A 57,671-nucleotide genomic window follows, 5' to 3' on the forward strand; every position below is an offset into this window, starting at 1 on the left:
GCGGGGCCCGCGCCGGGGTCCTCGCGGAGCTCCTTCACCAGGGCCCAGCAGAGCAGCAGCATGACGATCACGAAGGGCAGCGCGACCAGGATGGTGGCGGTCTGCAGGGATTTGAGGCCGCCCGCGACCAGGAGTACGGCCGCAACCGCCGCCATCAGCACGCCCCAGGTGACGACGAGCCAGGTGGGCGGGTTCAGCGAGCCGCGGCTGGTGAGCGAACCCATCACCAGGGAGGCCGAGTCGGCGCTGGTGACGAAGTACGTCATGACCAGGGCCATGGCCACGTACGAGGTGACCGTGCCCAGCGGGAGCGCGTCCAGCATGGCGAACAGCGAGGCCTCCGCCCCGTCCTTGACCTTGGCCGCGAGGTCGGCGGCGCCGGTGGAGTCGAGGCGGATCGCGGTGCCGCCCATCACGCAGAACCAGACGACGGTAGCGCCGCTGGGGACGAGCAGGACGCCGATCAGGAACTCGCGGATGGTGCGGCCGTGCGAGATGCGGGCGATGAAGGTGCCGACGAACGGCGCCCAGGACAGCCACCACGCCCAGTAGAAGATCGTCCACGCGCCGAGCCAGGTGCTGTCGGTGAAGGCGCCGGTACGGGTGGCCATGGGCAGCAGTTCGTGCAGGTAACTGCCCACGCTGGCGGGGATCACGTCGAGGATGTAGACGGTCGGGCCGAGGAGGAAGACGAAGGTCATCAGGGCGGCGGCGAGCACGATGTTGATCGTGCTCAGCCATTTCACGCCCTTGTGCAGGCCGGAGAACGCGGAGACCACGAAGGCCGCGGAGAGCGAGGCGATGATGATCAGCTCGACGGAGGTGGAGTCCTCGATCCCGGCCGTGATCTGGAGCCCTTCGGCGACCTGGAGCGCCCCGAGGCCGAGGCTGGTCGCCGTCCCGAAGACGGTCGCGAAAACGGCGAGCAGGTCGATGGCCTTGCCGGGCCGGCCGTTGGCGCGCTCCTCCCCCATCAGCGGGACGAAGGCGGCACTGAGGCGGTTGCCGCGGCGCTTGCGGAAGGTGGCGAGGGCGAGGCCGGCGATGCCGTAGATCGCCCAGGGGGTGAGCGTCCAGTGGAAGAAGGAGTAGTCCAGGGCCGCCCGGGCGGCGTCGCCGCTGCCGGGGGCCGCCCCGGAGGCGGGCGGCGGGTGCAGGTAGTGGGTGAGCGGTTCGCCCACCCCGTAGAACATCAGGCCGATGCCCATGCCGGCGCTGAACATCATCGCGATCCACGCGAGGTTCGTGAACTCGGGTTCCGAGTCGTCGGCGCCGAGCCGGATCCGGCCGAACCGGCTGATCGCGAGGACGACGCACATGACGAGGAAGACGTCGGCGGCGATCACGAACAGCCAGGCGAAATTGGCCAGCACCCAGGCCAGCGCGGTGCTCGACGCGGTGTCGAAGGAGTCCTTGCCCAGCGCCGCCCAGGCGACGACGGCCAGCACGGCGATCACCCCGATGGTGACGACGGCACGGTCCGGTTCGGGGTCCGAACCCGCCGGACGTGCGCCTTCCGGCGATTCCGCGCTCATGCCGCCACACTATGCAGACGTATATCCGTATTTAGGGGCATGGCACGCCGGACGTGACCCAGGCCACCCATGGGCATAGGAGGATCCTCCGGATAGGCTCATGGGGGCGCGACTGCACTGTTCGATAGCAAGGGATTAGCAAGGTGACGGACGGAGCAGTAACTGAGACCGCGCGCGTGCTCATCGCCGCGGACAAATTCAAGGGCTCGCTCACGGCCGTTCAGGTCGCGGAGCGGGTGACGGCGGGCCTCCGCAAGGCCGTACCGGGCGTGGAGATCGAGACCCTTCCCGTCGCGGACGGCGGCGACGGCACGGTCGCGGCCGCCGTGGCGGCCGGGTTCGAACGCCGGGAGGTACGGGTCACCGGACCGCTCGGTGAGCAGGTCACGGCCGCTTTCGCGCTGCGCGACGGCACCGCCGTGGTCGAGATGGCGGAGGCCTCCGGGCTCCAGCTGCTGCCGGCGGGTGTGTTCGCCCCGCTGACGGCGACCACGTACGGCTCGGGCGAGCTGCTCAAGGCCGCGCTGGACGCGGGGGCGCGCTCGATCGTGTTCGGTGTGGGCGGCAGTGCCACCACCGACGGCGGTGCGGGGATGCTGGCCGCGCTGGGTGCGGTGTTCCTGGACGCGAACGGTGAACCGGTCGGTCCGGGCGGCGGCGCGCTCGCGGAGCTGGCGTCCGCCGACCTGTCCGGGATCGACCCGCGCTTCTCGGAGGTCGACCTCGTCCTGGCGAGCGACGTGGACAACCCGCTGACGGGCCCGAAGGGCGCGCCTGCGGTCTACGGCCCGCAGAAGGGGGCGTCGCCCGAGGACGTGGCGACGCTGGACGCAGCGCTGGCGCATTTCGCGGTGGTGCTGGAGAAGTCGATCGGCGAGAAGGCCGGCCGGCTGGCCGCCGCCCCGGGTGCGGGCGGCGCGGGCGGCATCGGGTACGGGGCGCTGTTGCTCGGCGCGTCGTTCCGGCCCGGCATCGAGCTGATGCTGGAGGTGCTGGGGTTCGCTCCGGCGCTGGAGCGGGCGACGCTGGTGATCACCGGTGAGGGCTCGCTGGACGAGCAGACCCTGCACGGCAAGGCCCCGGCCGGTGTCGCGGCGGCCGCGCGCGCGGCGGGCAAGCCGGTCGTGGCGGTGTGCGGGCGGCTGCTGCTGGGCCAGGAGGCCCTGGAGGCGGCCGGCATCCGCAAGGCGTACCCGCTGACGGACCTGGAGCCCGACCCGGCCAAGTCCATCCCGAACGCGGGTCCCCTGCTGGAGAGGGTTGCGGCCGCCATCGCCGCCGACGTTCTCTGACCTCCGGCCGGCCATGCGAGGCCCGGTACCCCCGAGCGGGGTGCCGGGCCTCGGCGTTTGCGGCCGGTGCCGGGTGCCGGTGCCGGGTGCCGGTGCCGGGTGCCGGTGCCGTGCCGGTGCCGGGTGCCGCGTGCCGTGCCGGGGCAGGGTGCCGCGTGCCGTGCCGGTGCCGGGGCAGGGTGCCGGGCCTCGGCGTTTGCGGCCGGCGCCGGTGCCGGGTGCCGGTGCCGCGTGCCGTGCCGGTGCCGCGTGCCGCGTGCCGGGGCAGGGTGCCGGGCCTCGGCGTTTGCGGCCGGCGCCCTGCGCCGGGTGCAGGGCGCAGGGCGCAGGGCGCAGGGTGCCGGGTGCCGGGTGCAGGGTGCAGGGTGCAGGGCGCAGGGCGCCGGGTGCCGGGTGCCGGGTGCAGGGGCAGGGTGCCGGGGCAGGGTGACGGGGCAGGGTGACGGGGCGGTGCCGCTGGCGGGCAGGCGCACCGGACCCCGTGCTTCACACGCCGGCGGGGCCGGATTCGCCCCCGGCCGGGGGTGGGGGTGTCGCGCCGCTGCGTTCTTCCTGCCTGCCCCGACCCAGCAGGGGTGCTGGACGTGCTCGCCGCCGACGCCCCGGAGCGCGCCCGCACGCAGCCGGTCCGCCTGCGCGACCACGGCGTGTGAGCGGAAAAAGCCGGTGCGGGGCGGCGGGTCCGGCTGGTATCCGTGGAGGCATGGACCGGCTGCCGACCGAGCGACTCGTACTCGTACCGCTGGATCCGGCGCGGGCGCGGGGGCTTCTCGCCGGAGTGCCGGGGACGGGGTGCCGGTGGGGGCCCGGGTATCCGGACGACGGGGACCGGGCCGGGGCCCGGCGGTACCTGCGGGTGCTGGCCGAGACCGGGGATCCCGCGCCGTTCGGCGCGTACGAGATCCGCCGGCGGGGCGACGGGCTGACGATCGGCGGCGCGGGCTTCCACGGTCCGGCCGACGCGGCCGGGGTGGTGACGGTCGGCTACGGGCTGATCCCGGCCGCCCGCGGCCGCGGCTACGCCGCCGAGGCCCTGCGGGCCCTGCTCGGCCATGCCCGCGCCCACGGGGCGAGCGGGGCGGCGGGTGATGCCGACCGGGAGAACACGGCCTCGCACCGGGTCATGGCCGCGGCCGGGATGCGGCTCGTCGGGGAGGACGGGCGACTGCGGTACTACGCGGTGAGCTGGGCCGGCGCCCCGGATGCGGCGAGCAGCTGAGCCGTGGTCACCACGCGGGCGAAGCCGCCGCCCTGGAGGTTGACAGCGGTGGCGGCGGTCAGCTGGTCGGCCGTCAGCCGGAGCCCGTCCGGGCCCTCGAGGTCGAAGGTGTGGGTGGCGTCGAGCGGGACGAGCACGTCGTAGCCCAGGTTCCCGGCCATCCGTGCGGTGGTCTCGACGCACATGTTGGTCTGGATCCCGGAGACCACGAGCTGGCCGATGCCCTGGGCGGTGAGCCAGGCCGCCAGGTCCGGGGTGCCGTAGAAGGAGGAGTTCACGGTCTTGGTGACCAGCAGCGACTCCTGCCCCGCCCGGTCGGCCACGAAGTCCTTGAACGCGTGTCCGGGGTGGTCGGCCGCCAGGACCGAGCCGGCCCGCGAGGCGTGCTGCACGAGCACCACGGGGCGGCCGGACTCCTGCCAGGCGTCCATCAGGGCGGCGATGTTGGCCTCGGCGGCGGGGTTGTTGCGGGGGCCCCAGTAGGAGGCGTCGTCGAAACCCTTCTGTACGTCGATGACCAGCAGGGCGGCGTTCGGGGCGAGGGCGGTCTCGTTCTTCGTCATGGCTTCATGGTCTTCCGCCGGACGGTGCGCCGACAGCGGCAACCGGGACCCAAATCGATGGGATCCTGCCAGGATGGCAGCATGCATCGTGTCGCCGTCGTCGTCCAGCCCGGCATCCGCAGCTTCGACCTCGCCGTCATCACCGAGGTCTGGGGCCCCGACCGCAGCCACCTCGGCGTCCCCCGCTTCGAGCTGCGCCGGTGCGCCGTGGACACCGGGCCGATCGCGCTGCCCGGCGGGCTCACCCTGGCCCCCGACCGGCGGCTCGACTGGCTCGCCGGTGCCGATCTCGTCGTCGTGCCGGCGCTGGCCGAACCCGCCGCCCCGACGCCCGAGCCGGTCCTCGCCGCCCTGCGGGACGCGCACGCCCGGGGCGTGCCGGTCGCCGCACTGTGCGCCGGGGCGTTCATCCTCGCGGAGGCGGGCCTGCTGGCGGGCCGCCGGGCCGTGACCCACTGGTGGCTGGCTCCGCAGCTCGCCGAACGCCATCCCGCCGTGCTGGTCGAGGACGCCCCGCTGTACGTGGAGGACGGCGGGCTGTGGACCTCCGCGGGGGTGGCCTCCGGGATCGACCTCTGCCTGCACCTCGTACGGGAGGCCCACGGCGCGGAGGCCGCCGCCGCCATCGCCCGGTCCATGGTGACGGGCCCGTTCCGCACCGGCGGTCACGCCCAGTACCTGGACCGGCCCACCCCGGCGGCGGACCGGACCGCCGAGGCCCTGGCGGCCGTACGGGAGCGGGCCCTGCGCCATCTGCACGAGCCGCTGTCCGTGGCCACTCTGGCCCGCTGGGCCGGGATGTCGCCGCGCTCCTTCGCCCGCCATTTCGTCGCCGCCACCGGCACCACCCCGCACCGCTGGCTCCTCGGCCACCGCCTGGACGAGGCCCGCAAACTCCTGGAGCGCACGGACCATCCGGTTCCGGAAGTGGCCCGGCGCGCGGGCTTCGCCAGCGAGGTCACGTTCCGCCAGCACTTCACCTCGTACGTGGGCCTCAGCCCCCGTGCGTACCGCAGTGCGGCGATCGCCACATCGGCAGCCCCGCCCAAATCCCGGTGACAGTGTTAGAAATGGCTCATGACCGGACGTTTGGGTCGACCCAGGGGATCCCCGCCCCGGCAGCCGACCGGGCGGGACCCGGGCCTGCCGGCGCGCCTCTCCCTGGGCACCCGCAGTGTCGCCGGTCAGGTCTTCGCGCTCCAGGCGGTCATCGTGGTGCTGCTGATCGCCGCCGCGTCGCTGGCCCTCGTGTTCCAGGAGCGGTACGACACCGAGCGCGATGCGCGCCACCGCTCCCTCGCGGCCGCGGAGGCGTTCGCGCACGCCCCCGGCCTCCCCGAGGCCCTGAAGACGCCGGACCCGACGGGCGAGCTGCAACCCTTGGCCGAGGCCGCCCGGCGGGCCTCGGGCGTCGACTTCATCGCCGTGATGACGCCCGACGGGGTCCGCTACACCGACCCCCGGCCGGAGCTGATCGGCAAACGGGCCACCGGCGACCTCTCGCGGGCCGTCGGCGGGCAGTCCTTCACCGAGGTGTTCAGGGGGTCGCCGAGCGATGCGGTCCGCGCCGTGGTCCCGGTACGGGACGCGAGCGGGGCGATCGTCGGCCTGGTCGGCACCGGCATCGAGGTCACCAAGGTCTCCGACGTGGTCGAGGGCCAGCTGCCGCTGCTGCTCGGCGCCGCGGCGGGCGCGCTGCTGCTCGGCACGGGCGGCGCCGCCCTGGTCAGCCGGCGCCTGCGGCGCCAGACCCGGGGCCTGGGCGAGATCGAGATGGCCCGGATGAACGAGCACCACGAGGCGGTGCTGCACGCGGTGCGCGAGGGCGTCCTGATCATCGGCGCCGACCAGCGGCTGCTGCTCGCCAACGACGAGGCCCGGCGGCTGCTGAACCTGCCGCCGGACGCCGAGCAGCGCCATGTGGGCGAGCTGGGCCTCGACCCGCGCACCACCTCGCTGCTGGTGTCCGGGCGGGTCGCGACGGACGAGGTGCACCTGGCGGGCGACCGGCTCCTCGCCGTCAACGTCCGTCCGACCAAGCCGTACGGAGGACACCCGTCCGGCAGCGTCATGACCCTGCGCGACACCACGGAGCTGGCCGCGCTCTCCGGCCGTGCCGAGGTGGCCCGGGAGCGGCTCCAGATGCTGTACGACGCGGGGGTGCGGATCGGGACCACGCTGGACGTGGTGCGGACCGCCGAGGAGCTGTCGGAGGTGGCCGTGCCCCGGTTCGCCGACTTCGTCACGGTGGAGCTGCTGGAGCCGGTGCTGAAGGGCGAGGAGCCCTCGCCGGCCACCGGCATGTACTCGCAGATGCGCAGGGCGGCGATGAGCGGTGTGCGCACCGACCACCCCCTGCAGCACGTCGGCGACATCATCCGCTTCGAGGTGCCCACCGCTCCGATGGCGGCGGCCCTGGACGCCGGGCACGCGGTGCTCGCGGCCGATCTGAACGCGGCGATGGGCTGGCGGGCCCAGGACGAGACGGGCACCCGCGAGGCGCTGGGGTACGGGCTGCACTCGCTGATCTCGGTGCCGCTCCAGGCCCGTGGCGTGGTCCTCGGCATGGCCAACTTCTGGCGGGCGGCCGACACCCCGGAGGCCTTCGACGAGGAGGACCTGTCGTTCGCGGAGGAGCTGGGGGCGCGGGCGGCCGTCTCCATCGACAACGCCCGCCGCTTCACCCGGGAGCACGCGACGGCCGTGGCCCTCCAGCGGAGCCTGCTGCCCCGGGTGCTGCCGGACCAGAGTGCGGTGGACGTGGCCTTCCGGTACCTGCCCGCGAAGGCGGGGGTGGGCGGGGACTGGTTCGACGTGATCCCGCTCGCCGGCGCCCGTGTGGCGCTGATCGTCGGCGACGTCGTCGGGCACGGGGTGCACGCGGCGGCCACGATGGGCCGGCTGCGGACCGCCGTGCACAACTTCTCCACCCTGGACATGCCGCCCGACGAGCTGCTGGGCCACTTGGACGAGCTGATCCACCGGATCGACCAGAACGAGTCCGGGGACGCCGAGGGCGCCGGGGACGGCGCGGGCGAGTCGGCCGGTGTCACGGGCGCCACCTGCCTGTACGCGGTCTACGACCCGGTCGCCGGGGTCTGCACGATGGCGAGTGCCGGGCACCCCGGACCGGCCCTGGTCCGCCCGGACGGGGGCGTGGAGTTCCCGGAGCTGCCCGCCGGGCTGCCGCTGGGTGTGGGCGGCATGCCCTTCGAGGCCACCGAGCTGCTGCTGCCGGAGTCGACCCGGCTCGTGCTGTTCACGGACGGCCTGCTGGAGGACCGCGACCGGGATTTCGACACCGGCCTGAACCTGCTGGCCGAGGCGCTCTCCCAGTCCGGCCGCAGCCCCGAGCAGGCCTGTGCGGACGTGCTGGCCGCGCTGCTGTTCCCGTCCCCGAGCGACGACATCGCCCTGCTCATCGCCGACACGCGCCGGCTGGAGGCGGACCGGATCGCGGAGTGGGAGGTGCCGGCCGAACCGGCCGCGGTCTCCCGGGTGCGCAACGCGGGCTCGGCGCAGCTCGCCGCCTGGGGGCTGGGGGACATCGCGTTCACGGCCGAGCTGATCCTCAGCGAGCTGATCACCAACGCGATCCGGTACGGGACCGCGCCCATCCGGGTGCGGCTGCTGCGCGACCGGAACCTCATCTGCGAGGTCTCCGACGGCAGCAGCACGTCGCCGCACCTGCGGTACGCGGCCACCACCGACGAGGGCGGCCGCGGCCTGTTCCTGGTCGCGCAGTACGCCGAGCGCTGGGGCACCCGGTACACCGAGCGCGGCAAGGTCATCTGGGCCGAGCTGCCGCTGACCGGTGGTCCGGAGCCGGTGCTGCCGGTGATGGACCTGGAGTCGCTGGAGGACCTGGCCTGGTGACGGCCCGGGGCGCCGTCGTCGTGCGCCCGGGTCATCCGGCCGGTCAGCGGGGCCGGGAGGCCACCGTACGGGCGAGCAGGACCGCCACGTCGTCCTGCGGGGCTCCGGGCAGCAGGCGCGCCAGGATCTCGTCGCACAGCCGGTCCAGCGGCTGCCCGGCGTCGCGCAGCGCCCACCCCAGCTGGGCCATGCCCTGGTCGAGGTCCCGGTCGCGGGCCTCGATGAGGCCGTCGGTGTAGAGGACGAGCAGGCTCCCGGGTGGCAGGGCGACCTCCTCGGTGCGGAATTCCCGCCCGCCCGTGCCCAGCGGGGTGCCGGGCGGGCCGTCGAGGAAGGTGACCTCCCCGCCCGCGGTGGCCACGGCGGGCGGCGGATGGCCGGCGCGGGCGATGGTGCAGCCGCCCGCCGCCGGGTCGTAGACGGCGTAGACGCAGGTCGCCATCTCGTCCTCGCCCAGGTCGGCGACCGCGGCGTCGAGCGAGCGGAGCATCTGGGGCGGGGAGACGTCATGGCGGGCGAGGGTGCGGACGGCCGTGCGCAGCTGTCCCATGACGGCGGCGGCGTGGATCCCGTGACCCATGACGTCCCCGATGACCAGGCCGGTGCGGCCGCCGGGCAGCTGGATGGCGTCGTACCAGTCTCCGCCGACGTCGTGGTCGCTGGCGGGCAGGTAGCGGCCGGTCAGCTCGAGTCCGGTGACCTCCGGCAGGGCGCTGTTGCTGAGGCTGCGCTGGAGGGTCAGGGCGGCCCGGCGCTGGTTGGTGTACATGCGGGCGTTGTCGATGTTGAGCGCCCCGCGGGCGACCACCTCGTCGAGGAGTACGCAGTCCTGCTCGTCGAACGGCTCGCGGCCGCGCACCCGTGTCACGGTGACCGCGCCGAGCACGGTGCCGCGGGCGACGAGCGGGATGAGCCGGGCGGAGCCGAGCGTGGCGAGGTAGTCGCGCAGTTCCGTGGCGCGCGGGTCGGGGAGCAGCGCGTGCACGTCGGAGACGTACAGGTTCATGGGCCGCCCCTCGGCGATGACCTGCTCGTAGACCGACTCCGCCGGGATCTGGAAGGTCTGGCCGGGTGCCAGCCGGGCGGTGGGGGCGTCCGGGTCGGGGAACTCGACCGCGATGCGGCGCAGCATGCCGTGGTGGGTGACCGCGGCGTCGTCGGGCGCGAGGACGGCCTCCAGCAGCTGTACGTCGGCCGAGTCGGCCAGCTGGGGTACGAGGAGCTGCACGATCTCCCGGGCGGTCTGGTCCAGGTCGAGCGTGGTGCCGATGCGGGTGCCGGCCTCGGCGAGGACGGCGAAGCGGCGGCGGGCCCGCTCGGCCTCGACCTGGGCCTGCTGGCTGTCGGTGATGTCGATGAGGGAGGCGATCACGCCGAGCGGGCGGCCGGAGCCGTCGAGCAGCGGGGCGTACGAGCAGGACCAGGTGTGGTCGTGCTCGGGGTCGGCCGGGGTGCGGCCGGTGCGGCGGACGTCGACGACGGCGGTGCCCCGGTCCATGACCTGCTGCATCGTCGCCTCGAGGGCGACGGCGTTGACGCCGGGCACGACCTCGGTGAGCCGTCTGCCGAGGTGATCGGCGGCCGAGACGCCGTTCATCCGGGCCAGTGCGTCGTTGACGCGCAGGAAGCGCAGGTCGGGACCGAGGGTGGCGAGGCCGATGGGCGACTGGGTGAAGAGGCTCTGGAGGGCGGCGAGCGAGTCCCGCATGCGCAGGACCTCGGAGGTCTCCGCGGCGATCAGCATGGCCCCCGTACGGCCCTGCGGGTCGATGGCGGGGACGATCCACATCTCCATGGTGACGCGGTGCCCGTCGCGGTGGCGTACGGGGAGGGTGCCGACCACGGTCTCACCCGCCTGGACGCGCCGGGTCAGGTCGTCGGCGAGCTCGTGGTTGGTGTCGGGGACGAGCACGGAGGTGCCGGGGAGGCCGAGGATGTCCTCGGGGCGGTGGCCCAGCAGGTCCTGGGCGGCGAGCGACCATTCGACGATGAGTCCGTCGGCGTCCTCCCGCCACAGGGCGATCGGCAGCAGTTCGCGGAGCACACCGGCGTACCCGACAGCCGCGGCCGGCTGATCCGGGACCTCGCTCGTCGACTGGTATGTGTCCACCGCACCGACCTCACCCCGGGGGGTCTGATTCCTACCGATTCACCCTATCCGAGCGATCGTCGCGGGGCGCTGCGTCGGTCGGTGTGGTCAGCGGCCCCGGATACGGGCGGGCGCGGCCTCGGGTACAGCCAGGGAAGGACGAAGGTGACCCAGAAGAGGACGGCGTAGAGGATGAGGGCGGCCCACCAGCCGCCGAGCCCGGGGCGGCCGGACTGGACGAGCCCGGCGATCGCTCCCGCGACCGCGGCGGCCCCCGGCAGCAGCGCCCACCGGTCCGTGCCGACGTACAGCACGGCCGCGGCGGCGAGGGCGAACGCGGCTCCGACGATCACTGTGCGGGCGCCGTCGCCGACGTCCGGAGTGTGCAGGCCGCGCAGCTGCCACAGGGCGACGGGCGGGCCGGCCGCCGCGATCAGGAGGGCGGGGACGCGCAGCCGGGCGGGCCGGACCCGCTGCCGGACGAGTGCCGCCAGGGCGACCATGGCGTACAGGCAGACCAGGACGTGGCCGGGGAGCGAGGACCAGTCGCCGGTGCAGAAGGCGATGCCCGTCCACATCAGCACGGCCGCGCACAGGGCCGGTACGGGTGCCACCGCTCCGGCCAGCACCGGGAGGCAGACCAGCGGCTTCAGCACGCCGAGGATGCCCTGTACGAGGCGGGCCCCGGCTCTGCCCGTGGGCTGGAGCGCCGGCCAGGCGAGGAGCCCGGTCCGCAGGGCCGCCCGGCGCGGATCCCGCGCCCGGAGCAGCCGGCCGGCCTCCTCGGCGCCGACCTCGCGGAAGGACTCCAGGGCCGCGTCGAACGCGGCCCGCGTGGGCAGGCCCGGCGGGTTCGGCGGGGAGTCCGGGGGCCGGTTGCCGCCCCGGAAGCCCCTGCGGTGCAGCTCGGCGAGGAGCGGCAGTTCCTCCTGGAGGATCTCGTGCTGGCGGACCGCGGTGAGCACGTCCCGTACCCGGTCCCAGGGCGCCACGTCCGGCCGGGTGGTGACGTCCTGCGCCCAGAGCTCCGTGAACGGCGGGCCGAGCGCCATCTCCCCGGCGATCTCCTCGCCGAGCGCCGTCAGGTCCGCGGGGTCCCCGAACGCGTCGTGCAGGCGCCCGTCGGTGGCGACGACCGACACGAGGGCGGCGGCCCCGTCGAGCCGGCCCCAGGTCCAGTCGCTCATCCGCCAGCGGGCGCTGAGGAAGGCGGCGAAGTTGTTCAGCTGGTTGCCGCTGAGCTTGGCCCTGACCATGTCCTCCGGGGAATCCGGGGCCACCTGCGGCAGCACCGTACGCGTGGCCCAGCTGGTGTCGGCCGCCGAAACGGTGTGGAAGTCGATGTCGGTGGCCTCGGCCAGCGGGTCGGGGCGCAGCGGGCCGAGCAGCACCTCGGCGTACGCCAGCGCTTCGGCCATCGGCGGGCCGGCGCCGCGGGCTGCCGCATGGAGGGCCTCGTAGCCGTCGACGTCGGGGCTCAGGTCCAGGCCGATCTCCTGGCCCAGGTCCGCCAGCCGCTCCCACAGGTGCGCGAAGCCCTCCGGGACCGCCGCCGGGCCGGTCGCGGGGACCTCCGGCAGGGAGCCGGCGCAGACCGCCGTCGCGAGGTTCGCCGCCCAGGTCTCCCAGTGCGCGGGCGCGGCCTCGGGCGGGGGTACGGGCGGCATGAGGGCGCCCAGCAGGCGCGTCGCCTCGGCGTACGGGGCGGTGGCATCGGTGGGCATCAGCCCGAGGGACAGGGCGGCCCGGTAGCGGCCGAGCAGCAGCCGGTCCCTGGCGGCGTTCAGGGTGGCGACGGCGGAGCGGCACGCGAACAGCCGTGTCCGGTACGCCGCCACCAGCTCCGCCTCCACCGGCCCGGGACCGGACTCGTACGCCCTCAGCCAGTCCATGAGCAGCCGTACGGTACGCGCGAGGGCCAGGGGCGAGTACCCCGGCCCGGGCAGCGTGCCGGGCCCCACCGCCAGGCCGTCCACCGCCCGGCGCAGCCGGGCGAAGAGGGCCGCCGAGCCCTCTGCGGCGCTCTCGTCCAGCGCCTCCAGCGGCCCCGGGCCCGCGGGCAGCGGCAGCGCGTCCGGGCCGGTCACCTCCGCCGGGTCCGCCAGCAGCCGGATCAGCCGCTGCGCCTCCGCCCGGCCGGCCGTGCGGGCGTACGGGTCCAGCCGGGCCATCGCCGCGTCGTACAGCTCGGTGAGGGTCAGGGGCAGCACCCCGAGGACGGCCCGCTGCTGCTCGGCCGCGGCTTCGGCGGCGCGCAGTTCGAGGGCGTCGTCGCGCAGGGACTCCGAGCCGGTCTTCACGGCCAGGGACTTCGCGGCCATCCGTACCAGCCGGGTGACGCGCCGGCTGCCGCCCGGCTCGGGAGGCGGCGGCAGCGGGGGCACCGGCTGGAGGAACAGCAGCCGGCGGTCGGCCTTGCGGGCCACCGGGGCCCCGGCGACCGCCCGTACGGCCCAGGCGACGGGGATGTTGTCCAGCAGCCCGCCGTCCATGAGTTCGGCGCAGCCGTTCAGGTCATCGTCGGGGTGACCGCTCTCGCTGCTGACACCGCGCATGTCCACCCGGGGCGGGTCCTCGACGGGCTGCGCGCCGTTGCCGACGTACACCCGGCCCGGTTCGAAGGCTCCCGGGAACGAGGAGGAGGTCCGCGCCGCGTACGCCAGCCGGTCCAGCGCCGTCTCCCGGGCCGCGCCCGTGACGTCGTCGGGGAAGTCCGTCAGGGCGCCGCGGTGCCGGAAGCGGAAGTGGGCCTGGGAGCGCCCGACCGGAAGCGGCCGTCCGAGGGTGGGCCGGACCAGGTCCCGGCGGGGCCGCAGCCGGGTGGCCGTCAGGATCAGCCGCAGCGAGGCGGGCGGCCGCCGGTCCGGCGGGGCCTCGTCGACGAGCCGGCCCAGCGCACCGCGCAGCTCCTTGTAGAAGACCTCGTCGCCGCGCATCAGCGAGGCCGGCACGTGGAAGGGCGTGGAGCGGCGCAGCAGCCCTTCGAGGTCGCCCAGGCGCAGCCACAGGTCCCGCACGCCCCGGCCGAAGGGCATCCCGTACACGAGGTGGCAGGCCAGCAGGACGCCGTTGATCCCCCCTGCACTGGTTCCGACGAGGACGTCGATGTCGACGTCCTCGTATCCGCACGTGTCCAGCAGCCCTGCGTAGACGCCCGATTCCGGGGCGGGCCGGCGCCCGGCCGCCGCCCGGAGCGCCGCCGTCTCGCAACAGGCCCCGCCCATCCATACGGCGAGACTGACCCCGCCGCGCATCGCGAGGGCCAGCCGCAGTTCCGTACTGCGCCGGCCCGGCCGGTCGTCGCTCATGCCTCCAGCTTGGCCCTGGATCAGGCGTGGCGCACCCGGGCGGCCACCACCTCGTGGGTGCGGGTGGCGGAGCGGCAGAAGTTGCGTATCAGGCCGGAGAGTTCGCACCCCGGCTCCACTCCGAGTTCGCGGGTGACGAGGTCGCGGTACGTGTCGTAGGCGCGCATCGCCTCGATCAGGTTGCCCTCCGCCAAGTGGGCCTCGATCAGGGCCCGCTGGGCGCTCTCACGCAGTGGTTCGGCGCTCACCGCGACCAGCGCGGACTCCACCGCCTCGGCGTGCCGGCCGACGCGGGCCAGCTCGCGGCTCAGCGCCTCCAGTGCGTGCAGCAGCCGCTGGCGGACCCGTTCGCGTTCCAGCAGCACCCAGTCGTCGTACCAGCCGGGCAGCAGATCGAGCGCGTCGGTGCGCCATTTCAGCACCGAGAGGTCCTGGCTGGTGGCGGTGCCGCCGATGAGCCGCCCGGCCCAGCCGTACAGGACGTACAGGTCGACCACCGTGTGCTCGCGCACGGCGAGTGAGCACTTGTCGGAGTCGAGCAGGTCGATGCCGGCGGCCTTGAGCCGCCACAGCGCGGACCGCAGGTTCCCCGCAGCCCTCAGGTCGTCGCCGGACGGCCACAGCGTGCCCGCGGCGTGCCGGCGCTCGACCCGGCCGCCGTGGAGCGCGACGAAGGCGAGCAGTCGCTTGCCCCCTTCCGGCACGTCCAGCCATCTCCCCTGATGGACGACGCGCGGGCCGCCGAGGAGGTGGAGGGCCGGCGCCTCCCCCTGCCCGGGAACACGGACCGGTGACTCGAGGAACTGCTGGTTCATAGGCGGTCCTCCTGCATAGAAGTCCGACCGCATATGCTATGCGCGCACCGTCACCGATCAGTCACCGAGTGCTATTTTTCATCCGTCTCCTCGCTCTCCGTGCTCTCTCCTCCCACCTCGTTCCTCCGGTCGCCGCCGTCCCCGGGGTCGTAGCAGTGGCGCTGCTCCCTCCTGACGAACGCGACCCAGTTGCCGACCGGCGTGTCCCGGTCGTCGACGGGCAGCAGGATGTCCACGCCGACGGGCTCGGCCAGCCGGATGCGGTCCCGGTGCTGCGCCTCCTCCACGGCCCGGGCGACGTCGGCGAGCGCGCACGAGCAGTACCTCAGGTCCACCTGCTGGCCCAGGAGTGCCCGGATCCCGCCGAGGGCGGCGCGCTGCTCCGGCTCGGGCGTGAACGGCAGGTACCCGGCGGGCGGCAGCTCCGCGATGCCCAGCTGCTCCAGGGTGTACGGGCCGGCGCCCGCGGCCGCCGGCCTGATCAGGGCGCCCTCGCCGATGCCGGTGATGAGCCGTGCGACCTCCCGGCCGAGCTGGTCCTTGGTGTGGCTCTTGAGGAACTGCTGTTCCCCGATGAGGGCCAACTGCTCCAGCAGCGGCCCCAGATCGGCCGCGGGCACCTCAGCGGCGTCGAGCACCTGCGCCAACTGGTCCTGGAACTGGAGGATCTGGGCCGTGTACGCGTCCCAGGGCCGCATGCCGAGCCGTGACTGCCAGTACCGGTAGGGCGGGGCCGCGGCCCGGTCGCGGCGGGCGGCCCAGATGTCGGCCTCCCACCCGTCGGGCCTGCCGGGATCGCGCAGGAGCACCGCGAGCCGGACGGTCCTGGGCAGTCCGGGGCTCGCTGACGGCGGGGTCCAGGAGGGCGGCAGGTGTGCGCTGCCGGTCCCGTACGGCCACGGGGAGTGTTCCGTGCGTTCGGCTGCGAAGATCCTCGAGGCGAGGAAGTTGCGCCGGGAGGCGGGCAGCTGGTTGTCGAGACCCCGCTCGGTGCCCTCCGTCAGCCGGATCCGCACCCCTTCCGAGATGTACGGGCGCCGGGTGGTGCCGGTACCCGCGCACGGGTCGTCGCAGTAGCTGCCCTGCACCGGGGCGTCGCCGTAGGGGCGGGAGTCGGGCGCCACTTCGACCCACCAGAAGCCGTCGGGCCCGGGTTTCAGGCCGGTGAGCGGGAGCGTGACGAGGCGTTCCGAGCGCAGCGGGCGCCCCTCCGGGGAGACGGCGAGGCCGCCGCCGACGCGGAGGGTGCCGTCCTGCACGCTGACCTCGTAGCCCTCGACCACGCCGGGGCCGGCCGCCGCGCCGACGGCCAGGGCGAGTTCGCGGGCGTAGTCCTGGATGCGGTTGAGGTGTTCGGCGCGCAGGAACAGCCCGTCGAAGGCGTTGAGCCGGTCGATCCCGCCGTCGGCGGTCGCGGACGGGGTGGCGGGCGGTCCTGTCGGTGGGCCGGCGGGCGGGGCGGCCTCGGTGGTGCCTTCGCTGATCGTCATTCCTCGGTCCTCCCGGGGGCCGCCTGGCGCGGCAGATGGACGGTGACGACGGCGTCGTTCCCCTCGTCGGCGGTGCCCGGCGGGCCGCCTTCCAGGCCCGCGAAGGGCGCGCGCGGGTGCTCGCCGTACAGCGGCTTGGGCCCGGTGCCGCGGACGCGGATGCGGACCGTCTCGTACGCGGGCCGCTGGTCGAGGTCCACCTTGACCCGGCGGCCGTCGCCCGACACCCGGATCCCGGCGACCTCGTCGGTCGCCCAGCCCCGGCCGGTGTCGGAGAGCGAGGTGATCTCGATGCCCTCCGGTTCGGCGGAGCCCGGCGCGAGCGGGGAGGTGACCTCGAAGCTCAGCACGGTGTGCTCGCGGCTCCAGGCGAGGGACCCGCGGATCAGGCGCGGGCCTCCGGCGTCCGCCTCGGCGGCGGCGCCGATGATCCCGGGCGCCAGGCCGCACACCAGCTCCTGGACGGTGGTGGCGGGCAGGACCGCGGTGCGGACGGACGGGTCGGCCCGCACCTCCTCGATCCGTACGCAGCCGTCGTACTCGGTGAGTTCGACGGTGAGGCGGGCGAGGACGACGGGGGCGTGGTCCTCCGTCACCGGCGCCCACGGCGGGCACATGTCGCCCTCCTCCCGCTCCGGCGCCAGTGCGGTGGCGTCCGCGGCGGCCAGCCGGCGGAACGCGGCGAGCAGCGCCGGCGCCCGCAGGTGCGCCGGGACCCGGGCCACCTCGGCGGCCTCCCGCAGCGCCTCCTGGCCGGCGGTGTCCCCCGGGGCGGCCTCGTCGAGGCCGAGGAGGACCCGTACTCGGTGGTACGGGCGCCAGGGCGCGGGGGCGGTGGAGCGGATCGTGATCCGGGCGGTCTCCACGATCCGGGAGAAGTCGTCGTGCCGGCGCGTGACGTCGCACGGGTCGGCCAGGGCGGGCACCGGCCGGTCCGGGCACGACCCGAACTCCGCGAGGATCCAGGCCTCGACGGTGCGCCGCGCGGGAGGACCGGGCTCGGAGTCCCCGGCTGCGGGCGAGGCGGTGGTCTGCGGCCCCTCCTGCGGCGGGTGCGCGTCGCTCCAGTCCCGCGCCCATGCGGTCAGGGACACGCACCAGGCCGCTTCCAGGGTGAGCTCGCGGCCGAGCCCGTCGACGGCCAGCCCGGGGAGCACCCGGAGCTCGTCGCCGTCGCGGGCGACCCCGAGCCCCCAGACGACGCCGGGGCCGTGCAGCCAGGCGTTGTGCAGCATCAGCTTGCCGCGCGGATTGCCCATCAGGACGCGGAAGTCGTCCTCGCCGAGCAGCATCCCGAAGGCCACGCGCAGCGCGAGGAACGGGTTGACGGGCAGCTCGTCCCCGCCGCAGGGGCCGGGATCGCACGGCCCGCCTCCGTGCGCGGGGCCGGTGGGCAGGTCCGGGGCGGACCCGCCGCCGCAGCCGCACGGTGTGCTGCCGGAGCCGAGCGCCGTCATGAGCTCTCCTTCTGGGTACGCCTGTCGGTCACCAAGGGGGCGGAGGGGGACGGGGGGCCGGCGGCCGGGTCGAGGGCACGCGCGGCCCGCCGGTCCGCGCCCGCGCCGCCCGGCCGGGCCGGTTCCCCGGGGAAGGGGCGGCCCGCCTTGCCGTATTCGCGCCGCATCGCGTCGACGAGGTGGCCCTGGCGGACCGCTCCCCCGTCGTCCGCCGCCCGGAAGGCCGCGCCGATCGCGGCGTTGCGGATCCAGCCGCCGGGCACCGGGTAGTACTGCGCGAGCCCCGCCAGGTCCACGTCGGCGTGCAGCAGGGCGCGGGGCAGGTGCAGCTCCCACATGCGGTACCGGCCCGCCTCGTCGGGGAGCGGGAACTCCACGACGAAGTCCATCCGGCGGATGAAAGCGGCGTCGATGTTCTGCCGCAGGTTGGTCGTCAGCACGGCCAGCCCGTCGAACCGGTCGAGCCGCTGGAGCAGGTAGGCCGTCTCCATGTTCGCGAACCGGTCGTTGGCCTCGGAGACCTCCGTACGGGTGGCGAACAGGGCGTCGGCCTCGTCGAGGAGGAACACCGCCTGCGTGCGCTCGGCCACTTCGAAGCAGGCGGCGAGGTTCTTCTCCGTCTCACCGATGTACTTCGAGACCAGCTCGGAGCCGTCGACCACCAGCAGGTCCCGGCCCGCCTCGGTCGCCAGCACCTCGGCGGCCAGCGATTTGCCGGTCCCGGGCGGCCCGGTGAGCAGCAGCCGTACGCCGCGGGCGGCCCGGGCGGCCTCCCGCAGCCGCCAGTCGTCCAGCACGAGCGCCTGGTGGCGCAGCCGCGCCACCGCGTCCCGCAGCTGGCCGTCGGCCTCCCCGCCGAGGACGAGCCGCGGCCAGCGGGCGTCCGGGCTGACCAGGTCGACGCCCGAGGGCAGCAGCGCCCCGGCGCGGGCCCGGATGGCGCCTGAGACGTCCGGGCTGCCCCCGTCCTCCTCCGCGTCGGGGGCCAGCCCGGTGCGGCTGTGCACGTCGAGGGCGACCTGGGCGGTGAGCGCCGGGTCGAGCGGGTGGCGCGCCGCCAGTTCCGGGGCGTGCTCCGGTGCCCCGGGCAGCGCCGCCCGCCAGGCGGTGCGCCGGTCCGCCGTGCCGATCGGCCCGACCGGCACGGTGAGTACGGGCCGCTGCGGCCCGGGGCGTACGGTGCCCGGCGGGGCGCAGACGAGCAGCGGGCCGGGGATCCGGCCGACGGCGGGGGTGACCGGGCCCGCCCCGCCCTCCGGGGCGGGCACCACCAGGAGTGGCACGGCGTCCCGTAGGGCGGCGTGCAGGCCCAGCAGCCCCATGGCCCCGGGGTCTTCGGGGCGGGTCCGGGCGGCGAGCAGGCCGCGTCCGGCGGCGCGGGCGAGGGCCGCGCACCGGCTGAGGGCGACGGTCTCGTCCCGCGCGCCGACCAGCAGGATGCGGGGCTCGTGCGAGCGCAGGGCGGCGACGGCCCGGACGCTTTCGGGGAGTTCGAGCCAGCCGTCGAGTCCGGCGACCGGCGGGCCGGGGTCGGCCTCCTCCAGCGCGGCGGGCCAGGCCGGGTAGCCGTGGAGGGCCTCCCAGAGCCCTTCGGCGAGGGTCAGGGAGCGTTCGTGGAAGGGGCCGTCGCCGGTGAGGGCGAGCACGCCCGCCCGTACGGCCGGTCCTTCGTGGAGCAGCCGGCGCAGGGCGACCCGGTCCGGCGCGTGCCCTGGTACGCCGCCTTCGGCTCCGGTACGGGCCGCGCAGTCGATCAGCAGGCCCGCGAGGCCCACGCTGGGGTGCGGGGCGCCGCCCGGGTTCATGGTGCGGAACGTCCGTGCCAGGCCCTCGTGTTCCTCGGGGAGTCCGGCGAACAGGACGAGCTCGGTCTCCAGGGAGCCGAGCCCGAACCGGTGCACGAGCCGGTCGAGCGGGGTGAAGGCCGGGGGGCGCGGGCCGGAGGCGGCGGCGCGGTGCGTGGCGCTCGCGGCCCAGTCGCGCAGGAACGCGGCGGATCCGCCGCCCGCGTCCTCGCTGCACAGGGTCTCGAGCAGCTCGGCCACCCGGACGGCGACGGCGGCGGCGCGGCGGGAGAGGTCGCGGCTGATGCGCTCAGACATAGCGGTACCTCACCACCGCGCCGAGCCAGCCCACCCAGCCCGGATCGAGGTCCAGCCCGGCGCGGCGGACCGCCGGGTCGGTGTCGGCAACGGCGAGGTGCACCTCGATCCAGCCGGTCTCGGCGGTGATCCGGCCGGGGCGGCGGGCGACGGCGACGACGGCGCCGAACGGGTCGTCCGCGTACCGCTCGTCGCCGAGGCGGGCGGCGGTGGCCCGCGCCCAGTCGGCGGCGAGCGCGCTCACGGCGGCCTGCTCGGGCGGGGTCGCCGCGGCGGCGCGCAGGAGCCCGGCGGCCCGGTCGGGGCCGAGCCCGGCGAGGGCGAGGGCGGCCGGGTCCCCGGGCGCGAGGGCGGGTACGAGGGCGCGGGCGGCGGCGTGCAGCACCCAGGGCAACGGCCGTGCGGTGAGGGCCTGTTCGTCGAGGGTGCGGTCCGGGAGTCCGGCCTCGGCGGCGGTGGCGAGCAGGAACGGCAGCCCGGCCCAGCCGGTGGCCGCGCCGCCCGCGGGATCGGCGGCCGGCTCCCCGGCCGGCGGACCGTCCTGCCGGGGTCCCCGTACGGGACCCTGCGCATCGGGTTCGCCGGCCGCGGGGGCGCCCCTGGCCGGGCCGGGTCCGGCCGCACCGGCGCGGGGCGGGATGGCGCCGGGGGGCTCCTGCGGCGGCGCGTCCCGGCCGGGCGTGCCCTTGGGACGGTCGGCGGGCGGCGCCGGGGCCTGCACACCGGACCCGGCGGGCTCGGCAGCCCTGGCGTCCGGCAACTCCCCTAGCTGCGAGGCCTGTTCGGGATCGGGCAGCGCCGGGGGGCCGCCGAGGGTCCGCAGGCCGTCCGCCAGCAGCCCGCGCAGCCCGGGGCGGGCGGAGGGCCGGCTCAGCGATGCCGGGTCGGTTTCGGCGAGGACGAGTACGGCCCATGCGGCCGGGGTCGGTCCGGCGGGGCGCAGCCGGCTCTCGCGGACCAGCGCGGCCAGCCGCGATCCGGCGAGGAGGTCCCGGGCGAGCGCACGGGTACCGGGGTCGGGGGCCGGTCCGGCGGCCTCCGGCGCAGGGTCCCGGCCGGCGACGAGGGCGGCCAGGCGGTGCCAGCCGTCGCACCCCCAGGCCCGGTCCAGTGCGGCGAGCCCGCAGTCCTCGGCGGCGCGGAGCACGGCGGCCGCGGCGTACTGCGGGTGGCGTTCCAGGGCGGCCAGCAGCGCCGGGCCGGGTGCCGCGTCCGGGGCGGGGTCGCCGGGGCGGAGGATGCCGGTCTGCCGCCAGGCCCACAGCCGTTCGCGGCGCCCGGCGGCGAGGCCGGCGACCGCGTCGGCGAGCAGTTCCACGTCGTGCCGGTAGTGCACGACGGCGCCCGGCACGGCCGCGCGGCCCTCGCGTACGGTCCGTTCGATCGCGGCGGCGACCGCCTCCGACCAGTCGCGCGCGAGCGCCGGGTCGGGGCGGGCCAGGTCGAGGCCCAGGGTCAGGTCGAGCCGGGCCAGGCACCAGCGCCCGGGCGGCAGGACCAGGCCGCGCAGGGCCGTCTCCAGTGCGCCGCCGACCGCGTGCCGCAGCGGTCCGCGCAGCCGGTCCGCGGCGGGCGGCGCCTCGGCGGGGTCGTGGCGCAGGGTCGCCGACAGCCGGTCGATGACCACGGTGGGGCCGCTCATCCGACGCGCACCGCCCCGGCGATGGTGCTCTCGCCGACGCGGGAGCCTGCGGCGGGCACGCCCACGATGCCGTCCTCGCCGACGCCGACCCGGCCGACGACCGCGGGCCCCCAGGCCGCGCCCGGGCCGACGACGGAGGTGAGCCCGAGGTGCAGGGTGCGGCCGATCCGCATGCCCGCGCCGAGCGGGCAGATGTCGACGAGGGTGTGGGCCGGTTTGTGGGCCTCCACGATGGCGCGGACCACGTCGAGTTGCCCGGCGCTCGGATCGGCGGGGATGAGCACGCTGAACCGGTGTGCGGTGGCGGTGTATCCGTCCTCTCCGGGCCGGGTGCCGCCGACGGTGAACCGGCCCAGCGCCCCGGCGGTGCCTGCCGCGCCGCCGACGGCCGGTGCGGGGGCCCCGCCGGGTCCGGCGCCGAGCACCGCTCCGCCGAGTCCGCGCAGCCGCCAGTGCTCCACCACGCTGATGGGCAGCGGAAGGTAGAGCCGCAGGATGCGTTCGAGGCAGGCCACGGTCCCGCGGATGCGGAACAGGTCGTACGCCTGGGCGATCAGCTCGCGCCGGGCGGCCGGCGGCCAGCGCCGGTCCAGGGCCAGGCCGAGCAGCCCGGCCAGCCAGCCGAGGGCCTCCTGCGGGGTGGCCCGGGGGTCGAGGAGGAGGGTGCGCAGGGCGGCACGGGAGTCCAGTTCGTGCAGCAGTCCTTCGGCGGGGGCGAGGAAGCGCTGCAGGAACGCGGCGTCGGCCTCGTCCCGGCTCCAGGCCCTGGGGAGCGCGGCGGGCAGCCGGTGTCCGGGCCGCTCCACGCGCAGGCCCCGGATGCGGGGGCTCAGGCGCAGGGTGCCGGCGAGCCGGAGCACGATCCACAGGTAGCGGCCGGGCGGGGCCTGCACGGGGGCCTCGTACGTCTCGAACCCGTCGTCGGGGTCGATCTGGGCCCAGGGCAGTTCGCGGCCGGTCGGGCGCCGGAACAGGGGCGCGGGGGGCGGCAGCCGTTCGGTGTAGAGGGCGCGGGATGGCAGCGGCGGGGTGCGGTCGGCATGGCGCACGGAGCGCGGTCCGCGGACGGGCGGGGACCAGGGCAGCGGGTCGGGGACGGTGTCCTCGTCCGTGGTCAGGAAGCTCACGCGGACCTCGGTGCCGGGCGGGATGCACGCGTCGAGGAACAGCCGGCCCCAGCGGGTGCGGTACTCGCCCGCGTCGAGGCGGTAGCCGATGACGCTCCCGGCGGGCGTGTACCGGGCGGCGGGCCCGGCGGTACGGGCGAGGCCGTCGGCGGTGGTGAACGCGACGCGGCCGTCGGGGTCGACGGTCGCGGCGCCGCCGTCGTAGCCGGGGGCCCGCAGGGGTTCGATCTCGGCCCAGCCCGCGGCCCCGGCCGCCGCGGCGTAGCGGAACCGGCGGAACGGCTGCCCGGGGGCCCGGGCCACCACCAGTGCCCCGTCGGCCGTCAGATCGAGGTCGGTGGCGTCGTCCACGACGAGCGGCCTGGTGCCGTCGGCGCGGGCGACGACGGCGCGCCCGCCGGCCGCGCCGGTCCACAGCACGTGGAGGTGCCCGGCGTGGTCGGCGATCCGGGTGGGGCGCAGGCCGTCGCTGCCGGGCGGGCGGCGCAGTACGGGTCCCCGCAGCGGGCCGCGGCGGCCCTGGAGCAGCACGACCCCGGCGGGCCGGGTGACGAGCACGGCCACCGCCCCGCAGTGGGCGGTGACGTCGAGGGGCCGGCGGTACGGCCGGTCCGCGCTGCGGACGGGGACCCGGCGCAGCAGCCGCTCGCCCCACAGGTCGACGACGTGGACGGCGCCGGCTCCGGATTCGGCGATGTGGAGCCGCTGGGCGGCGTCCACGGCGAGGCCGCGGGGGACGCAGAGGGTGCCGGGCCGGTGCGGGGCGCCGTCGCCGGGGGCGCCGGGCGGGATGACCTCCACGCGGCCGGCGCGCGGGTACGAGCGGTAGGCGCGGCCCCAGCGGTCGAAGGCGAGCCCGGCGGGTCCGTGCCCGGCCGTACCGGGGTCCGGCCCCGCCTCCGGCTCGGGTTCCCAGGCGAGACAGACCCCGCCCTCGTCGAGGAGGGCGGTGGACTCGTGGCGGCAGCGCAGCCACTGGTCCGGGTCTGCCATGACGCCGATCGCGCGGTCGCCGTACATCAGCACACCTCCGGGGGCAGCGGTGCGACGACGGGGTCGCCGGGGGGCGGTGGCGGGGAGCCGTAGCCGGCGCCGACGGGCAGCGGGCTGCCGGTGACGACGGTGATAGCGGCGACCCGGGGCACCTCCCACGGGTTCAGCGGGACGAGGGGCAGCGGGGTCCATCCCGTACCGGCGCGCCGGGCCAGCAGCAGTTCGTCCTCGAGGTACTCCAGGCCCTCCACCTGGACGGCGACGGCCTCGAGTTCGGCGCGCCGCACGGCCCGGCCCAGTGGCCAGCCCGCGCCCTCGGGTCCGTACGGCGGCAGCGGGGCGAGGTACTGGCGCAGGATCAGCTCGACCCAGCGGCGCACCGCGTCGGGCTGGTAGCCGTCCCGGGTCCGGATGCCCACGGACACGGCGATGTCCACGTAGGTGGGCGGGATGACGTACAGCTCGGTGGTGACCAGCCGCCTGGGGGCGAGGTACGCGGCCACTTGGCGCAGCAGGGCGAGGTCGGGCAGCGGGGCGCCGGGGTCGCGCAGGTCCTCGGTGGGGAAGACGAGCACGCTGACGACGCCCGCGGCGGGCTGGGTGGGCGTGTCGGGGTGCAGCAGGGGCAGGGTCTCGGCGCGCCGCACGCCGGGGACTTCGAGGGCGAGGGAGCGGAAGTCCTCGGAGGTGACGGCCCGGTCGCGGCGGTGCACCTCGGCGGGCAGGGCGTCGAGGGCGTCGGCGAGGGAGGCCGCGTCGGCGCCGCCGTACGCCGGGAGCGGGTTGGTGACCTTGACCCCGGAGACGCCGGTGAGCGCGCCGATCGCGCCCGCCGGGACGTTCCCGGCGGAGCCGCCGCCGTACCGGTACGCGAGGACGCGGATGCGTTCGCCGATCTGGGGCAGCCGGCAGCGGGTGCCGAAGCGGACGAGCCCGGCGTCGGCGTCGAGGGTGTAGTGCCGGTCGAAGGGGCCGCTGGCGGCGAAGTCCTCGACCTCGGTCCAGGGCCGCCAGCCGTCGGCCTCCTCGACCTCCAGCCGGACGCTGCCCGCGAGGACGGGGTGCCGGGTGAGGCGCAGGACCTGGCCGGCGTCGGCGGTGCCGGTGCCGAGGAGTTCGGGTGCGGCGGTGCGGGCCTGGACGGCGCCGACGGCGTTGGCGCCGGCCCAGCGGATGCGGTGGATGGCGTCGTTCTCGTCCGCGGGCCGGCGTACGCGCAGCCAGCCCAGGACCCGGGCGGCGGTCTTCTCGTCGTCGAGCGGCGGCGGGCTGTGCAGGCCGCCGCTGCCGGTGCGGCCCCGGGGGTGGGTGGGGAAGGCGGCGGGCAGTGCGACGGAGACCACGCCGGTGGTGGTGAGCCCGCGGCTGGTGTCGCCGAGCACGGCGAGGGGAGTGAAGGCGGTGGGGGCTCCGGGGCCGTTCCACAGTTCCCAGAGGAAGCCGGGCGGGGCGCTGACGAGGTCGCCCGCCCGCAGCCGGGTGGGGTCGTGGGTGTCGCGGGCGCGCAGGTCGTAGGGGCGCGGGAGTTGCTCGTCGGGGACGACGCCGACGAACAGGGTCCGGCCGGCGAGCAGGCGGGGGTCGGTGGTGTTCTTGGCGAGCAGGGCGATCCACAGGGACCGGTCGAGGGTGGTGCTGACGTCGAGGGGCTGCTGGTCGGGGTCGAGCGGGTCGGCGGGGACTGCGGTGGTGACGTAGAAGGAGACGGGAGCCCCGGAGGCCACCCGCTTGCGCTCGTCCTTCGGCAGGGCCTCGACCGCGTTCTGCCGGCGCCGGCTCTCGGCCGGGCCGGGGGCCTCGGGGGCGGGCGTCTTGCCGACGGCGAGGGTCTCCAGGGGCCAGGCGACGACCTCGTTGTCGGTCTCGAAGGCGACTGCGCCGGCCCGGGCCTCGGCGCCGCGCAGCACCTGCACGCCCTCGGGGCGTTCGGTCTCCAGAACGAGGAGGGTGCGGGCGGTGAGCGCGGGGCGCGGCCGGACACCGAGCAGCCGCAGGAAGGCGACCTTCGTGGCGTCGGGGATCTGGTTGAAGCGGAAGAGCAGTGACTCGCCGAGGTGCGCGAAGAGTTCGAGCAGGGCGATGCCGGGATCGCCCGCGTTGTGGTCGGTCCACTCGGGCGCGTAGACCGGGATCCGCTTGACCAGCTCGTCCCGGAGCTGTTCGAAGGTGCGGTCGTCGAGGATGGGGCCGATCAGCGGCATACCGTCGTCACCCGGCCTCTACCGCAGGTAGAAGGGGTAGACGAGGTTGCCCGGGCGCAGGTCGAGCAGGTGTACGTAGGCGATGTCGATCCACACGAGGGTCGGCTCCTCCCCCGGGGTCACGGCGACCTCGGTGACCCGGATCCGGGGCTCCCAGGCGGTGAGCGCCTCGGCGATCTCGGCGGCGATCGCGGTGCGGGTGGCGGGGGTGTTGGGGGCCATGAGGTGGCGTCGCAGTCCGCAGCCGAAGGTGGGGCGCATGATGCGTTCCCCGGGCTCGGTGTCGAGGATCGTCTCGACGGACTGCCGGACCGCGGCGGCCCCCGCGACCCACCCGAGCCCGCCTCCGCCTCCGCTTCCGGGCCGGAACGGGAACCGCACCCCGGTCCCGAGCCGGGCCTCGCCGGCGGACAGGGCTCCCGGGCCGCGGCCGCCGGGAGCGGATGTCAGGGCGTCAGATGCTGCCATGGCGTCCATGGTCCGCAGGGACCGTCACCGGGGCGTCTCCCCTGCGGGGCCGAGGTCACTTCCACCAGCCTTCCTCGCGGAGCTCCGGCTTCAGCTGGTTGATCGCCTTTCCGTACTTCTTGCCGAACTTCGACTCGATGTCGTCGATGTCCTTCTCCACGGCGGCCTTGAACTCCTTGCGCTTCATCAGGCGCAGCTGGTCGGCCCGGTGCTCCTTGGATTCGTCCCAGGACCCCGTACTCAGGACGCGGGGGTGGATCCACTTGCCCCAGCGGTCCTTGAGCCCTCGATGGTCCATCTTGTCCATCTGGATCGCCGGACCGCGGGCAAAGGACAGATCGCTGATCTTCGAGAAAACGCCGTACGGCGGGATGTGGTTGATCTCCGTACCGGCGAAGTTGTTCCCGGTCTTCGGGTTCTTCAGGCCCCCGTGCCGGCCTCCCTCGAACTCGGCCAGGTACTCGTCCTTGTACTTGCCTCGCGTCTTGACGCTCCGCACGCGGCGGTCGACGCCTTCCTTCCCGGGTTCGTCCGCCGGGTCCTTCGGAGCGGCATCGATCTTCGGACCCTTCACCTTGGGGCTCATCCCGGCCGTGATCTGCCACTTGTCCGCCTCCAACGCGGCGTCGAGGACGGTGAAGCCGTGCTTCGTCCTGATCCCGGCCAGCGCGTCCCGCAGCTCGGTCTCGTCGTACGGGTCCTTGTGCGAGCGCTCGGCGAGCTGACCCAGCGCCTGCAGGCCCGCCAGCCAGCGGTCCTTCTTGTCCGGTGGCGGAACCTCATGGCCGTCCTTGGCCGGCTTGCCCTTGGCCGGGGCGGGGGCCGCCGGGGCGGGGGCCTTCGCAGGGGCCTTGGCAACGGCCTTGGCAGGGGCCTTGGCCGGAGCCTTGGCCGGAGCCTTGGCCGGGGTCGTCGGGGTGCCGGGGTCCTTCCAAGCGCCCTTCTTCTGCTCGTCCTTGGCCGACTTGGCCGGGACGTGGTCGCCCACCAGGTCCGTCAGGAACTTCTCCGCGTTGAAGTCCACCTCGCCGAAGGTGATCTCGGGAACCTTGCCCGAGCCCAGGACGTGCTCGACGTCAGCGCCGATGCCGAACTCCCCCGGCAGCGGGTACTCCAGCTGGGCCAGCGGCCAGTTCCAGCGCTTGTCCGGTGCCGGGGACCACCACGGGCTGTCCAGTTCGACGAAGAGTTCGCCGCCGAGCCCCAGGAAGGGCTGGGCCGCGATCTCCATGTGCCCGGCCAGGAAGAACTCCCCGTGCTTGCCCGCCTTCGGGTCGGCGACCTCCCGGTAGCCGATCACCGGCGTGGCCTCGACGTAGCCGCGGACCCCGGCGAGCGCGATCAGCGCGATGCCCGCCTTGATGTCGTGGCCCACGAGCTGGACGCCCGCGCCGCCCTCGGCCTTGAGCCGCAGGCCCGCGTAAGCGGAGATGTTGAGGGTACCGGTGAGGCCGAAGCTCTTGAGCACCTCCGGTTTGGTCGACCAGGTGCCGGTCAGCTCCATCCGGTCGAGCGTCGCGGGGCCGACCCTCGCCTCCGCTTCGAGGCCGATGTTGGCGAACAGGAAGACGTTGCCGACGAGCGGGACTCCGTAGAGGGCGCGGACCTCGAACTTCGCGAGCTGCTTGAGGTATTTCTTCTGCTCGAAGAGCGGCTTGTCCATCTTCGGCAGGATCTTGCCGACCACCGTCACATCGCCGTGGTGGTCGACGACCACCAGCGCCTCACCTCGCAGCCAGTCCGCCAGCTGCACGCTGACCGTGCCCCAGCCGGCCACCACCCGGGGGCCGGGCCGCGGACCCGTGGGCTGTGCCGGGGCCGCCGCCGGATCCGGGGCCGCCGCCTCCCCCGTCACCGCCTTCGCGGACTTGACCTGCTCGGGGAGTTGGCTCTGCGTCAGCTCCTTCGCCGTCCCGGCGTCGGTGGCGAGCAGCGTCACCTCGCCGTCGAACTTGTCGTTGGCGTACCGGACGGTTCCCCGTACGTCGACGAGCCCCGCGGCGAAGGCGGCCGTCACCTGCCCGGTGAACCCGCGCAGCGCCAGGTCCACGACCGCCTTCCCCGACAGCGCCCCGTCCGGCCCCCGGAGCACCGGCACCTCCACCGAGCCGAGCCCGGCCACCGTGCCCTTCGCGACGGCGTCGAAGGTGACCAGCTCGTTGGCGAGGCCGAGGCTCCCGGAAGCGCTGAGGAAGCCGCCCAGCGTGAAGGACATCCCGCCGGCCTTCACCACCAGCGTCGGACCCCGCAGTTCGTTCTCCACGCCCGCCAGGCGCAGACCGCCCACGCCGTGCCAGCCCAGCGCCTCGGCGGAGCCCTGGAGCGTGTCGAACAGGCCCCGGGCGCCATCGAGCAGTACGCCCTTCACCATCGCCGAGGCGTGCCCCTCCGGTACGCCGTCGCGCACGCGCAGGGCGAGCACCGGCTCGATGCCCCGGGTGCGCAGCGGCAGCAGCAGCGGGTGCAGCAGCGGGACCGGCTGGAGGCCGCTCCCGGGTCCGGTGACGATCCCCCGGTCGGTCTTGCAGAGGTGGAGGGTTCCGGCCGCGACCTGGCCGAGGCGGACCCGTACGGGCCCGCCCGCGGCCCCCTTGCGGTCCAGGTACTCCTCGACCGGTGCGGGCACGGCGAGCGCCGCCCCGCCCTGCAGGGCCAGTTCCTCCTTGGGGACGTCGGGCGCGACGACCACGCGGGACAGCTCGTCCGCGAGCTTCCCGGGGGCGGCGGCGGGCGCGGGGCCCGCGGGTGCCGGTGCGGGGGCAGCCGGAACGGGGGCGCGGGCCGGTTCCCGGGCCGCGGGGGCCGGAGCTGCCATCTCATCCCCCCTCGCACAGCGGGTCGTCGACCGGCGGCTCCGGCCGGGGCGCCGCCGGGACCGGGGCGGTGGCCGGCGGAGTGACCAGGTCCACCAGGTCGTCGAGGTCGTCCTGGGCGAAGGCGTCGCTCGCGTCCCTGAGCCGGGCGCCCGCGCCCTTGGCACCGAGGAGTTCGTCGAAGGCGTCCGTCTCCGCCTGTCCCATGTCGGCCAGGGTCCTGGTGCCGTCGAAGAAGGCCTTCAGCGCGGCGGCCGCCTCCAGCGAGGGCGGCAGGCAGAAGCGCAGGGCGAGCAGCCACCACAGCTGGAAGAGGAACACCACGATCGGCAGGAACATGCTGAACAGGAAGAACGCCACGATCATGAAGATCTCGAGGGCGAACGTGCAGGTCCGCGGGAAGGTGCCGGCCACCGAGCCGCCGCTCGGGGTGCCGCCGCCCGGATCGAAGGACATCTGTGAACCGGGCGGGCTGGTGATCGCGACCCCGCCGGGGCCGGGCGGCGCGGCGGCCCGGGCGGCCACCGCCCGCAAGTCGGGCATGGTGATGGAGATCTTCCGGTTCTTGGTGCCCTCCGGGTCGAAGAAGGGGGCGAGCCGGAAGGGCTCGGTGGGCTTGCTCCAGGAGATCTGCGGCGGGCATTGCTCATGGCCCGGCCGCGGGGTGCGCCGTACGAAGCAGCGCAGTTCGTAGACGGAGCGGTCGTCGAGCTTGGGGCCGCCCCGGTCGTCGTGGTCGGCGGAGGCGGTCGGCACCACCCCGAACCACAGCGACCGCTGGGGCGGCGGCGCTCCCTGCCTGCAGTCGCCCGAGCGGGCGGGCAGCCGCCACATCGGCAGCTCCTGCTCCCGGTCCTCGGGCCGGCCCGCCGGCGGCGGCTCGCCGAGCCTGCGCCACTGCCCTCCCGCGGCTCCGGCCATCCACGCCTGGGTCTCCTTCTTCAGGTCGACCCGGCCCAGGAGTTCGCGGTTCTCCTCCTCGAAGGCCGTACGGTGCGCCAGGTCGGCCCACAGCACGTCCTGGGCCTCCGAGAGGTACGGGCCCGTGTCCGGGGCCGCCCGGTTCCCGGCCGCGAGCAGCTCGGACGTCAGCCTGCGGGAGAGCGTGCGCAGCACCTTGGGCGGCGCGCTCATCTCCACGTGGCGCCGGCGCATCACGAACCCCACCTCGAGGCCCTCCGCGGACTGCGGGCGCGGCAGCCCGGGCCGGTCGCAGAAGAGCTCCACGACGACCGCGTAGAACCGTTCGTGGCTGGGCTGGTAGAGCTTGCGCAGCCGGGTGCGGACCAGCTGGTGGGTGGCGAACCGGGCTCGTCCCGGGCCGCGGTCGGCGAGGTCGACGGGCACCGGGAACGACCAGACGTCCTCGTCGGGGTCGAACTGCAGCGAGTCGCGCGGATCCGCCACCAGCGCCCGGACGAACTCGGCTGAGGCGTACTTCTGCAGCGCCGGGGGGTGCGCCGAGGGGTCGAAGCGGTCGAAGTGCCCGCGCTCGCAGGCGTACCAGGGGGCGAGCACCTTGAAGCCGTGCCCTTCGGCGGCTGCGGCTGCGGCGGTCACCAGATGTTCCCGGCGCCGGGGGTGTAGGCCGGGGAGATCACCACTTGCTCGGTGACCAGCGTTCCGCATTTCACCAGGCCGCTGAAGGTGGACAGCGGGGCGTTGACCGCGACCACGGGCGCCTTGACGTCGACGGACACGTTCGCCTGGACCTCCACGGCGGTCGGCGTCAGGCGCACCACGCAGCCGCCGCTGTGCCGGATCGTCACCTGCTGGGTGGCGTCGTCGAGGGTCACCTCGTGGCCGGACGCCATGGTGATCCGCACCTTGGCCGCGCCCCGGGTGTCGTCGAACTCCAGCCTGCTGTCGGCCCTCGACCGCAGGGCGCGCAGGTTGTTGGCGTCCTGCGGCTCGTGCGGCAGGGCGGTGCGCCCGTTCCAGGCCGCGCCGAGCACGTACGGGCGGCGCGGGTTGCCCGCCTCGAAGGCGACGACGACCTGGCTGCCCACCTCGGGCAGCACCAGCAGGCCCTGCTCGTCGTCGGCGTACGGGGAGCAGAGCGTGGCCCAGGCGCGTACGTCGCGGTCCCCGTCCCTGCCGAGCCAGGGGAAGCGCACCTCGACCCGGCCGAGCCGCTTCTCGTCCACGATGTCGGTGACGAACGCCGGGTAGACGCCGAAGTATCCGGGGGCGGAGCCGTCCGCGGGGGCGGGCAGGGACATCACACCACCTCGTTCAGGCTGGAGCGTTCGGCGTCGAAGCGGGTGCGGAAGCCGTGGTCCGCGTCGAAGGTGTGCCGGATCCTGGTGACGTAGTACCCCTCCCCCTCGAACGGCGCGCCGACCGAGCGCAGGGTGAGCCTGCCGCCGACGACGAGATCGGGGCTGCCGTTGGTGGTGCCCGCGACGGTCACGAACCGGCGTCCGCGGCGCAGCATTTCGGCGCGCGCCCAGGTCCCGGCCTCTTCGGCGCTCAGGGCGGCCTCCCGGACCCGCAGGCTGGTGCCGGGCCCCAGTGCCCGGGCCAGGAGCCCGGCCCCGGTGCGGCCGCCGGCCGTCTCCGCCTCGACGACCTCGGGGCCGGCGCGCTCGTCGACGACCTCGCGCCGGTCGGCGTCGTAGCCGGTGACGACGACCTCGCTGCGCTGGTGGGCCAGGTCGGCGGCGAGCCGGACCGACATCAGCTCGCTGCCGTAGACGAGGGTCTGCGGGGGCGTGCCGCGGCTGCCGCGGGGGCGGAAGTGCAGGGTGCGGCCGGTGGCCCACAGCTCGGCCTGGACGAGCCGGGCCCGTTCCCGCAGGAAGGCCAGATCGCTCTGGTTGAGCTGCTGCACGACGTCGTAGCGGGGCCCGGGGACGTCCGCGTCGGCGCCGAGCCCGTGCTCGCGGGCCACCTCCTCGGCGACTCCCGCGTCGGTGGTGTCGTGGTAGGTGCGCATCCGGCGGGTCATCCGCAGCCGCATCAGCGCGTCCTCGGCGTGGACGAGGACGAGCGGCGGTTCGCCGTCGCCGAGGACGAGTTCCAGGCCGGAGACGACGCCCTCGAAGACGTAGCGCTGGCGGGAAGGCGGGCCGAGGGCGACCTTGAGGGCGCTGCCGAGGCCGACCGTGGACCCGTCGAGGTGCCGCAGCCGGTCCTGGGGGCCCTTGGCCCCGGCGCCGACGGCGAGGAAGTGCGCGCGCAGGGTGCGCAGTCCCTCGACGCCTTCGGCGACCTCCAGGCGTACGCAGTCCCGCGCGAGGTCCCTGACCAGGGCGCCGCCCACCTCGAAGACGGGTGAGACGACCGCGATCGCCGGCTCAGTCATCGAAGCCCTCTGCCGCGACGCGGGCGGCGAGCCAGGCGGCCCGTTCGCAGGCCTCGCGGTGGTGCTCGGCGGCCGCCCACTTCCCGCCGGCCCGGTCCGTACCGGTGGCCGGCGGTGCGGCGCCGCCCGTGGGCACGACGTCGGTGTGCAGCTCTCCGATGTACACGCTCATGGCGGGCCTCCTCGCGGTGTCCACCTCAGGGTGGTCGGGCCCGCGTCACGGGCGCGTTGCTCGCAGTCGGCGGCGGCCCGGCCGGGTGCGGCGGGCGGCAGTCGCTCCCACGGGGCGGCTGCGGGGTCGGGCGGCGGGATCTCCTCGCGCCGGGCCCGGTCGGCGAGGCTGCGGCCGCCGCCGGCCCGGACCTCGGCGAGGGTCGCGGGATCGGCGCGGGCCCGCAGCGGTATGCCCTGGCCGTAGCCGAGGGAGCGCCGGTCGGGGACCTGCGGCGGGGCGTACCCGGCCGGTCCGGGCCGGGCCGGTCCGCGTACGGGCGGGCCGGCCGGGGCCGCGCCGCCCGGCGGGCCCGGTGCCGCGGCGGCCGGCACCTCGAAGCTCTGCCGGGCCCGCGCGGTGGCGGAGTCCGCTGCGGCGCCCGCCACGATGTCCGCCGACGCGGCGATCCCGCCCCCGGCGCTGAGGACGAAGCCGGCGAGCGCCGGATCCGCCCCGGGCCCGCCGGCCGTGCCCAGCGCCGCGGCCAGCCCCCCGACGGAGGTCGGCGCGGCGTCCCCGGCGAAGCCCGCCGAGAGGCTGATCCCGGCCGCGGCCGCGAACCCTGCCGAGACCTCCGCGCCCAGCTGGACGGAGGCCCCCGCGGCCAGGGTCAGCGGGCTGTCGAGCCCGCTCATCGCGCCGCGCCAGGCCGCCGGGTCGAGCCCGAGCCGGGACAGCAGCTGCTGCGCGGACTCCCCGTCCTGGGCCTGGACGACCTGCCGGGGCCGGTTCGTGCCGGACGTACCGGGCGCGGCTCCGGTCCGCTGGTCGCCGGCCTCGGTGGCGGTCCGGGCGTCGCGGGTGGCGGGGCCCTCGGCGTGCGCCTGGTACGCGAAGTTCTGCTCGACGATGGTCACCCCGACCTTGGCCCGCAGCGGGGTCCCGTCGGGCGCGAAGTGGTCGAGCTCCTCGTTGACCTGCGTGACGATGCCGTTGTAGCGGAGGGTGCCCCAGACGAAGCGGACGGCGGGCGGCGGGTCGGAGGGCTTCGCCGGGGGTTCGACGAACTGCCGTACCAGGGCCGTCCAGCGGCGTACGTCGACGTACTGTCCGCCGCCGCGCTGTTCGGCGGTGTCGAATTCGAGGTCGAAGGTGAGGGTCGAGCCCTCCTGGGCGGGGTGCTGGACCTTCTGGTTCTTCGTGGTCGCCCCGCCCCGGTCGACGTTGTTGTTGCGGCTGATCCGCAGGGTGGCCGGGTTGAACTGCACTTCGAGGGGCCGGCTGTCCTCGGCCTCCTTGACCAGCGGCGGCTGGTCCTTCCCCGGCTGGGCGGTCACCGTGAGCCGCTGCAGGGTGGCGTGGACCAGGGCCGTCACGGGGTCCGCTCCAGGCGCAGGCCCTCGTGGGCGATGTGCAGTTCCTCCACGGCGATCTCCCCCGTACGGGCGTTGAGCGTCGGTCCGGTGATCTTCAGCGGCAGTCCCCGGACGAACGTCCAGTGCGCGACCACCCGTCGGCCGGCGGGGTCGAGCACCTCGACGTCGCCGTCGTACCGGGGAACGGGGGCGCCGCCGGCGACCATGCCGTGCAGCCAGTCCCACAGGCTCGTGTCGGCGCTCCCTCCGTCGGCGGCGACGAGCATGCCCCGTTTGAGGACGAGCGGCTGGAGTCTGACCCGCCCCACCCGGCGCACCACTTCGTCGTTCGCGCCGCCCTGCAGGTACTCGCGGACGTCGGCCTCCAGGGCCAGCCCGGCGCATTCCTGGAACCCTCCGTCGCCGAGCCGGTCGGGGGCCCGGTCCGCCGCTCCGGGGCCGGCCGCCGCGGAACCGGGCGCGCCGGCCTCGGACGGCGGCCGGGGGATGACGGGAGGCGGCTCGGCGGTCCGGCCGGGCGTGGCACTGCGCGTGAGCCGCACCCGGAACCTGAAGGTCTGCACGAGCTCGGGCACGCTCACCTCACGTCACCGCCACGGCGCCGTCGGCGTCCTGCGCGATCCGCAGGACGAGGTATTCCAGAGGGCGTGCGGGGGCCACGCCGATCTCGGCGACCAGCCGTCCGAGCCCTTGCGACCAGCCGGGGTTGAGGCGCTCGTCGCAGCGTACGAAGAAGGCCTCGTCCTCGCTGTCGCCCGCGAACGCACCGCTCCGGTACAGCCCGCGCAGCAGCCGGACGACGGCTCCGCGCAGCTCTTCGCGCAGCTGCGGGGTGTGGGGTTCGAAGGCCAGTCCCTGCGCCTGCCGGTCCAGGACGAGCCGCAGCATGGTCATCAGCCGGCGCACGCCGAGCTGCACGTAGTCGGGGTCCCGGGACAGGGTGCGGGCCGAGGCGAGCCGGTAGCCGTCGCGTTCGGCGCGGAACACGTCGATGCCGAGCAGGTGCAGCTCGTCGCAGTCGGCGTCGCCGAGCCGCTGCACCGCGGTCACGGCGCCGGCGGCCAGGGTGTTGGCCGGGCCCCAGGGCAGTCCGAGGCTCCGCTCGCGCTCGGCGATGATCCCGGCGGCGAACCCGGAGGGCGGGACCTGCACGGCCAAGCGGTCCGGATCGTCGGGCGCGACGACGCCGAGCCAGGGGTGGTACGCGGCGGCGTACGTGCTGTCGAAGGCGGCCCGCCAGCGGGCGACGGCGCGGACGGGGAGTCCCGGGGGCACGTCGAGGAGGGCGACGAACCGACGTTGGCGCTCCGCCAGGGCGACGAGCCGCTGCTGGCGCCGCAGGATCTCGGGCAGCTGGGCGGCGCCGTCCAGGAGCAGGCCGCGCGGGTGCGCCGGGTGGAGGGTCATGGGCGCAGGCGCCGGCGGGCAGGGCGCGAAGCGGGCGCCGACGTCCCGCGGCGGGGCCTCGGTGGTGGGGAGGGCCTCGCCGTACTGCCAGAGCAGATCGGGTACGCAGAGCAGCCCGACCTCGGGGACGAGTGCCATCCGGTCCATGCCGACGGCCTCGGAGGATCCGGGGTCCTCGACGCTCTCGGCGCCGCCGACGGGCAGCAGTTCGACGGGGACCGGCCCCTGGAAGCTGTCGGCGCCGATGCCCTCGTAGCGGTCGGCGCCCGGGCGGACGGGCCGGGAGAGGGCGGAGCCGAGGAAGGCGTCCGGCGGGAGCAGCGCCGGGGGCCACGGCCCGTCGGGGGTCACCAGCAGGGATTCGGCGGCCAGTACGGCGGCGGCGTACCGGGGGTGCGCGGGGCTCAGCCCGAGCTCCGCGAACCGCTCCTGGCGGGGGTGGGCGGGGTCGCCGTCGGCCACGGTGACGGTGGCGGTGACGAGCTCGGCCTCGAGGGTCAGCGGCCGGGTGCCGAGGCCGAGGCCGATTCCACCGCCGGGCGGCCGGTCCAGGACCGCGACCCGGCCGCGTCGCCCGGACGCGTCCTGGCGCTCGGCCAGTTCGAGGATGCGGAAGAACGTCCCGGCGGCGGGCAGCCCGGGGCCCCGTACCCGCAGCACGGAGCCGGCCGGCGGCGTGCGCCCCTCGGGCAGGGCCAGGTCCCGGCCGGTCACGGCGGCCTCGAACTGCCCGGCGCCGGTGAACTCCCAGCGCACCGAGAGCCGCCCGCCCCAGCCTCCCTCGTTCCGGGCGCGCAGCCCGATCCCGCAGGGCGCCCCGCCGCCGGGGTCGGCACCCGGGGCGTCCGCGCGGGCCAGCGTGACCCGGTGCAGGGCGCAGGACTCCTCGGCCGCGGGATGCGGGGCCCGCGGCAGCGGCGCCACCCGCAGGACATGGGCCCGTGCACCCCCCTGGGCGAAGAAGGCCCGTACCGCGTACGGCAGCAGCCCGGGCCCCTCGAAGCCGCCGAAGTACCGCTGGTAGTCGGTCCAGCGGTCGACGGCGACCGGCTCGTCGACGGGCCCGCGGGGTGCCACGCCGACGAACCCGGCGATGTCCAGGCGCACCGGCCGCAAGGAGGGCGGCGCCGGGCGGGCGTCCCGGTACACCCCGGGCGCCCCGAGCCGCAGTCCGGGCGGGCTCACAGCGACTGGAAGTCGATGCGCTCGGCGACGAGGTGGAGCTCCTCCATCGCGACCTCTCCGCCGCCCTTGCCCGTGAGGGTGGGGCCGACCCACTTCTTGGGCTGGGCGGCGCGCAGCACCCAGGCGCAGACCGGCTGCCGTCCCTCGTCGTGCAGGGTGACGGTGACGGTGCGGGCGTCGTACGCGCCCTCGCGGGTGGCCTTGATCCAGTTGAAGAGGCGCAGGTCGCCGATGATCCCGCGCTTGAGGGTGACGTCGTTCGTCGTATTGGTGTTGGCGATCTTGCGGACGTGGTTCTCGGGGTCGTTGCCGTTGCGGTACTCGGAGAACTTCACCTCGTTGCCGGCTCCGCTGAAGTCGGAGAAGCCACCGGCGATCTGGTCCTCGCCTCCGGTGTCACCGAGTTTGACGAGGAAGTTGAAGGCTCCGTAGGGGTTGTTGCGCGTGGCCATGGGGGGTACCTCCCGTTCTGCGGGGCGTCAGCTGCGCTGTGCGTCGGCCGTGAACTGTCCGATGCGGAACACGACGAACTCGGCGGGGTAGGTGGGTGCCACGCCGATCAGGCAGATCAGCCGCCCGTTGTCGAGGTCGTTCTGGGTCATGGTGGTGCGGTCGCAGCGGACGAAGAAGGCTTCCTCGGGCTTGGTGCCGAGCAGGGCGCCGGTCCGCCAGACGGCGATCAGGAAGTCCTCGACGGTCTGCCGGACGGAGGCCCACAGCCGCTCGTTGTTCGGCTCGAACACCGCCCACTGGGTGGACTTCTCGATGGAGTGCTCCAGGTAGATGAACAGCCTGCGCACGTTGACGTACTTCCACTCCGGGTCCGAGCTCATCGTCCGGGCGCCCCACACGCGCCGGGCCCTGCCCTCGAAGAAGCGCAGGGCGTTGATGCCTTCCGGGTTGAGGACGGCCTGCCGGTCGTAGGTCACGTTCGCGGTGAAGTCGTTGATGCCGAGGAGGACTTCGTTGGCCGGGGCCTTGTGCACGCCGCGCTCGACGTCGCTGCGGGCGTAGATGCCGGCGACGTACCCGGAGGGCGGCACCTCCAGGACCGGCGGCGGTGCGCCCGGGTCGGGGCGGCGGCTCGGGTCGGTGATCCGGACCCACGGGTAGTAGAGGGCGGCGTACTTGGTGTCGAACTGGGCGCGGAACCGGCGCACTTCGGAGATCGAGCTGTCGCGGGGCGGGTCGACGATCGCCATCCGGTAGCGCAGCCGCTCGCAGTGCCCGATGAGGAGGTCCACCGCGGTCTTCTGCTCGCCGGTGCCCAGGGTGACGGTGTCCGGGAGGGCGACGATGGCGATGTCGTCGATCTCGGCGAGCGCGCCGAGCCCGCGCGCGGGGTCGGTGAGGCTGTCCGGGTTGGCCTCCTGGCCGCCCAGGTCCTGCGCCGACAGCTCGAGCCCGTCGCCGCCGTGGGCCAGGTGGACGCCGGGCTGCCCGAGGGAGAGGAGGGCGTCGAGCCGGGCGCCGGGGGGCGGCGGGGGCGCTCCGGCCGCGGGCTTCACGGTGTCCAGCCAGACGAGGGAGAACTCGTCGGCCGGGTCGGCGGCCTGGAGTACGCGGCCCACCGAGCGCGGGTGCCGGTCGTCGAGCTCGAGCTCGTTGTAGACGTCGACGCGGTCGTCCAGGCGTACGGTGACGGCGAGCGTCAGGTGGAAGGCGGCGGTTCCGGCCGCGACGGGCTCGAAGTCGACCTGGCCCTTCAGATATCCGAGGACTCCGTCGGCGCGCCGGATGACGGTCCTGACCCTGTCGGGCACCGGCGGTGTGTCGTCCGGGAGGGACGGCACCGCCCCGCCGCTCAGCTGGACGACCTCCACCGCGGCGCCCTGCTGCACCCCGGTGAGCCGGGGCGCTCCGTCGCCGCCGGCGACGAGGATGTTCTTGCCGCGCCGGAACGTCACCGCGACGGAGATCCCGGCGCCCGCCGAGCCCGGCCAGCGGGCCCGCCAGTACAACAGCGGGGCGCCCTGCGCGGGGACGGCCAGGGAGGCGAAGTTGGCGTCGACGGCGGGCGGCGCGTCCTCGGCGGCACTCGTACGGACGAACGGGAAGACCCTGGACACGTAGAGCCGGCGCCCGCCGTTGGCGAAGAAGGCGCGTGCGGCTAGGGCGAGTTGGCAGTCGTCCTCACCGATCTTCAGCCCACCGAAGGCCCGTTCGTACTCGGTGAAGCTGGTGACCAGCGCCGGTCCGGGCAGCACGGTGGGACCGCCCGGCAGGATGTAGGGCACGGGTCCGTACGCGGTCCGCCCCGCCATGGCGAAGGTGCTGGTCGGCACGCCCTCGATGGACCGTGAGCGGAAGCTGGTCTCCTCGACGTAGACGCCGGGGGTCAGGTACTCGGGCATGTACGGGTCTCCTCGGTCATGGGTCAGGCGGGGGTGTGCGGCAGGTCGGCGGCGCGGACCACCCGGCCGACGGTGAGGGTGCGGACGGTGTCCGCGGCCGCGGTGCGGTACCCGGCGGGGCGGGAGGTACCGCGCAGCACCTCGTTGTCGAGGTCCTGCGGGCGGGGCGGATTGGCGCTGCGGACGACCGGCTCGGCGACCGGGCCGGCCGGCGGATCGGCCGAGGCATCCGCCTGGGGGCCGGCCGGCGGGTCGGGGGCGTGCGTGCGCAGCGCGACGGGAAACCGGGAGGGCGCCGGGTACGGGAGCACTCCGACCCCGTCGATCAGCAGCAGCACCTGGCCGTGCTCGTCGCCGTGGGCCCAGCCGAGCGGGACGCCGCCGGGCCCGAAGGCGTCCACCCGCGGCCAGCGCACGGGGGTGGCGGCGGCGTCCGGGCGCGTGACGCGGAACCGGAGGCCGGTCGTGCCCTGCGGTACGGGGTAACCGGGGCCGGGCAGCAGCCAGGGGATCAACAGCCGGGCGTCCGCGCGGACATGGGGCGCGGTGGGCGGCTGCTCGTCGGAGCCGGAGAGTTCGGCGCGGGTCCACAGCGGTACGGAGAAACGGCGCGGGATCCAGCGGCGCGCGGGGTCGTCGACGCGTACGGTGACGGCGGCGGGGAGGCTGCCCGCGGTGGTGTGGCGCAGCACGAATCCGGTGGCGCCGTGCCCTTCGAGCGGCCGGACGAGGTCCTCCCCGCGCCGGCGGCGCCCGGGGACGGGGTGCTCCTCGTACCCCACGCGCAGCCCCGGCCCGGCGGCGGCGCGGCTCCTGGCGTCGAGCGGCCGGACGGCCAGCGCGAGCCGGTGCAGTACGTCGACCCGGCCGGCCTCGACGGTGATCCGCCCGGCCGGTCCGTCGGGCGCCGTCGGCCCGCCCGGCGTCATCGGAGCGGCTCCGGCGCCGTCCCGGCGGTGACGACGGTGACCTCGCCCGGGGCGGGCCCGGCCGGCCCGTCGATCCGGATGACCCGGGCGACGTAGGGCAGGCAGAGCCGGTAGTCGGTGGTCATCGCCTGGAAGGCCTCGCTCATCGAGTCCATCGCCAGCTCGTCGGGGACGATCTGCACGGAGTCCCCGGCGAGCCAGTCCCCGCTCGGATGCAGCAGGGGCCCGGTGAGCAGGCCCTCGCTCTCCAGGACCCGGGCGACCAGCCCCAGCCATTCGAGCTCGGCCTCCACGAACTGGTCCCAGGCGGCGATCATCAGGTGCATGCGCAGCGGCAGCCGGGGCAGCCCGTCCTGGGCCGCCATCGCCGCCAGCGCGGGCCGGGTCTCGCGGTCGATGCTCAGCCGGTAGCAGTAGACGGACACCGCCGGGTTGTGGATGACGGAGCCCGGGGTGTCCACCTTGTCGAAGTCGACGGGCCCGGCGAGGACGGCCTCCGGGCGGCGCCCCGCCGGGATCTCCTCGGCGAAGCGCCGGTTGAGCAGCGCGACGACGCTGCGCCCCACGGCGGCGAGTGCCCGGTATCCAGCCATGGGCCGATGCTGCGGCCCCTCCCGTCACGGGGGCGTTGCGCAACGCCCCGGGGACGGGCGCCGGCGACGGCCGGGCCGCGCCCCCGGCGATGGCCGGGCGACGAGCCGGTGACACCGCGCGGCCCACACTCGGGGGGCGCCTGCCCCCTCACCCAGGAGAGCCCACCATGAGCAGCACCCCGCACCACCACCCGGCCGGCACCAGCACAGGCGGCGGCTGCGATCCCGGCGCGATCGACGAGCTCGCCTGCGTCGCCGCGGGCATCCAGCGCCGGGCCGAGGTCACCCAGGAGCACCTGCCCCAGCTGCGGGAGTTCCAGGAGAAGTTCAACAGCGCCCGGACCCAGTACACGAAGGCCCGGCTGGCCGCGAAGACGGATCTGGACGAGGCGGCGGCGACGCTCGGCAAGGTCCGCGAGCAGATCCGCTGCCGGGTCACGCACGAGCAGCGCCACTGTCTGCAGCAGGCCGTCGACAAGGTCTTCGACGACATCCGCAGGTGCCGGGGAGGTTGGGGCTGCTGTGTGGACGACTGCGGGTGCGAGTTCGACGACACGGTCGGCAGGGACGACACGGTCGCGACGCTCTCGGCGCGCATCGCCCGGTACACGGCGGACACCCTGAAGGCCGCGGCCTGCTTCACCGACCTGGACGGCGAGCTGACGGCGCTGCCCGAACGCGCCGCGAAGATCAAGACGGAGGCGGCCCAGCTGCTGGCCGACGTCTGCGACGCGGTCCTGGGCAAGGACGTCGTACGCCTCTACGCGCGCCTGATGGTGCTGCTGCGCCGCATCACGGAGGCCTGGCGGGGCTTCGAGACGGTCTCCGAGTTCGTCGACTGCCTGTGCAAAGCGCTGCTGTGCGTGCTCAAGGGCTGGCAGGCGATCGCCGTACTGGAGGGCGCCCGCGCCGAGCTCGTCTGCAAGGAGGAATCGCGCAAGAAGGCGTGCGAGCGCAAGCAGAAGGAGACGGTCGAGGAGGTGATGGCGGAGTACGCGCGCCTGTGCCCGCCGTGCGCCGCACACCCCGACGAGGCCGAGGAGGAGGACCCGGACGAGGACCGCACCGCCGACGCGGCGTAGTCCCCGTGCCCTCCCCTCGGCCTGCGGCCCGGGCTACTCCCAGTCGTCCCAGGGCGGGTCCGTCTCGTCGAAGTCGAAGGGCGGTTCCTCGTCGGCATGCGGGGCCGCGGGCTCCGGCGGTGCCGCCTGGGAGGGCGCGGACGCGGGCTCGGGGGTGCCTCCGGTCCCGGCCAGGGTCTCGAGGATCCCCTCGGCGTACTTGGCCAGCTTCGCCTCGCCGACGCCGCTGATCGTGCCCAGCTCCTCGGCCGTGCCCGGCAGCCGGGTCGCGATCTCCCGCAGCGTCGCGTCGTGGAAGACCACGTACGCCGGCACGCCCTGTTCCTTCGCGGTCGCGCCCCGCCAGGCGCGCAGGGCCTCGAACACCGGCACGGCCGCCGCCGGCAGGTCGACCGGCACGCGGGCGGCCTTCCCGGAGCCGGAGCCCGAACCGGACGACTTGCGGGACGCCGCGGCCGGCGCCGCCTCCTTGCGCATCGGAACGCTGCGGCGGCCGCCCAGCACCTCGCCGCTGGCGTCCGTGAGCACCAGCGTCCCGTAGTCGCCCTCGACCGCCAGCAGCCCCGAGGCCAGCAGCTGGCGTACGACTCCGCGCCATTCGGCGGTGCTCAGCTCTGCCCCGACCCCGAAGACCGACAGGGCGTCGTGGTCGAACTGGATGACCTTGGCCGTCTTCTTGCCCTGGAGGATGTCGATGATCTGGCCGGCGCCGAACTTCTGCCGGCGTTCCTTGGCCAGTCGCCACACCGTGGACAGCAGCTTCTGCGCCGCGACCGTGCCGTCCCAGGACTCGGCCGGCGTCAGGCACGTGTCGCAGTTGCCGCACGGCCCGGCGGCCGCCTGCCCGAAGTACGCGAGCAGCCGTACCCGGCGGCACTCGACCGTCTCGCACAGCGCGAGCATCGCGTCGAGGTGCGCGGCCAGGGAGCGGCGGTGCGTCTCGTCGCCTTCGGAGCCCTCGATCATCTTGCGCTGCTGCACCACGTCCTGGAGCCCGTACGCGAGCCAGGCCGTGGCCGGCTCGCCGTCGCGGCCGGCGCGGCCGGTCTCCTGGTAGTAGCCCTCGACCGACTTGGGCAGGTCCAGGTGCGCCACGAAGCGCACGTCCGGCTTGTCGATGCCCATGCCGAACGCGATCGTGGCCACCACCACGACCCCGTCCTCCCGCAGGAAGCGCGCCTGGTTCGCCGCGCGCGTACGGGAATCCATGCCCGCGTGGTACGCGACCGCGTCGATGCCGTTCTCCACCAGGAACGCGGCCGTCTTCTCCACGGAGGCCCGCGACAGGCAGTAGACGACCCCGGCGTCGCCTTCGTGCTCGGTGCGGATCAGCTCCAGCAGCTGCCGGGCCGGGTTGTTCTTGGGGGCGATCCGGTACTGGATGTTCGGCCGGTCGAAGCTGGCGACGAAGTGCCGGGCGTCGCCCTCGGCCAGGCCCAGGCGGGCCGCGATCTCGGCGTGGGTGGCCTCGGTCGCCGTCGCGGTCAGCGCGATCCGCGGCACCTTGGGCCAGCGCTCGTGCAGCATGGACAGCGCGAGGTAGTCGGGCCGGAAGTCGTGGCCCCACTGGGCCACGCAGTGCGCCTCGTCGATCGCGAAGAGCGACACCGTGCCCCGGTCGAGCAGCCGCTGCGTGCCCTCGGTGCGCAGCCGCTCCGGGGCCAGGTAGAGGAGGTCCAGCTCGCCGGCGAGGAAGGCCTGCTCGACGGCCTGCCGCTCGTACGGGTCCTGGGTCGAGTTGAGGAAGCCGGCCCGCACCCCGAGGGCGGTCAGGGCGTCCACCTGGTCCTGCATGAGCGCGATCAGCGGCGAGATCACCACGCCTGTACCGTCTCTGACCAGCGCCGGGATCTGGTAGCAGAGCGATTTGCCGCCGCCGGTCGGCATCAGCACCAGCGCGTCGCCGCCACCGGCCACGTGCTCGATGATCTGCTGCTGCTCGCCGCGGAAGGAGTCGTATCCGAAGACGCGGTGCAGCACCTGCAGGGCATCGGGGGTCTCGGTGGGCGCGTCGACAAGGCTCATCCCAGAAGCCTAGCGACCTCCACCGACACGCCCGCCCACATCCGCCGGATCCCCGGCCCGGGGCTACCCCAGGGCCGCCTCGAAGGCCGCGTACGCCTTCTCGTCGTAGAGGACGAAGCGGACCTCCTCCACGGGCGGCGCCGCGGCCGCGCGGGCCGTTTCCACCGCGATGCGGGCGCCGTCGTCCATCGGCCAGCCGAAGATGCCGGTGGAGACGGCCGGGAAGGCGACCGTACGGGCGCCCAGCTCGGCCGCGACCCGCAGGGACTCGCGGTAGCAGGAGGCCAGCAGCTCCGAGCGGTCCTCGTCACGGGACCAGACCGGGCCCACCGTGTGGATCACCCAGTCGGCCGGGAGCCGGCCCGCCGTCGTGGCCACGGCCCGGCCCGTCCGGAGGCCCTTGCCGTACTGGGAGGCGCGCAGCGCCCGGCAGGCCTCCAGGATCTCGGGGCCGCCGCGCCGGTGGATGGCGCCGTCCACTCCCCCGCCGCCGAGCAGCGAGGAGTTCGCCGCGTTGACGATCGCGTCCGCCCGCTCGGCGGTGATGTCGCCCTGGACGAGGGTGATGCGCACCATCAGGAGGCCTTTCGCAGGTGGCGCCAGACGGCCTTGGCCGCGTTGTGCCCCGACATTCCGTGCACGCCCGGGCCGGGCGGGGTGGCCGAGGAGCAGAGGAACACGGCAGGGTGGGCCGTCGTGTACGGGAACAGGGACAGTTTGGGCCGCAGCAGCAGTTGGATCCCGGAGGCGGCGCCGCAGGCGATGTCGCCGCCGACGTAGTTGGGGTTGCGGGCGGCCAGCTCCGGCGGGCCGGCCGTGGCGCGGGCCAGCACCAGGTCGCGGAAGCCGGGGGCGAAGCGCTCGATCTGGCGCTCGACGGCGTCGGTGAGGTTGCCGCCCCAGCCCGCGGGGACGTGCCCGTACGCCCAGAACACGTGCTTGCCCTCGGGCGCCCGGCCGGGGTCGGCCAGGCTGGGCTGGGCGGTGATCAGGAAGGGGTTGCGGGGGGCGCGCCCGCCCGTGGCCAGCTGGAGGGCGGCGTCGATGTCGCGGGCGCGCGGGCCGATCTGGACGGTGCCGGCCCGGCGCGGCGCCTCGGCGGTCCAGGGCACGGGGCCGGACAGGGCGTAGTCGATCTTGAACACGCCGGCGCCGTACCTGTAGCCGTCGTACGCGCGCCCCAGCCGGGCGATCCGGGCCAGCGCGGTCGGCGAGGTGTCGAAGACGTACGCCCGGGCCGGCGGCAGGTCGTCGAGGCGCTTGACCTCGAAGCCGGTGTGGACCGTGCCCCCGAGGTCGCGCAGGTATCCGGCGAGGGCGTCCGAGATCGACTGCGAGCCGCCGCGCGGCATCGGCCAGCCGCCCGCGTGTGCGGCCAGGGCGAAGACGAGGCCGACGGCGCTGGTGGCGATCCCGCCCAGCGGGGCGATGACGTGCGCGACGAGCCCGGCGAACAGCGCCCGCGCCCGCTCTTCGTGGAAGCGGTTCAGCAGCCAGGTGGAGGGCGGCAGTCCGGCGAGCCCGAAACGGGCCAGCGTGACGGGGTCCCGGGGCAGGGCGGTCGACGGCAGGGACATGAAGTCCCGGGCCAGGGTGTCCCACTTGCCGAGGAACGGCTGCACCAGCCGCCGGTACGTGCCCGCGTCGCGCGGCCCGAGGGAGGCGGCCGTCTCGGAGACGGAGCGGGAGAGCACGGCGGCCGTGCCGTCGTCGAAGGGGTGCGCCATGGGCAGCGGGGCGTGCAGCCACTCCAGCCCGTACCGCTTCAGCGGCATGGTGGCGAACACCGGCGAGCCGATGCCGAGCGGGTGCACGGCCGAGCAGGGGTCGTGCCGGAAGCCCGGGAGGGTGAGCTCCTCGGTGCGGGCCCCACCGCCGACCGTCTCCGCGGCCTCGAACACGGCCACCGAGAAGCCGCGCCGGGCCAGCTCGACGGCGGCCGTCAGCCCGTTGGGCCCCGCCCCCACCACGACCGCATCGAGAATCGACGGCACCTTGAGACTCCTTCGTCCGGTGGCGGCTGCGCTCCCAGGATATTCGGCCCGTCCACAAGGGCTCCGGCCCGCACCCGGTCGGACTGTCCTACGCGCCGCTGAGCAGGTCGCGGATCCGTACGGCCGTGGGCTCGTCGCGCCCCACGGCGAACGGCAGCTCGTTGTCCCGGTCCACCCGGAAGGGGACTCCGGCGACGGTGCTCTGCGCGCCGCCGGCCTCGGCGACCAGCAGCAGTCCGGCCGCGTGGTCCCACGCCGAGGGCCAGGTGAAGGCGAGTCCGTCCATCTCGCCGCGGGCCACCTTCAGGTACTCCAGGCCGGCGGAGCCGCAGGGCCGGGCCGCGACCCCGGGCACGTCGAGCCGGGCCAGGGTCGCCTTGTCCTCGTCGGAGGTGTACAGCGGGTGGGCGATGGCGACGCGCAGCGCGGCGCCCGGCTCGGGCGAACCGCAGTGGATCCGCTCGCCGTTGACGTACGCGCCCTGCCCGCGCACGGCGGTCGCCAGCTCGTCCAGCGCCGGGGCGAAGGTCCATGAGGCGAGGATCTCCCCGCGGTGGGCCAGCGCCACCAGGGTGCAGAAGGCCGGGTCGCCGGCGACGAACTGCCGGGTGCCGTCGACGGGGTCGACGATCCACACCGGCGCGTCGGCGCGCAGCGCCCCGTACACGGTCGGGTCGGCGTGCACGGCTTCCTCGCCGACCACGGCGGAGCCGGGCAGCAGGTGCGTCAGGGAGGCCGTGAGGTGCTCCTCGGCCTTGCGGTCGGCGACGGTCACCAGGTCGTGCGGGCCGCTCTTCTGGTCCACCTCGTGCTCGGCGAGCTGCCGGAATCTCGGCATGATCTCGATCGCCGCCGCCTTGCGGACCGCTTCTTCCACCGCGGACAGGTTCTGGGCCAGGAACTCTTCGATCATGCCCCCATCACACCACGCCCGGCTGACAAACCCCACCGACAATCGGCGTCCGCCGGTTGGACTCCAGGTGGACTCCGGGTGTCAGCGCTCGGGATGTTCCCGGCTCATGAGCGCTGCGTACAGGAGGAAGGACGAGGCCACGCCCACCGCCCAGCCGTAGTTCGCCAGGGGCTTCAGCAAGGGGATCAGGCCTTCCTCGGGGAACGGGCCCTTGCCGGGCGCCGAGTGCGATCCGCCGACGGCCAGCACCCCGCCGACCAGGAACGCCGCCAGCGCCCGGAAGTTCCAGCCGCCCGTGTACCAGTAGGGCCCGCCCTCCCGGTACAGGTCGGGCAGCGAGAGCCGGGTGCGCCGCACGAACCAGTAGTCCGCGATGAGGATGCCGGCGACCGTGCCGAGCAGGCCGCCGACCAGGCCGAGCCAGGTGAAGATGTACAGCTCGGGGGTGGAGGTCAGCTTCCACGGCATGATCAGTACGCCGACCACACCCGTGATCAGCGCGCCCCTGCGAAAGTTGATCAGGCGGGGGGCCAGGTTGGCCAGGTCGTACGCCGGGGAGACGACGTTGGCCGCGATGTTCACCGAGATCGTCGCCACGAGCACCGTGACCAGGGCGTAGAGCAGCCCGAAGACGCTGTCGGCCTTGGCGACCAGTTCCACCGGGTCCCAGATCGGGGTCCCGTACACCGCCTCCGAGCCGGAGGTGACGAACACCGACAGCAGCGCGAAGAGGGTCATCGTCGTCGGCAGCCCGAGCGTCTGTCCGAGGATCTGGGAGCGCTGGCCGGCGCCGAAGCGGGTGAAGTCCGGAATGTTGAGCGAGAGCGTGGACCAGAAGGCGATCATGGCCATCAGGGACGGGAAGAAGACCGGCCAGAAGTCCTCGCCCCAGCCGAGCTTGGACGGCTGGTCGAGCAGCTCGCCGAAGCCTCCCGCCTTCACCCCGATCCACACCAGCAGCGCGAGCGCGCCGACGATGACGAAGGGCGCGGCCCAGTTCTCGAAGCGCCGCAGGGTCTCCATCCCCCGGTAGATGATGGCGAGTTCGAGGGCCCAGAAGAGGATGAAGCACAGCCACAGCGGCCAGGGCTGCCCGGCGATCTGCCCCGCGTCCTCCCAGCCCCCGAAGATCTGGCCGAGCAGGACGTAGATACCGGACCCGCCGATCCAGGTCTGGATCCCGAACCAGGCGCAGGCCACGGCCGCCCGGATCAGCGCGGCCAGATTGGCTCCGCGCACCCCGAACGAGGCCCGGGCCAGCACCGGGAACGGGATCCCGTACTTGGGACCGGCGTGCCCGGTGAGCAGCATCGGCACCAGCACGATGAGGTTGGCCAGTGCGATGGTGAAGACGGCCTGTTTCCAGTCCATCCCCAGGGCCACGAGCCCGGAGGCGAGCAGCCACGAGGGGATGTTGTGCGCCATGCCGACCCAGAGGGCCGTGAAGTTGTACGTCGTCCAGCGCCTGGCCTCGACGGGTACGGGCAGCAGGTCGGGGTTGGCGAAGCGGCTGTCGGAGGGGACCTCGCCGGGAGCGAGCTCGACGCGGTCCGCGGTGTCGCCGATCGTGTGGTCCGGCATGTGCGCACGCCCCTTCAGGTCGGGTGGGGGTCTGGGTCAGGTTCTGAGCGCCGGGATCGTGTGCTGCCGCCCGTGGGCGTCGATGGTGGCCTCCCTCGCGTCGCGCCGCGCCCCGCGGGCGTGGTGGCTGTGGTGGTGGCTGTAGTCATACCCCCGGCGGGTCTTGGTGTATTCGCTGAGCTCTCCGCGACCGTCCCGGTTCCTCGGCCGGCGGGCCGTGCGCCCTCGAGTGTGGCCCATGCCGGTCCGCGTGCCGCGGTTTGGCACGCCGCTCTCGTCGACGACGCACCGCACGACCGCAGCAGTGCACGGCGTAGCGTGTCCGTATGGATCTTGGACTGAAGGACCGTGTCTACGTCGTCACCGGAGCCACGCGGGGCCTCGGGCACGCCTCCGCGCGCGAGCTGGTGGGCGAAGGCGCGAAGGTGGTCGTGACCGGACGGGACGCGGCGCGCGCCGCGCAGGCGGCGGCCTCGCTGGGGCCGAACGCGGTGGGTGTGGGGGCCGACAACTCCGACCCGGCGGCGGCCGGGAAGCTGGTCGCCGCCGCCCGGGAGCACTTCGGCCGGTTCGACGGGATGCTCATCAGCGTCGGCGGCCCGGCCGCGGGCACGACGGCGCAGAACACGGACGAGGAGTGGTCGGCGGCCGTCGAGTCGGTCTTCCTCGGCGCGGTGCGGCTCGCCCGGACCGCGGCGGCCGAGCTGGGGGAGGGCGGCGTCATCGGCTTCGTGCTGTCGGCCTCGGTGTACGAGCCGATCCCGGGCCTGACCATATCCAACAGCCTGCGTCCTGGGCTGGCGGGCTTCGCGAAGTCCCTGTCCGTGGAGGTGGGTCCGCGCGGTATCCGGGTGGTCGGGCTGCTGCCGGCGCGGATCGACACGGACCGGGTGCAGGAGCTGGACGCGCTGTCCGGCGACGCGGCCGCCGCCCGGGCGGCGAACGAAGCGCAGATCCCGCTGGGGCGCTACGGGAACGCCGAGGAGTTCGGCAGGGCCGCGGCCTTCCTCCTCTCGCCGGCGGCCTCGTACCTGACGGGCGTGATGCTCCCCGTCGACGGCGGCTTCCGCCACGGCTTCTGACCCTCTCCGGGGCGCCGGGGCGCCGCGGCGTCAGGTGCGGTCGTACGCGCGCTGCGCGAACGCGGCGCCTGACGCCCCGGCGGCCCCGGCCACCGCTCAACGGAGAGCGGCGGCCCGGTTCGCCGAACGGACCAGCTCGGTGTACGCCTCCTTCAAGGCGGTCGTCGTGCTGCCCACCTCGTACTCGTGCGAGTCGATCGAGCGGACGGGCTGCACCTCGTAGGCGGTGCCCGTGAGGAAGCACTCGTCGAACCCGCCGAGCTCCTCCGGGCGGACATGGCGTTCGACCACGCGGATTCCGAGCTCCCGCGCCAGATCGAGAACGGTCGCCCGGGTGATGCCCGCGAGGAAGCAGTCCGCGACGGGGGTGTGCAGCTCGTCCCCCGCCACGAAGAAGATGTTGGCCCCCGTGGCCTCCGCGACGAGGCCTCGGTAGTCCAGGAGCAGCGCGTCGTCGAAGCCGGCGGCGTCGGCGGCGTCCCGTGCCAGGGTGCAGATGTTGTACAGGGAAGCGGCTTTGGCCCGGACGGGCGCGGTGTCCGGCGCCGGGCGCCGCCAGCGCGAGGTCCCCAGCCGGATGCCGCTGTTCTTCGCGTCGGCCGAGAAGACGTGCGGCCATTCCCACGCGGCGATGGCGACATGGACGGAGGTGCCCGCACCGGCCACGCTGATCTGTTCGCTGCCGCGCCATGCCACCGGCCGGACGTAGCCGTCGCCGATGCCCTGTCCGGCCACGAGTTCGAGCGTCGCCTCGTCCAGCTCGGCGACGGAGAAGGGGATGGCGAAGCCCAGTTCGCGCGCCGAGTCGTGCAGCCGCTGCGAGTGCTCGGTCAGTTTGAAGACGTGACCGTCGTAGACGCGTTCTCCTTCGAAGACGCCGCCGCCGTAGTGCAGACCATGGGTGAGCACGTGCAGGCGGGCGTCCCGCCAGGGAACGAGCCGGCCGTCCAGCCAGATGTGCCCGTCACGGTCGTCGAGGGCCGGAGTGGTCACCGCGCGCCCTCCACCGGTGCGTATGTGATGCGGACGATCTGCTCGATGGTGCGGTGGAACGCCTCGGCGTCCTCGGAGGAAGGGTGGTGGGACAGGACGAACGCCGGATAGCCGGTGAACTCGGGGTAGGGCCGTACGACGTCACCCGGATGCAGCATCTGGACGATGTGGTCCACCCGGGGGTCCTCGGCCAGTTCGTCCAGGCCGTGGATGGCGGTGATCCGTCCGGAGCCTCCGCAGGGCACGATGTAGTTGGCGGCCGCACCGATGGCTCGTGCCGGCTGCGCCGGCGGGCCGGGCAGCGGGGCGGGGCCGAGCCCGGCGGCGACGCGCAGGGCGTCCGCGGCCAGATCGGCTCCCGCGACGTGTTCGGCGATGTAGTGGGAGACGCCGGAGCCGCCGATGCGGGCGCCGAGTTCCAGCAGGTAGGGCTTCTCGCCGCCGCGCAGCCGCAGTTCGGTGTGGGTCGGGCCGTCGGTCACCCCGAGGGCGGCGTGGGCGGCGACGACCTCGCGCACCACGGCCTCCTGGACATGGGGCGGGAGCGAGGCCGGCGCCCGGTAGACGCCCTCTTCGAAGTGCGGGCCGGCCGGCTCGCCCTTGTAGCCGATGGACAGCACCTGGACCTCGCCGCGGTGTGCGAGGGACTCCACGGCGAATTCCGGGCCGTCCAGGTACTCCTCGACGACGAGACCCGCGACGTGGTTCAGGTTGTTCCGGCAGACCTGCCACACCTCGTCGACCACGGCGGCGAGTTGCTGCGGGCTGTCGGCCTTGGTCACGCCGAGGCTGGAGAAGCCGTTGGCCGGCTTGACCACCACCGGGAACGTGAGGCGGGTGGCCTCGGTCCACGCGCCCGGGTCGTCCACGGCGACGAAGCCGGGTACGTTCAGGCCCGCTTCGGCCAGCCGGCGGCGCATGATCCGCTTGTCCTGCACGGCCCGGGCCGTCTCGCGGCCCAGACCCGGCAGGCCGAGGGCCTCGGCCACGTCGGCGACGAACGGCACCGCGGGGTCGTAGAGCGTCGTGATGCCGTCGAACGGGGCGCTCTCATGGCGTTGCCTCAGGACGCTCAGGGCCTTGGCCGGATCCCCCTCCACGTCCAGGGGGAGCAGCTCCACCACGGCGGGCGGCAGACGGTCCGGGGACACCGACTCATCGGGGCGCGGGACCAGGACGATGTCGATGCCGGCCCGCTGCGCGGCCGCGAAGATCCAGGGCAGCGACGTGCGCTGGTAGACGAGGACGACGGTGGGGCGTGGGGGGTGTGGCTCTGTCACGATGTGCTTCTTTCGGTCTGGGGCGGGCTCAGGGGCTGGTCTTCCTCCGTGGCCGGCGGGCGGACCGGGGCGACGGTCATCCACACGCCCGCCGAGCAGAGTGCGAGGAAGAGCAGTGAGGCGGGTCCGGGAGCGTCCGCCTCACCCCATGCCCACTCCCCCAGGCGCACCAGGAACGGCACCACCAGTGCGACGGAGGAGGTGAACAGGGGGCCCTTGCGCAGGATCAGTTCATGGGAGATGACGAAGACGGGCGCTGTCAGTACCGCGCCGAGCACGGCGACTCCGGCCCACTGTGCGGCGCTGATGTCGCCCAGCGGCACGCATACGGCCGCGGCCACCCCGAGCATGACCGTGCCCTCGCCCGTGACCGCCGGAAGGGCGGCCAGCGGCGGGACGTCGGACATGTGCTTGCGGTAGACGTAGCCGTACAGGGCGTACGCGAACGTGCCCGCCAGGGCGAAGAGGACCCCGGCGACGAGCACTCCGGTTCCGGCGTCGGCACGCGCCGGGCCGTCCTCCAGCGCGTAGCCGAGGGCCGCCGCGACGGCGAGCAGGGTTCCCAGGACCCGGCGGGTGCCTGCCTGTTCCCGGAAGGCGACGACGCCGATCACGAAGGTGATGCAGGGGAGCAGGGACACCACGAGGCCCACCCGGGAGGCACCCATCCGGTCGATGCCCAGCAGGGTGCCCGTGTAGTAGGCGAAGAAGCCCAGGAAAGCGAGCAGCACGACGGCCCCGCGGCGGCCGCGGGTGACCCGGATCGCCGTCCACGTCCGCGGCCGCAGCGCGGAGATCACGCTGATGACCACGAAGCTGGCCGCGGTGCGGCCGGCCGCCACCGCGAGCGGCGGGGTGTCGCTGACCAGCTTGCCGGAGACCACCCATCCCGTCGCCAGCAGCAGCACCATCAGGCAGGACAGGGCCGGGGTGCCGAGGCTGCCCCGCCCGTGACGCTCACGGCTCATGACGCAGGCTCACCACTCCGCGTCCGCGAACCGCAGCGGAGGCAGCCCGGCGAGCGTCCGCTTGGCCCGCAGCAGGACGCTCTGGTCCTCGGTGAAGCGGAACCGCTGCTTCGCCTCACCCGCGGGCAGGTAGGCGCGGACGAGTTCCCTGGCTGCGGCCCGGTACTCGTCGTCGGTGCGTACGTGGTCCTCGAGCCGCTCGACGGTGGCGACGTACTCGCGCAGGGCGTGGAGGGTCTTGTCCCAGTCCAGGTGGAGCAGGCCGCCGGACTCGGGTGACCCGGTCAGCGCGTCGTGGGCGCGCAGCCAGGAGTAGAGGAAGACGCCGGTGCCCGAATCGAAGTTGCGCGTCGCGTCGTCGGCCTGCGGGTAACGGAAGACGCGCTCCAGAAGGATCATGGCGATCTGTTCCTGCGCGAAGGGGACCCCGCCGTCCGCGCAGGCGAGGACGGTCTTGGCGTCGACCTTGGTCTCCTCCAGGAGCCCGACGAACCAGTTCATCTTCAAAGTGATGTGCTGGTCGAACGGCCAGCGGCCCTGGTAGTGCATGGAGTCGTGCAGATATCCCCAGATCGCACGGGCCTCGAAGCAGACTTCCGGGGCGAGGCCGGACGAGGCCCGCGGTACGGACTCGGCGGTGAGGACCGCCTCGGCGCCCGGCAGGGCGTAGGTCTCGTGGATCTTCCGCATCTTGTTGTAGAAGAACATCGCGTACGGCTGGTCTTCGACCTTGTCGGGCGCGGCCACGTTCTCGGGGAAGAACACGATGCAGTTGCCGTGGGCGAACCCGTGGCTGCCGGCGATGAGCACCAGGGACTGGCAGTTGTTCTTGGGATGCGGGAAGGAGGTGGCCAGCTGCGGCAGCGCGTCGGGTTCCTTGCGCAGTGCGAAGAAGCAGTCGAGCCGCTTGCCCACGGGCGGCACGCTGTTGGTGGTCTGCGCGGGAGCCAGGAAGAACACGTGCTCACCGTCCGCGGGCGGCTCGAGCGCGTCCCGGGAGCGGGCGAAGTCGGGCGCCGTGTCCAGGCCCGCGGCGATCCAGCCGTCCACGTCCGCCACCAGGGCATCGGCCTGACGGGCCCGTCTGTTGCGGCCGTACCAGGAGGTGGCCTCGTCCCGGATCTCGGCGAGCAGTTCGCGGTCGGCCGCCTGAGGGGCCGTCACCGTACCGTCGTCGGCCTGGCGGAGGCGGAACCGGTTGACCTTGGGGATGAGGGATCCGGTGAGGTCCTTCGCCTCGGCGCGCGAGGCGGCACTGATCGGGGCACTGGTCGTCACAGCACCGCTCCCGCGGTGTCCGGCCGACCGGCCGCTGCGAGCACCTGGTGGATGGTGAAGACCATGGGCACCGGGCCGAAGTCCCGCAGGACGCGCATCCCGTGCCGCTCGGCTGCGACGATCGTGGTGATGCATCCCTCGCTCAGGCCGTCGGCGCAGTCGATGGCGGCCTGGGAATTGCTGAGCACCAGCCGGGCCTCGGCCTGCGGAGAGACCAGTCCCACCGGGGCGGGATGCGTGGAGACGGTCAGCGGAGCCTCCGCTCCCATACTGGCCAGGACCATGTTGTGCGTCGGCATGATGAAGCTGTCGACCATGTGCAGCCGGTGCAGGTTCCCGAAGGTCAGGGTGTGTAACGCCGGATAGACGGCGCAGGCCGCGAGCGCGTGCTCCCCGTCGTCGGGCACCGCTTCGAGGGCTTCCTCGAGTGACGCGTGGAGTTCGACCTCCCCCGCGATCCCCCGGCGGCGCAGCCATTCATGGGCGGCGGCTTCGAGGTTCGTCCCCTGCGGGCCGAGTGTGTGGACGTAGCGGATGCCGTCCGTGCCGATGCCCGTGTGGTGACGGGGCTCGGTGGCTGTACTCAAGTTTCCTCCCGGAAGCGTCCCGGGCGATCACCCGGGACTGGATCACTCGTCTGAGTGATCAAACATCCAGGAGCTGTCGCGCACAAAGCAATTGTTGTGCGCCTCACGCACACAAAAATCTCAAAGGGTGGGAATTTCGGACTTTCCGAGCAGGGTGCCGTGTACTCACGCCCGCATCGGAAGGGAGGGTCAGCGTCCCGTGGTCATGGGGCTCGGCTGCTCGCTCGCGTGACCGGCCGGCTCGGCGGCGGGGGCCGGCGGCTCGGCCACGGCGGTCCTGCGCCCGGGCAGCTTCCCCTGGGTGACGGCGAGTGCGGCGCCGGTGAGGAGGACCAGTGCGCCCGTGCCCTGCAGCCAGCCGAAGGACTCGCCGAGGAGGAGCGTGGCGCACAGGGTGTTCACGACGGGCACGGTGAACATCATCAGCGAGGCGTTCGCGGGCCCGACGGCGCCCACGCCGCGGTAGTAGAGCAGGTTGGCGACGGCCGCCGCGCCGACGGCCAGGTACACGGTGTTCAGCCAGACGCCGGACGGGAGTTCGCTCCACTGGACCTCCGCGAGGTCGGGGGCGGCGAACACGGCCAGCAGCACGGCGCCCGCGCACGTCGCGTACGTCGTGGCGCGCAGCGGTTCGACGCCGGCCAGGACACGCGACCCCACCAGGGTGTATCCCGCCCAGCACACGGCGCTGACGAGGAACAGGACGTCGCCCCAGAGCCGGGACGAACCGCCGTGGGTGCCGCCTCCGGCGCCCACGAAGAAGATCACCGCTCCGGTGAGCCCCAGGGCAAGGCCGGTCACACGCGCCCACGCCGCCCGCTCCTTGCCGGTCACGAGCAGGAACGCGCTGGTCAGCACCGGGCTCATGACGGGAATGAGGATGCCGGCGTCCAGGGACGGCGCCAGCGAAAGGCCCCAGAAGAAGAAGCCGTTGTAGGCGAAGACGCCCACCACGCCCGCACCCGCCGCGCGCCACTTGGCGCGGCCCGGGACGGGCGTCTTGCGGTCGGCGAACATCCACATGGCCAGCAGGAGGGCGATGGCACCGCCGCCGAAGCGCAGCAGGGCGCCCACGGAGTGCGGCACGTGCTCCACGACCGCTTTGGAGCTCGAGAAGGCACTCCCCCAGAGCACCATGGTCACCAACAGTTGCAGATACGGGCTATTGAAGCTCTTCTTTGTCTCCACGTCCCGGACTCTGCCAGGGGGCCGCCCCAGCTGACTTGAACGCTCGTGCGCAGGTCACAATGGGCGTATGGGAACGGAGAACGGCTGGGTCGAGTACTGGCGGGACGGCAGTCGCCAACTGGAAGCCATGCAGGCACACTTCTTCGACCATGTCTACTCCCTGCACAGTCACGACGCGTATTCCTTCGGCGTGACGGACGCCGGTGCGCAGAGCTTCCGCTGTCGCGGGGCGGACCACACGAGTGGCGCCGGCATGGTGATGGCGTTCAACCCCGACGAGGTCCACGACGGCCGCGCCGCGGTGGAGTTGGGGTACCGGTACCGCATCGTGCACATCGGTCCGTCGGTCGTCTCCGAGATACTCGCCGACGCCTCCGACGGGCGCACCGACGGGATGCCCCTCTTCATGAAGCCGGTGTTGACCGATCCCGTACTCACGGGGGCCCTGGCACGCCTGCACGCCGCCCTGGTCGGCCGCGCAAGCCCCCTGACGAGGGAGGAACTGCTGACGGCGGCCGTCCTGGCGATGGCGGAACGCGGTGCGACCCAGGCTCCCCGTCGCAGGACGCTGACGGATCAGGCGCAGCGTCAGGCCGCCCGCCGGGCGCGCGCCCTGCTGAGCGAGGCGTTTCTCGAGCCGATCTCGGCGGACGACCTGGCCAGGGCGGCGGGCTGCAGTCGCTTCGCCCTGTACCGCGCCTTCCGTCAGGAGTACGGGATGCCCCCCAGCGACTACCAGCGCATGCTGAGGCTCCGCCGGGCGCGCGGCCTGCTGACGGACGGCGTGCCGCCGGCCGATGCGGCGGCGTCCGCCGGGTTCTCCGACCAGGCGCATTTCAATCGCTGGTTCAAGCGCACGTACGGTGTCACACCGGGAACCTTCCAACGCGCTGTGCTCTGACGTGGCGTGGCGTGGCATGACGGGGCGTGCCGTGGCGTCAGGAGCCGGCGGTGACGGTCTCCGCGGATGCGGCCGGCGCCGGGGCGGTGTCCTTCACGGGAAGCGGGGGAAGCCCGGGATCGGGCCGGATACCGGTGAATCGCAGCATGGGTGTGGTCATGAGGGTGGTCACCAGCGCCACGATGGTCAGCAGGCCGAGCATCTTCTCGTTGATGATGTGTGCTTCATAACCGATCTGGAGCACGACCAGTTCCGTCAGGCCACGCGCGTTGAGCAGGACACCCAGGGTGAGCGCCTCTCCCCGGGGCAGCCCGGTGAGCCACGCGCACAGGCTCGGTCCGAAGACCTTTCCGGCCGTGGCGGCGGCCAGTAGGGAGAGCAGGGCGACACCGGCGCTGCCGTCGAGGTGGAGGGAGCTCAGGTCGACGGTGAGGCCGAACCCCAGGAAGAAGAACGGGAGCAGGACGGTCTTGGCCGTGGCGGCCAGCGGGGCGGCCGCGGCCATGGCCCGCTTGTGGTGGCGCGGCCAGACGAGCCCGACCAGCAGGGCTCCGATGAGCTGGTGAATGCCCAGCGAGGCGGTGAGCGTGGCGGAGAGGCCGATGAACACCACGAGGACCAAGGTGATGGTCGGCGCGTTCCCCGGTGCGCTGCCGCGGTCGGGCCATTTGGCCATGAGCCGCCGCAGCGGGCCCAGGAACACGGCGGCGACGGCCAACGCCGCGAGCGCGCTGCCGAGCACCGCCGTCGGAGCGGTTCCGTGCGCCAGGGCCAGGATCACCGACAGGGCCAGCCAGCTGCCGCCGTCACCCACGGCTGCGGCGAACAGGCTGAGCTGGCCGGGCCGGGTCCGCGACAGCCGGAGATCGTGGAGGATGCGCGCGAGGACCGGGAACGCCGTGATGCTGAGCGCGCAGCCGATGAACAGGACGAAGGCCAGGGGGCGTACGCCGTCTGCCATGTACTGGTCCATGAGGGGCAGCGCCGCCAGCGCGCCGACCGCGAAGGGGACGAGAAGCGACGCCTGGCTGATCATCACTGCCCGGCGTGCCGCGCCACGGAGCTGCATGGACGCGAGCTCTTGCCCCACTCCGAACATGAACAGCACGAGGCCGAGCTGAGCGAGCCCGTTGAACAGCGGGAGGATGGCGGGGGAAAACACCCAGCCGGCCACATCAGGCGCCAGCTTCAGAAGGAAAGACGGGCCGAGAAGAATGCCGGCGGCTATCTCGCCCGTGACGCGTGGCTGGCCTAATTTACTCGCCAGCCATCCCATCATGTGAGACACGGAGAGAACCACCGCAACGCCCAGAAAGAAGTGTCCTGCGGTGTCCAGCAGGGGTGCGCCGGAGGATTCAATTCCACCCCGGAATGGCTTGTTCCTAACCCATGCCGCCACCGCCACAACCAGGCCGAGGGGTAAGAGGATGGTAGTGAGGAGAGCGGTCCGCGTCTTCCAACGCGTACCGTCCTGAGCAGGTGACGGCCGATGCATTTTGGCCAA

The 57,671-nt window shown here is 74.3% G+C and carries 43 protein-coding genes (1 of these 43 cut by a window edge); 7 read left to right on the top strand and 36 right to left on the bottom strand.

Going from position 1 to position 57,671, the window contains the following annotated elements; all coding sequences use genetic code 11:
• Positions 1 to 1,535: the 5' portion of a BCCT family transporter gene (locus tag ACZ5WG_RS20935; RefSeq protein ID WP_468724977.1), read on the bottom strand. The gene continues 163 nt to the left of window position 1, outside the view; only the first 1,535 of its 1,698 coding nucleotides appear in the window; the start codon lies at positions 1,533 to 1,535; the stop codon falls past the left edge of the window.
• Positions 1,536 to 1,678: 143 nt separating this feature from the next.
• On the opposite strand from ACZ5WG_RS20935, the gene ACZ5WG_RS20940 reads away from it, so the two are divergent.
• Positions 1,679 to 2,827 (top strand): glycerate kinase, encoded by a 1,149-nt coding sequence (locus ACZ5WG_RS20940; protein WP_468724978.1) that lies wholly within the window; start codon positions 1,679 to 1,681, stop codon positions 2,825 to 2,827.
• A gap of 703 nt (positions 2,828 to 3,530) precedes the next feature.
• Complete coding sequence (locus ACZ5WG_RS20945; protein ID WP_468724980.1) at positions 3,531 to 4,046, top strand: GNAT family N-acetyltransferase; 516 nt, start codon at positions 3,531 to 3,533, stop codon at positions 4,044 to 4,046.
• On the opposite strand, the gene ACZ5WG_RS20950 is transcribed toward ACZ5WG_RS20945, so the two are convergent.
• Positions 4,001 to 4,609 (bottom strand): cysteine hydrolase family protein, encoded by a 609-nt coding sequence (locus ACZ5WG_RS20950; protein ID WP_468724982.1) that lies wholly within the window; start codon positions 4,607 to 4,609, stop codon positions 4,001 to 4,003. The two genes, ACZ5WG_RS20945 and ACZ5WG_RS20950, sit on opposite strands and share 46 nt — an antisense overlap.
• A gap of 81 nt (positions 4,610 to 4,690) precedes the next feature.
• On the opposite strand from ACZ5WG_RS20950, the gene ACZ5WG_RS20955 reads away from it, so the two are divergent.
• Both ACZ5WG_RS20955 and ACZ5WG_RS20960 read left to right on the top strand, forming a co-directional pair.
• Positions 4,691 to 5,668 carry a GlxA family transcriptional regulator gene (locus tag ACZ5WG_RS20955; RefSeq protein ID WP_468724984.1) on the top strand — a complete coding sequence of 326 codons (978 nt, stop codon included), beginning with the start codon at positions 4,691 to 4,693 and terminating at the stop codon, positions 5,666 to 5,668.
• 18 nt (positions 5,669 to 5,686) lie between these two features.
• A complete protein-coding gene (locus tag ACZ5WG_RS20960; RefSeq protein ID WP_468724985.1) occupies positions 5,687 to 8,485 on the top strand; it encodes a SpoIIE family protein phosphatase in 2,799 nt (932 codons plus the stop codon).
• A gap of 43 nt (positions 8,486 to 8,528) precedes the next feature.
• Here the strand turns inward: ACZ5WG_RS20960 and ACZ5WG_RS20965 are convergent, their stop codons facing one another.
• The 22 genes from ACZ5WG_RS20965 to ACZ5WG_RS21070 all read right to left on the bottom strand — a co-directional run bounded on the left by ACZ5WG_RS20965 (position 8,529) and on the right by ACZ5WG_RS21070 (position 40,295).
• Positions 8,529 to 10,595, bottom strand: coding sequence for a SpoIIE family protein phosphatase (locus ACZ5WG_RS20965; protein ID WP_468724987.1), 2,067 nt, complete (start codon positions 10,593 to 10,595; stop codon positions 8,529 to 8,531).
• Positions 10,596 to 10,639: 44 nt separating this feature from the next.
• Positions 10,640 to 13,882, bottom strand: coding sequence for a DUF3376 domain-containing protein (locus ACZ5WG_RS20970; protein ID WP_468724989.1), 3,243 nt, complete (start codon positions 13,880 to 13,882; stop codon positions 10,640 to 10,642).
• Positions 13,883 to 13,902: 20 nt separating this feature from the next.
• Complete coding sequence (locus tag ACZ5WG_RS20975; protein ID WP_468724991.1) at positions 13,903 to 14,697, bottom strand: AfsR/SARP family transcriptional regulator; 795 nt, start codon at positions 14,695 to 14,697, stop codon at positions 13,903 to 13,905.
• Between the two features lie 71 nt (positions 14,698 to 14,768).
• Positions 14,769 to 16,187: a hypothetical protein gene (locus ACZ5WG_RS20980; RefSeq protein WP_468724992.1), complete on the bottom strand. Its 1,419-nt coding sequence runs from the start codon at positions 16,185 to 16,187 to the stop codon at positions 14,769 to 14,771.
• On the bottom strand, positions 16,184 to 17,644 hold the full coding sequence (locus ACZ5WG_RS20985; RefSeq protein WP_468724993.1) for a hypothetical protein: 1,461 nt from the start codon (positions 17,642 to 17,644) through the stop codon (positions 16,184 to 16,186). Before ACZ5WG_RS20985 ends, ACZ5WG_RS20980 begins: the two co-directional genes overlap by 4 nt.
• Entirely contained in the window at positions 17,641 to 19,746 is a 2,106-nt protein-coding gene (locus tag ACZ5WG_RS20990) for an ATP-binding protein (protein WP_468724994.1), read from the bottom strand. Before ACZ5WG_RS20990 ends, ACZ5WG_RS20985 begins: the two co-directional genes overlap by 4 nt.
• A complete protein-coding gene (locus ACZ5WG_RS20995) occupies positions 19,739 to 21,388 on the bottom strand; it encodes a hypothetical protein (protein ID WP_468724995.1) in 1,650 nt (549 codons plus the stop codon). Before ACZ5WG_RS20995 ends, ACZ5WG_RS20990 begins: the two co-directional genes overlap by 8 nt.
• Positions 21,385 to 23,535: a phage tail protein gene (locus ACZ5WG_RS21000; RefSeq protein WP_468724996.1), complete on the bottom strand. Its 2,151-nt coding sequence runs from the start codon at positions 23,533 to 23,535 to the stop codon at positions 21,385 to 21,387. The genes ACZ5WG_RS20995 and ACZ5WG_RS21000 overlap by 4 nt, the downstream gene beginning before the upstream one ends.
• On the bottom strand, positions 23,535 to 25,709 hold the full coding sequence (locus tag ACZ5WG_RS21005; RefSeq protein ID WP_468724998.1) for a putative baseplate assembly protein: 2,175 nt from the start codon (positions 25,707 to 25,709) through the stop codon (positions 23,535 to 23,537). Before ACZ5WG_RS21005 ends, ACZ5WG_RS21000 begins: the two co-directional genes overlap by 1 nt.
• An 18-nt stretch (positions 25,710 to 25,727) precedes the next feature.
• Positions 25,728 to 26,177 (bottom strand): GPW/gp25 family protein, encoded by a 450-nt coding sequence (locus tag ACZ5WG_RS21010; RefSeq protein ID WP_468725000.1) that lies wholly within the window; start codon positions 26,175 to 26,177, stop codon positions 25,728 to 25,730.
• A gap of 55 nt (positions 26,178 to 26,232) precedes the next feature.
• Positions 26,233 to 28,992: a hypothetical protein gene (locus ACZ5WG_RS21015; protein ID WP_468725001.1), complete on the bottom strand. Its 2,760-nt coding sequence runs from the start codon at positions 28,990 to 28,992 to the stop codon at positions 26,233 to 26,235.
• Between the two features lies 1 nt (position 28,993).
• A complete protein-coding gene (locus ACZ5WG_RS21020) occupies positions 28,994 to 30,550 on the bottom strand; it encodes a hypothetical protein (RefSeq protein ID WP_468725003.1) in 1,557 nt (518 codons plus the stop codon).
• Positions 30,547 to 31,212 carry a phage baseplate assembly protein V gene (locus ACZ5WG_RS21025; RefSeq protein ID WP_468725004.1) on the bottom strand — a complete coding sequence of 222 codons (666 nt, stop codon included), beginning with the start codon at positions 31,210 to 31,212 and terminating at the stop codon, positions 30,547 to 30,549. Before ACZ5WG_RS21025 ends, ACZ5WG_RS21020 begins: the two co-directional genes overlap by 4 nt.
• The gene (locus ACZ5WG_RS21030; RefSeq protein ID WP_468725006.1) at positions 31,212 to 32,297 is read right to left on the bottom strand and encodes a phage late control D family protein; all 1,086 of its coding nucleotides are present in this window, start codon (positions 32,295 to 32,297) and stop codon (positions 31,212 to 31,214) included. The genes ACZ5WG_RS21025 and ACZ5WG_RS21030 overlap by 1 nt, the downstream gene beginning before the upstream one ends.
• Positions 32,290 to 32,469 (bottom strand): hypothetical protein, encoded by a 180-nt coding sequence (locus tag ACZ5WG_RS21035; protein WP_468725008.1) that lies wholly within the window; start codon positions 32,467 to 32,469, stop codon positions 32,290 to 32,292. The genes ACZ5WG_RS21030 and ACZ5WG_RS21035 overlap by 8 nt, the downstream gene beginning before the upstream one ends.
• Positions 32,466 to 33,827: a CIS tube protein gene (locus ACZ5WG_RS21040; protein ID WP_468725010.1), complete on the bottom strand. Its 1,362-nt coding sequence runs from the start codon at positions 33,825 to 33,827 to the stop codon at positions 32,466 to 32,468. Before ACZ5WG_RS21040 ends, ACZ5WG_RS21035 begins: the two co-directional genes overlap by 4 nt.
• Positions 33,824 to 34,408: a phage tail protein gene (locus ACZ5WG_RS21045; protein ID WP_468725011.1), complete on the bottom strand. Its 585-nt coding sequence runs from the start codon at positions 34,406 to 34,408 to the stop codon at positions 33,824 to 33,826. Before ACZ5WG_RS21045 ends, ACZ5WG_RS21040 begins: the two co-directional genes overlap by 4 nt.
• Position 34,409: 1 nt before the next feature.
• Positions 34,410 to 36,419: a phage tail sheath subtilisin-like domain-containing protein gene (locus tag ACZ5WG_RS21050; RefSeq protein WP_468725013.1), complete on the bottom strand. Its 2,010-nt coding sequence runs from the start codon at positions 36,417 to 36,419 to the stop codon at positions 34,410 to 34,412.
• Positions 36,416 to 36,871 (bottom strand): phage tail protein, encoded by a 456-nt coding sequence (locus ACZ5WG_RS21055; RefSeq protein WP_030155191.1) that lies wholly within the window; start codon positions 36,869 to 36,871, stop codon positions 36,416 to 36,418. The genes ACZ5WG_RS21050 and ACZ5WG_RS21055 overlap by 4 nt, the downstream gene beginning before the upstream one ends.
• Before the next feature lie 27 nt (positions 36,872 to 36,898).
• Positions 36,899 to 38,773, bottom strand: a complete 1,875-nt coding sequence (locus tag ACZ5WG_RS21060; protein ID WP_468725014.1) for a phage tail sheath family protein — start codon at positions 38,771 to 38,773, stop codon at positions 36,899 to 36,901.
• Positions 38,774 to 38,796: 23 nt separating this feature from the next.
• Positions 38,797 to 39,702 (bottom strand): hypothetical protein, encoded by a 906-nt coding sequence (locus ACZ5WG_RS21065; RefSeq protein WP_468725016.1) that lies wholly within the window; start codon positions 39,700 to 39,702, stop codon positions 38,797 to 38,799.
• Positions 39,699 to 40,295 carry a Pvc16 family protein gene (locus ACZ5WG_RS21070; RefSeq protein WP_468725017.1) on the bottom strand — a complete coding sequence of 199 codons (597 nt, stop codon included), beginning with the start codon at positions 40,293 to 40,295 and terminating at the stop codon, positions 39,699 to 39,701. The genes ACZ5WG_RS21065 and ACZ5WG_RS21070 overlap by 4 nt, the downstream gene beginning before the upstream one ends.
• Before the next feature lie 167 nt (positions 40,296 to 40,462).
• On the opposite strand from ACZ5WG_RS21070, the gene ACZ5WG_RS21075 reads away from it, so the two are divergent.
• Positions 40,463 to 41,377 carry a hypothetical protein gene (locus ACZ5WG_RS21075; RefSeq protein ID WP_468725018.1) on the top strand — a complete coding sequence of 305 codons (915 nt, stop codon included), beginning with the start codon at positions 40,463 to 40,465 and terminating at the stop codon, positions 41,375 to 41,377.
• A 33-nt stretch (positions 41,378 to 41,410) separates the two neighbouring features.
• Here ACZ5WG_RS21075 and recQ read toward each other — a convergent pair whose 3' ends face one another.
• The 5 genes from recQ to ACZ5WG_RS21100 form a co-directional block, all read right to left on the bottom strand.
• Positions 41,411 to 43,402 carry a DNA helicase RecQ gene (gene recQ, locus ACZ5WG_RS21080; protein WP_468725020.1) on the bottom strand — a complete coding sequence of 664 codons (1,992 nt, stop codon included), beginning with the start codon at positions 43,400 to 43,402 and terminating at the stop codon, positions 41,411 to 41,413.
• A gap of 63 nt (positions 43,403 to 43,465) precedes the next feature.
• Positions 43,466 to 43,978 carry an O-acetyl-ADP-ribose deacetylase gene (locus ACZ5WG_RS21085; RefSeq protein ID WP_468725021.1) on the bottom strand — a complete coding sequence of 171 codons (513 nt, stop codon included), beginning with the start codon at positions 43,976 to 43,978 and terminating at the stop codon, positions 43,466 to 43,468.
• Complete coding sequence (locus ACZ5WG_RS21090) at positions 43,978 to 45,396, bottom strand: phytoene desaturase family protein (protein WP_468725022.1); 1,419 nt, start codon at positions 45,394 to 45,396, stop codon at positions 43,978 to 43,980. Before ACZ5WG_RS21090 ends, ACZ5WG_RS21085 begins: the two co-directional genes overlap by 1 nt.
• Before the next feature lie 88 nt (positions 45,397 to 45,484).
• A complete protein-coding gene (locus ACZ5WG_RS21095) occupies positions 45,485 to 46,309 on the bottom strand; it encodes an inositol monophosphatase family protein (RefSeq protein WP_468725023.1) in 825 nt (274 codons plus the stop codon).
• An 81-nt stretch (positions 46,310 to 46,390) separates the two neighbouring features.
• On the bottom strand, positions 46,391 to 47,890 hold the full coding sequence (locus ACZ5WG_RS21100; RefSeq protein ID WP_468725025.1) for an NCS1 family nucleobase:cation symporter-1: 1,500 nt from the start codon (positions 47,888 to 47,890) through the stop codon (positions 46,391 to 46,393).
• A 326-nt stretch (positions 47,891 to 48,216) separates the two neighbouring features.
• On the opposite strand from ACZ5WG_RS21100, the gene ACZ5WG_RS21105 reads away from it, so the two are divergent.
• Complete coding sequence (locus ACZ5WG_RS21105) at positions 48,217 to 48,972, top strand: SDR family oxidoreductase (protein WP_468725026.1); 756 nt, start codon at positions 48,217 to 48,219, stop codon at positions 48,970 to 48,972.
• Between the two features lie 96 nt (positions 48,973 to 49,068).
• Here the strand turns inward: ACZ5WG_RS21105 and ACZ5WG_RS21110 are convergent, their stop codons facing one another.
• The 6 genes from ACZ5WG_RS21110 to ACZ5WG_RS21135 form a co-directional block, all read right to left on the bottom strand.
• Positions 49,069 to 49,965, bottom strand: a complete 897-nt coding sequence (locus ACZ5WG_RS21110; protein ID WP_468725027.1) for a branched-chain amino acid aminotransferase — start codon at positions 49,963 to 49,965, stop codon at positions 49,069 to 49,071.
• Positions 49,962 to 51,245: an ATP-grasp domain-containing protein gene (locus ACZ5WG_RS21115; protein ID WP_468725028.1), complete on the bottom strand. Its 1,284-nt coding sequence runs from the start codon at positions 51,243 to 51,245 to the stop codon at positions 49,962 to 49,964. Before ACZ5WG_RS21115 ends, ACZ5WG_RS21110 begins: the two co-directional genes overlap by 4 nt.
• The gene (locus ACZ5WG_RS21120; RefSeq protein WP_468725030.1) at positions 51,242 to 52,213 is read right to left on the bottom strand and encodes a DMT family transporter; all 972 of its coding nucleotides are present in this window, start codon (positions 52,211 to 52,213) and stop codon (positions 51,242 to 51,244) included. The genes ACZ5WG_RS21115 and ACZ5WG_RS21120 overlap by 4 nt, the downstream gene beginning before the upstream one ends.
• A 9-nt stretch (positions 52,214 to 52,222) precedes the next feature.
• Positions 52,223 to 53,491: a DUF6421 family protein gene (locus ACZ5WG_RS21125; RefSeq protein WP_468725032.1), complete on the bottom strand. Its 1,269-nt coding sequence runs from the start codon at positions 53,489 to 53,491 to the stop codon at positions 52,223 to 52,225.
• On the bottom strand, positions 53,488 to 54,078 hold the full coding sequence (locus tag ACZ5WG_RS21130; RefSeq protein WP_468725033.1) for a type 2 periplasmic-binding domain-containing protein: 591 nt from the start codon (positions 54,076 to 54,078) through the stop codon (positions 53,488 to 53,490). The genes ACZ5WG_RS21125 and ACZ5WG_RS21130 overlap by 4 nt, the downstream gene beginning before the upstream one ends.
• Before the next feature lie 189 nt (positions 54,079 to 54,267).
• Positions 54,268 to 55,266 carry a DMT family transporter gene (locus ACZ5WG_RS21135; RefSeq protein ID WP_468725035.1) on the bottom strand — a complete coding sequence of 333 codons (999 nt, stop codon included), beginning with the start codon at positions 55,264 to 55,266 and terminating at the stop codon, positions 54,268 to 54,270.
• A 67-nt stretch (positions 55,267 to 55,333) separates the two neighbouring features.
• On the opposite strand from ACZ5WG_RS21135, the gene ACZ5WG_RS21140 reads away from it, so the two are divergent.
• On the top strand, positions 55,334 to 56,167 hold the full coding sequence (locus tag ACZ5WG_RS21140; protein ID WP_468725036.1) for an AraC family transcriptional regulator: 834 nt from the start codon (positions 55,334 to 55,336) through the stop codon (positions 56,165 to 56,167).
• A 37-nt stretch (positions 56,168 to 56,204) separates the two neighbouring features.
• Here the strand turns inward: ACZ5WG_RS21140 and ACZ5WG_RS21145 are convergent, their stop codons facing one another.
• Positions 56,205 to 57,662: a cation:proton antiporter gene (locus tag ACZ5WG_RS21145; RefSeq protein ID WP_468725071.1), complete on the bottom strand. Its 1,458-nt coding sequence runs from the start codon at positions 57,660 to 57,662 to the stop codon at positions 56,205 to 56,207.
• Positions 57,663 to 57,671 lie beyond the last annotated feature (9 nt).

Source organism: Streptomyces sp. NPDC032745, assembly GCF_055579465.1.

Bases quoted from the DNA above. Each gene is read 5' to 3' on its own strand.
- recQ (WP_468725020.1), bottom strand. From the start codon at position 43,402: ATGAGCCTTGTCGACGCGCCCACCGAGACCCCCGATGCCCTGCAGGTG.
- ACZ5WG_RS20975 (WP_468724991.1), bottom strand. From the start codon at position 14,697: ATGAACCAGCAGTTCCTCGAGTCACCGGTCCGTGTTCCCGGGCAGGGG.
- ACZ5WG_RS21100 (WP_468725025.1), bottom strand. From the start codon at position 47,890: ATGCCGGACCACACGATCGGCGACACCGCGGACCGCGTCGAGCTCGCT.
- ACZ5WG_RS20960 (WP_468724985.1), top strand. From the start codon at position 5,687: ATGACCGGACGTTTGGGTCGACCCAGGGGATCCCCGCCCCGGCAGCCG.
- ACZ5WG_RS21000 (WP_468724996.1), bottom strand. From the start codon at position 23,535: ATGTACGGCGACCGCGCGATCGGCGTCATGGCAGACCCGGACCAGTGG.
- ACZ5WG_RS21145 (WP_468725071.1), bottom strand. From the start codon at position 57,662: ATGCATCGGCCGTCACCTGCTCAGGACGGTACGCGTTGGAAGACGCGG.
- ACZ5WG_RS21120 (WP_468725030.1), bottom strand. From the start codon at position 52,213: ATGAGCCGTGAGCGTCACGGGCGGGGCAGCCTCGGCACCCCGGCCCTG.
- ACZ5WG_RS21060 (WP_468725014.1), bottom strand. From the start codon at position 38,773: ATGCCCGAGTACCTGACCCCCGGCGTCTACGTCGAGGAGACCAGCTTC.
- ACZ5WG_RS21015 (WP_468725001.1), bottom strand. From the start codon at position 28,992: ATGGCAGCTCCGGCCCCCGCGGCCCGGGAACCGGCCCGCGCCCCCGTT.
- ACZ5WG_RS21010 (WP_468725000.1), bottom strand. From the start codon at position 26,177: ATGGCAGCATCTGACGCCCTGACATCCGCTCCCGGCGGCCGCGGCCCG.
- ACZ5WG_RS21075 (WP_468725018.1), top strand. From the start codon at position 40,463: ATGAGCAGCACCCCGCACCACCACCCGGCCGGCACCAGCACAGGCGGC.
- ACZ5WG_RS21030 (WP_468725006.1), bottom strand. From the start codon at position 32,297: ATGACTGAGCCGGCGATCGCGGTCGTCTCACCCGTCTTCGAGGTGGGC.
- ACZ5WG_RS20990 (WP_468724994.1), bottom strand. From the start codon at position 19,746: ATGTCTGAGCGCATCAGCCGCGACCTCTCCCGCCGCGCCGCCGCCGTC.
- ACZ5WG_RS21005 (WP_468724998.1), bottom strand. From the start codon at position 25,709: ATGCCGCTGATCGGCCCCATCCTCGACGACCGCACCTTCGAACAGCTC.
- ACZ5WG_RS20995 (WP_468724995.1), bottom strand. From the start codon at position 21,388: ATGAGCGGCCCCACCGTGGTCATCGACCGGCTGTCGGCGACCCTGCGC.
- ACZ5WG_RS20970 (WP_468724989.1), bottom strand. From the start codon at position 13,882: ATGAGCGACGACCGGCCGGGCCGGCGCAGTACGGAACTGCGGCTGGCC.
- ACZ5WG_RS21085 (WP_468725021.1), bottom strand. From the start codon at position 43,978: ATGGTGCGCATCACCCTCGTCCAGGGCGACATCACCGCCGAGCGGGCG.
- ACZ5WG_RS21035 (WP_468725008.1), bottom strand. From the start codon at position 32,469: ATGAGCGTGTACATCGGAGAGCTGCACACCGACGTCGTGCCCACGGGC.
- ACZ5WG_RS21025 (WP_468725004.1), bottom strand. From the start codon at position 31,212: ATGTCCCTGCCCGCCCCCGCGGACGGCTCCGCCCCCGGATACTTCGGC.
- ACZ5WG_RS21105 (WP_468725026.1), top strand. From the start codon at position 48,217: ATGGATCTTGGACTGAAGGACCGTGTCTACGTCGTCACCGGAGCCACG.
- ACZ5WG_RS21065 (WP_468725016.1), bottom strand. From the start codon at position 39,702: ATGACGCCGGGCGGGCCGACGGCGCCCGACGGACCGGCCGGGCGGATC.
- ACZ5WG_RS21070 (WP_468725017.1), bottom strand. From the start codon at position 40,295: ATGGCTGGATACCGGGCACTCGCCGCCGTGGGGCGCAGCGTCGTCGCG.
- ACZ5WG_RS20945 (WP_468724980.1), top strand. From the start codon at position 3,531: ATGGACCGGCTGCCGACCGAGCGACTCGTACTCGTACCGCTGGATCCG.
- ACZ5WG_RS21095 (WP_468725023.1), bottom strand. From the start codon at position 46,309: ATGATCGAAGAGTTCCTGGCCCAGAACCTGTCCGCGGTGGAAGAAGCG.
- ACZ5WG_RS20980 (WP_468724992.1), bottom strand. From the start codon at position 16,187: ATGACGATCAGCGAAGGCACCACCGAGGCCGCCCCGCCCGCCGGCCCA.
- ACZ5WG_RS20985 (WP_468724993.1), bottom strand. From the start codon at position 17,644: ATGACGGCGCTCGGCTCCGGCAGCACACCGTGCGGCTGCGGCGGCGGG.
- ACZ5WG_RS20955 (WP_468724984.1), top strand. From the start codon at position 4,691: ATGCATCGTGTCGCCGTCGTCGTCCAGCCCGGCATCCGCAGCTTCGAC.
- ACZ5WG_RS20950 (WP_468724982.1), bottom strand. From the start codon at position 4,609: ATGACGAAGAACGAGACCGCCCTCGCCCCGAACGCCGCCCTGCTGGTC.
- ACZ5WG_RS21140 (WP_468725036.1), top strand. From the start codon at position 55,334: ATGGGAACGGAGAACGGCTGGGTCGAGTACTGGCGGGACGGCAGTCGC.
- ACZ5WG_RS21055 (WP_030155191.1), bottom strand. From the start codon at position 36,871: ATGGCCACGCGCAACAACCCCTACGGAGCCTTCAACTTCCTCGTCAAA.